Source organism: Anaeromonas frigoriresistens, assembly GCF_016820655.1.
GTDB lineage: Bacteria > Bacillota > Clostridia > Tissierellales > SIT17 > Anaeromonas > Anaeromonas frigoriresistens.
Window position 1 is genome coordinate 1 of sequence record NZ_WSFT01000013.1, and the last position, 57671, is coordinate 57671.

The window sequence follows — 57671 nt, forward strand, 5'->3', positions numbered from 1 at the left end:
TTCTTCTCCTGGTCTGTGTAATAGTACTGTCTTAAGTCTTCCAATTTCTGATGTTACTTTCAGGATACTTTTTTCACTCAAACTATTCACCTTCCCCCAAGATATATACAATTAAATTCATTATTTAGAAATATCTAAATTATCTATATTTTGATTATATGCACCATATTTTCATGTGTCAAGGATGTGATTTTGTTTATATATTAGATGAATGAATTTTTATACATTGTCTTTTTATAAAATTCGACAATTTACTTTTCTTTTCTTTGTATATTCTTATTCTCATTTTTTTATCAAATTTTTAAAGGGAATTTCATTATAAATATACATAATATTTAATAAATATTTTTTTAACAAAAAATATAGACTAGTTTACTAGTCTATATAAAGTACGCCTTCATCTCTTGGCTTAATTCGAATATTGAATTATAATTATTTAATGTTTCAGTTCTAATTGCTTCACTTTTATATCCTGGGTAAAAATGAGTAAGGACCAGTCTCTTCACTTTAGCTTTATTAGCTATATCACTTGCTTCTTGTGGGGTTAAGTGAAGTATTTCCTCATTTTTATCCTTTGATAAGATCCCTACTTCACACAAGAATAAATCAGCATTTTTAGAGAATTCTATTAACTCTTCAAAGTAAGCTGTATCGGAAGAGTATATGAATTTTTTATTCCCGGAAGTAGCTCTTATAGCATATGTTTCTACTGGATGTTTTGTTTTAATAAAGTCAAATTTAATATCACCTATATTAATACTATTATCTTCATCTATAAATTTGATTTCAAAACAATCATTATAGTTCATATTCTCTATCAAATATTTATCCCCATTTGCTGTATAAACCGGTACTGTTTTAATATCTTTTTGTATGTTTTTATTTATTCCTAATGCATATTTCATAATAAATATATCGCTTATATGATCACTATGAAGATGAGTTAATATAATAGCATCTAATTTATTAACTGGACAGAACTTTTGTAACCTTGATAATATCCCGTTTCCACAGTCAATCAATATTTTTGTATCTTTATATTCTAATAAATATCCTGAGCAGGCTCCCCCTGCCTTAGGAAAAGGACCATAATTTCCTAATACAGTTAACTTCATTCTCTCACTCCTTGATATTCCCTAGTTTCTTATCTTAAGTATTTTTTAATCCCTTCTATTCTATCAAGGGTAATAATTAAGAAATAAGCAATAACCCCACCTACAACAAACTGTAGTATATTTGCAGGTATACTAAACATTGGTATTATCATATTTCCTTTTAAAAGACCACCGGCAATATAATATCCTACCACCATCCATAAGCCTGACATGAATATACCTATTATTGTGCTAAACTGTTTGAAAAATACATTTTTTCTTTTGAGAAAATAAAAAAACAAAATAACAAATGGAATGATTATCAATGATATACCTAAGTAAGTATTTACTCTTTGAACTAGCTGTATAAATTCTTGAGTATTTTCTAATTCAAGTTCGTTAAGATTAAAAACATTTTCTCCACCATTAGATATATTTGATAAAACCCTATTAAGAACATATCTCAATATACTAACTATAGATATCCATACTATTGTTATGGATATGATAATCAAATTTTTATATTTTAAGTATTCATCTTTGTTTATATCATTTGATAAAAATCCAATTATAGCCCCCATTAAACCTTTTATTATTAGTGTTGGTAATATCCAGTGGTTATAACCTAATATCATATCCGCCATTGCAGATCCTATTCCTCCAGCAACAAGTCCAAATCTCCAACCAAATAAAATTCCTGAAATAAATATTATGCTATCTCCCGCATGAATATATCCTTCAGTGAAAGGTACTGGAATAGGTATAATTATCGTTGCTACAACTACTAATGCTATTAAAAGTCCTTTCAATACTATATCCTTAGTATACATTTTACTCCCCCTCATAGTATATATTTCAATTGAAATTATAACACAATTGTATCCCTTTCAGAAGAGCTATACTATTGATTTGAGGTTTTGTACCGATACACTTATTGTTTTTCTATCATATTTTTATATTCAATTAATTTATGTATTTTTTCTTTTGTTGGTGATTTATTACCATACCTAACTTTTTCATATTCACTAACTATAAATTCTGTTTCATCTATATTACCTCTGTCTTGTCTTAAAAATTCTCTTGGGGTATATTCTTTCTTAAAAACATACCCTTTTTTTATCATAATTAATGATATTTCAATAAATAATTTCCTTACTATATTTAGCTCTTTATGATTTATCCCTTCACTTTTTCTTCCTTTAACCCTGTTAATTATCCCATCTAATATATCTTTTTTCTTTAGAATGAATTCTTTTTCTTCTTCTACAAAAGAATCCTCATCTTCACAAGATTTCTCAATATCTTTTGTTAAACGATAAATAATATATCCAATAACTATTATAATTATTGCTACTGATATCCATCCTATATAAGTAATAATTAGCTGTGCAGTAGGATTTTGATTTACATGTAATTCCACTTCCATTTCTTTTGATTTATCAATTTCCATCTCAGGGACTTCAAATTTTTTATTGACCTTCAATAACTTAAAAAGTTGTCCCAAAAAATATATTATATATGATATTAATAATACTATAGGATAGAATATGGTTTTAACTATTGGTAATGATTTTTCTATTACTAATCTAATATCTAAGAAATCAAATGTAAGATTAGCAAGAATAAAAATCATTAATATAATAAATATATTAGATAAAATATTAAACCTCTTTAAATTTTTCTTTTTATTTATTGAATTTATATTGTTATAGGCACTATACATATTAGATCTTATTGAGTAAATTAATGATATCACTACAAAAATAAAAATATATGGTGATAGTTTGTCTATATACCATCTTAATGATCCTACTATAATATCAATAGAAAATAAAAACCCTATAAAAATTGTAATGATAAATTTTCTAAAAATGTCTTTATTAGTATCTATATCAATAATCAATTTCAATCCTTGCATCCAAATAAACAGATAAATGATAATAAATACTATAGGCATAGCTCTTAAGCTAGTACTAAATATTGCAAATAACGTTGATACTAGTATCCCTAGTATAGGAATTATTTTATTCCTATGATATGATTCCTTAGTTTTTCTAGTTAATTTTTCTCCTGCAATATTACTTAATATGAGAATCATAAATGTAAACATAAGAATTCTATCAATAAATATTTTTTCTGTAACCATTCCAATAACTATTATTGTTAATATAAAATACCTTAAGCCTTCAAAAACAATTCTAATAATTCCATTAGGATCTCTTAAAATTCTAAACATAGGTCTTCAACCTCTCTAGTGGAGTTTAGATTATTATTAGTATAGGTAACTACTCTAGAATTCAACATGGATGTATTTATCCCATCCTTAATTAAAATTAGTTTTATATTATAGCCCATATCTACGCATTCATTTATCAATTCAATAGATCCTTTATTAAGATAAGGTGTTACTAATACAATAGTAGTATAAGTATCATATATATTAATGATATTATCAATTAAACTTTCTATTTTTATTTTAGACATATAAGAGACTTTAGCAAGAGTACCTAATATATTTTCTCCTTGTCTCGGATTTATATCAGGAGTAATTATGCTTAATTTATCATTAATAAAATCATCTGAGTCTAAAATTCCATTAGTAGCAAATCCAATAGGAATTTTAGATTCTATACATTCATTCATAATAGCTGCTGAAATTGTAATTCCATATTCAATTATACCTTCATTTAAGTCCCTCCATGGCTGCTCATCACATTGAACATTTAATAAAACCATTATTGATGCTTCAGAGGTAAAATCAAATTCCTTAACATGTAAATCTCCAGTTTTAGCTGTGGCTTTCCAATCTATTGTATTAAAGCTATCCCTAGTTGTATATTCTCGAACTCCTTTTATATCAATGGGATCTGGTATTATCCATCGTCTTACTGATATCTCTCCTTGGGGGCTATTCTCTTGTATTATTAGTTCATTTATTCTTTTTATCTCAGGATATACAATTATCCTTAAAGGGGAATTTACCTTTAAAATTCCTTTTGAAAAGCCTAGGATATCTCCTATAGTTATCTCTAAATCGTCCATCTTATAGTAGCCTCTCTTATTAATGACAAATCTATTTCTTCTTGTTACTTTTTGAAAAGGAAATAAAGAAGTAATTACTTTATACACATTTGTTTTGATTATTTTTCTATGTTTCATTATTTGATCTTTGTAAATGATAGCTTCCGGGAGTTCTGAATATATTTCAATCCAAGGTAATGGTAGAATTTTATTATTACTTAGTACGGTAGTTATTATAATCTCCTCTTTAGGAAATACAACTTCTTTATCTACATACCTAGTGTAATTAATTTTCTTAATAGAAATTGTCTCCCAAGCCATACCAAATATATAAAATAAAATTATTAATAAAATAACCCCGAATAATGTATTCATTTTTTCACCTAATTCCTTATGTTTTCTGATGGTACTTCTACTTCTTTTACTATTCCCTCTATAATTTGATCAATATTAATACTTGTAAATCTTGATCTTCCCTGAACTATTATTCTATGTCTAAATATAGGCTTAATTATAGCTTTTATATCATCAGGAGTTACAAAATCTCGCCCTTGTATTGCTGCATAGGCTTGGCTACCTCTAAAGAGAGCTTGAGAACCTCTAGGACTAATTCCTAGCTTAATATCAGTATGTTCTCTTGTTTTATGAGTTAATTTCAATATGTAATCAATCAAATCATCTTCTATCTTCACATGTTTAAATAATTCTCTAGCTTTAATGATGTCTTCAGAACCTACTACTGCTTCTATTTCATCTAAAGGATTCTCAGTTTTAAATCTTGTTAAAATCTTAAACTCTTCATCAAAATTTGGATAACCTATATGTAATTTCATAAAAAATCTATCTAATTGAGCTTCTGGTAATGGGTAAGTCCCTGCATTTTCTATTGGATTTTGTGTTGCTATAACAAAAAAGGGCTCGTCCAATTTATGAGTTATGCCATCTACTGTAAGTTGATGTTCTTCCATTGATTTTAATAGACTAGATTGAGTTCTTGGAGTAGCTCTGTTTATTTCATCAGCCAAAATTAATTGACTCATCAATGGTCCTTTTTTAAATTGAAATTGATTAGACTTTTGATTGTAGTAATTTATTCCTGTTATATCCGATGGTAACAAATCCGGTGTAAATTGAATCCTAGAAAAACTACTATTAATTGATTTTGACAATGATCTTGCAAGTATTGTTTTCCCTAACCCAGGCACATCTTCTAGAAGTACATGGCCTGAACAAAGAATAGATACCATTATATAATCAATAATTTCACCTTTTCCTACTATTACTTTCTGTACATTATCTTTAATTTTATTTACTATATTTTTCACTTCTATCACTTCCATAATATACCTCCCCTTACCATTTTAACTATTTTATCATAACCTACAATTATGTTCAATTTTCAGATAATTGTAGAATAAACCCTAAGAACTAATCTGTATTATTTCTTAGGGTTCATTTCTTGATATATATTTTTCGTACCACTATAAAACCCAACAGCTGAGGCCCCTATAAATATGCCAGATAATATCCCTTTTAATAGATTGTCTGGCTCTATATAAAATATTCCAAATACAATACCAAGTATAGTTGAGATTATTGGTCCAAATCTCTTTGGTATACCTATATTTAATATAATAGATGTCAAAAAAATTATAATAGGAACAAATGAAATATCATATATCTCAAAACTCATACTAACATCTCCTTTAATATATTTTATGTAAAAATTTATTAAAGGTTATATCAATAACTAAGCACAAGGTCTATTCTTCTTTTTCTCTTTTAAACACTGATATAACATTTCTTCCACTAGCACTGGTAGATATACCTACCATTTCCCAACCTTGCTCACCTAGCTCATTCATTTTCTTTTCATGATCTTTTGTTAGTACCATTGATGTCATCCCATGTAATCTTAAGTTTTCTACTTTATACTCAAACTTTTTCATTTATATTACCTCCTCTAAATAACATTATATAGAATAATAATAAATATTTAATCATATTTTTTAACAAGATTAAAATTATCAACGAAATAAATCTATATATTTTTGATTTATTTTGGTAATAAATATTATTATTAGCTCAATATTTAACCACTAATTAATATATAATAAAAAATATATTTTTTATTACGAATAGTTATTATACCAAATTATGATATTTACATTTTGTATTCTTAAAAATATAATATAAAGGAAGGAGGATGAATAATGGATAAATATAGAGTTCAAATTGATTGGTTAAATAAATTATATGATGACATTTATTTTAGTGAATTAGAAGATAATGAGCATGCAATGGATATCATTAGTACTTTAATTGCAGATAAAGAAGTAAAACCAATCACCACTGAAGAAAAAAATCTTACTAGTATTATTATAGAAGTATCTGAAGAATTAGCAGAGTTATTTGATAGTGAAGGTTTAACTGAATGTTATAATTTCATTGTTGATAAAATAGAAAAAGTACAAGATGGGGAGCTAGATGAAGCTTTAAGAGAAGAGTATTTTCCTGACTTATTTGATTTAGAGAAGGATACTGAAATATCAGATGATGATTTTGATGAGATTGATGATATGTATGTAGAAGAAGAATCTATTGACCAAGATGATGATACATATATTGAGGAATATCCTGAAGAAGATGATGACGAAGAAAATGATGAATATTAGAAAAGAAATCCTAATTTAAATTAGGATTTCTTTTTTTTCTTCCATACCTTTAATAAATTCTATAGCTGGACATGGCTTATAAAAATATTCTATATTCTGGTTGTTTAAATATAATAATCTGGCAATATTATTTAATTCATTTCCTGTTATGTTTTTAAATTCATAGTTTAGTAATTTATTGATGATATAACTGGCTAATTCATTATCAATCTCGTAAACATCATAATCACTAATTTTAAATGCTCTCCTTAATTCTGCTACCGTAAGGATATCCTTAAGAGCTATATTATATATATTGTTATATTGGCTATCTAAATCTACTACCATTTCTGACCAGTGTTCAAAGCCCTCGTTATTTAGTTTTGGTAAGACTTTATTTTTATCTTCAAAAACTTTAATTAACAATATTTTACAACAATGATTAATAGCTGACTTAGTTATAAACATTTGACACCATTTATCTTCACTTAAATCTTTATTCAATCCGCTCTTCATTCTAAATTTTTTTACTATTCCTCTATTTTCATACTTATATTTCATAATAAAAAAATCAATAAACTCGGTTAGGTCTTTTAATAAATCTTCAACATAAATCATGATATTTCCTCCAATCTTTTTTAATAGTATTATTACCATATATTACATGTTTAATACATTAAAAGAAAAGAGCTAGGTAAAACCCTAGCTCTAATAAATATCTTTTATGTCCTTAGTAGGATGATTTTCATATTTGATCACCTTACCCTCCCAGGTTCTGATCATAATAAAGTCTTTACCTCTAGATAATAAGTACTGAGGTAAAATAGGGGTTTTGCCTTGTCCTTTAGGAGCATTCACAATATAAGTAGGAATTGCCATCCCTGATGTATAGCCTCTTAAGTACTCCATTATTTCAATACCATCATCTACAGAAGTGTTAAAATGAGTTGTTCCCATTACATGCTTAGCATGGAAAATATAATAGGGTCTTACTCTTATCTTTAATAGTTCTTGATTTAATGCTCTCATGATATATTTGTCATTATTAATTCCATTCAAAAGAACAGCTTGATTTCCTAGGGGAATTCCAGCATTAGCTAGTTTTTCGCAAGCTTCCTTGGATTCTCTACTTATTTCTTTTGGGTGATTAAAATGAGTATTTACATATATAGGATGGTATTTCTTTAACATATTGACTAATTTATCGGTTATTCTTTGAGGCATAGTGACAGGAGTTCTTGTTCCTATTCGAATATACTCAACATGAGGTATGTTTTTTAATTCTTTAAGTATCCATTCTAATCGGTCATCAGGTAAAGTTAAAGGGTCTCCTCCAGTAATAAGTACATCCCTTATCTCTTGATTTTCTCTAATATAATCTATTGATTCTTGAATAATATCAGTTGTTTTATGATGGTCCTCATTACCTATATTTCTTCTTCTCTGACAATGTCTACAATACATTGCACATTCGTTTGTTACATTTATTATCAATCTATCAGGATATCTTCTTGTTATACTCCCAGCTGGATTTGTAAATTCTTCAGCCATAGGATCATTATCTCCTATATTATCTGATAGTTCTATTCCTAATGGTATAGATAGCATTCTTATAGGATCATATTTATTATTATTATCCATTAAACTAGCATAATAAGGTGATATGGCCCATCTATATTTCTTACCCACTTCTTCAATTTGCTTTATTTCTTCAGGGGTTAAATCTATTATTTTACCTAATGTCTCTACATCAGATATTCTATTTGATAATTGCCACTTATAGTCTTTCCAATTCTCTTCATTACCTTTTAATACTTTAATTATGTTGTTTTTACTACTATTATATTGACCTTCCAATTCCAGTCCTTTTGGAATAGTATCTTTCACCTTTAAATAATCATCAATTCTTCCCTTTAATTCCTCTGCCCTCTCCAAAGATACTTCCCTCTTTTTGTCTATTTGAGGCATATTATCACTCTCCTTGATTAGAATTTTTTTCTTTTATATGTAATTTTTTCCATGTTAGATGTCAAGTATTAATTCATCATAAAATCTATTTTGTTGTAATATTAATAATTAATAAGTCTAATTGGATGTAAAAGATTAGCTAGTTCGAAATCTCTAGTTAGAATAGTTAAAAAGAACTACTTTATTAATAGAAGTTAATTAATTATATCTTTTATTTTAAATCTTGTCAATTTTGTCCCATTTTATCGGGTTTAGTAAAGATAAAAAAATATTTTATTAAAAGTAAATCTGTATAAAAAGGAGGTAAGATTTATGAAAAAACCATTTTTAATTTTAATAATAATTTTCTTTTTTTCTATTATGGTCATTTTTTTCTTAAATAATAACAATATATTGACAATAAAAAACATTTTAAGCCCATTAAAATTAACAGATGCTATTGTTGATAACTATTTCTCTAATGATATCGAGAAGAAATCGGAGTCTATTAAGCGAATTAAAGAGATTGTTCTTACGGATTTAGGATATGATGATTGGATGGATTACAGTAAATATATGAATATATTAGTTTTTCCTAAGGATATTAACCAAGATAATAATTTGGATGTTATAATAGCTTTAAATCTATCTAAAGATTCAGGTGTTGTAGCAATATATGAAAAGACCAACGAAAGTTATCAATTTAAGGATTCTATAAAAGATTTATCCTATATAGAGTATGTATCTATTTTAACTGCTAATAGTGATATCTTTTTAATAATTGAAGAAGTTATTGATGAAAAACTAGGAGGATACTTTTATGATGAAAGTGTTGTGATATATTATAAGGATGATACATATAAAAGGATTTTTCAGGAGTCTAAAAATTATGAATCTTATTTCTATGAAGGCTGGAAAAATAATGACATTAAAAATCCAAAGTGGTTTAAATTAATAGAAAGCAATTTAATAGATATTGTTCCGGATGACAGCACTATAAGCATTGATGTAAATAAACAATTAGAAGTCTATACTAGTGATGAATCAACTACTTCTATTCCAAGTAATTTTAACCTAAGTGAAGATAAAGAGTTTTCTATAAACTATTATTGGAGTGATAAATATAAATATTTTATTCAACAAGAAGGAAAAATAGTTGACACTGGAGAAATAGTAGGTATAATATCTATTTCTGATCAAAATGTAGACTCATATCTAAACAAAGACAAAGTAATATATAAAATAATAAACGATGCTAGAGATATAAAACTTGAAGATTCTAATAATATAAGGGTATTAGAATAACTATAGATTTACTTAATAGTACAATGAGGTGTTAAGATGACAGAGAAAATTTATTTAAAAAATCCATATTTGATGGAAGTTAATGCAAAAGTTATAGAGAATAAATTTGAAGATAATAAGTTCTATGTAAAATTAAATCGAACTATTTTCTATCCCCATATGTCAGGAGGTCAACCTAGAGATAAAGGTTATATTGATGATATTGAAGTATATGATGTTTATGAGCAAAACAATGAAATTATACATGTATTAAGAGATATGCCTAATAAAGATATTGTTAAATTATCAATAGAATGGGATACAAGATTTAAACATATGCAACAACATACAGGTCAGCATATTTTATCTGCATCCTTTGATAAATTACTGAACTCTAAAACATTAAGCTTTCATATGGGACAAGACATAAACTATATTGATATTGATACTCAGTGTTTAACTCAAAATGATATAGATAAAATTGAATCCTTTGCTAATAAAATAGTTTTTTCTAATTTTGAAATACAAAATTACATAATTAATAAAGAAGAATGTTCTAAATTACCTCTAAGAAATTTACCAACAGTGGATGAAGATATAAGAATAGTAGAAATAAACAAACTAGATTTCTCCCCTTGTGGCGGAACTCATCATAGGAGTACTGCAGAGGTGGGTATCATAAAAATAATAAACTGGTACAAAACAAAAAAGTATCATAGAGTTGAATTTGTATGTGGTGTAAGTGCCCTTAACGATTATAAAGAAAAAAATTATTTATCTCAAAAAATATCAAAAATTTTACAAGTAAATCAAAATAAAGCTATTGAAACTATAAGTAGAATAAATACAGATATTGATAACTTAAAAAAATCTAATACCATACTTAAAACTAAACTCCTATCATACAAAACAAATTGGTTGATTAATAGTTCAGTTAAATATAAAAACATTAAAATATGCTCCGATATTGTAGATGATTTTGATTTAAATGAAATTAGAAAGTTAATTAGCAATGTAACCAATTATAACAATTATGTAGTTATTATTGGAATAGAGTCAGAAGATAAGTCAGAAATTCTGCTAGGTAAATCTGATAATGTGTCCATAGATATCAAAGGATTATTTGATACCATATTAACAAAAATCAATGGTAAAGGAGGAGGAACTCCTTCAATTTGCCAAGGGGGATGTAATGATCCTAAGATTGTATATGAAGCTTTAGAATTTGGACTTAGCTTAATTAAAGAGGAAATAGACCGAAAAGAAAATTAATTAATTTTCTTTTCGGTCTATTTTTAAACCCTTATCTATTTTTCATGAATTTTTCTATATCTTCAACAGTCTTAATGATATCTTTGGATAGGTTTTCGCATCCATCTTCTGTTATTAAGACATCATCTTCTATTCTTATTCCTATACCTTCTTCTTCAATGTATAGACCAGGTTCAACTGTTATTACCATACCTGGCTCTAATTTTTTATGATAACTCCCTACATCATGAGTATCTAACCCCATATAATGAGATACAGAATGATAATAGTATTTTATTATTTCTTCGTCTTTATCTATTAAACCTAACTTCTTAGCTTCTTCTATTAAAATTCCCTTTGTAAAGTCATTCAATTCTCTTAAAGTCATTCCTGGTTTTACTTTATTAATTGTATCAACTTCTGCTTTTAAAACTGCTTCATACACTTCTTTTTGTCTTGAACTAAAAGTCCCACTAATTGGAAATGTCCTAGAAATATCAGAACTATAATAATTATGTTTAGCTCCTAGATCAAATAGAATTAAATCTTTATCTTTTATTGTACTATCGTTTTCTTCATAATGAAGTACAGTAGCATTATCACCAGAAGCAGCAATAGTTTTGAATGCAAAATCTTTCGCTCCATTTTGTTTAATTATAAAATCAAAATATGCTTCTAATTGATACTCATACAAGTCAGGTTTAGCATTTTTCATTAAACCCTCAATTCCTTTTTTAGTTAAATCAATAGCTTTTCTTATATTTTTTATCTCTTCATCAGATTTTATCATTCTCATATCACTTATCTTATGATAGATATTTTCTATATTGATATAAGGATAATTATCTCTTAGTTTATTGGCAAGTATTAAAGATTGACTTATATCCCCTTCCCATTTTCTTTTCTCTAAATCTAAATAAATATTATCAATTTCTTCTCTAATAAAAGTTGAAGCCATATGACTTTCAAAATCTTCAAGAAACATAATATTGTTTATGCCACTAACTTCACTTACTTTATCTTTTCTCATCTTTTTGCCAATCCACTTTTCTATATCTGGGTTTGGTTTTTCAATATATACTTTTTCTTCAATTTTTCCTTTGATTTTTGAAATTATCAAAATAAATTTTTCTCGATTAAGTCCTGTCATATAATAATAATTCATGTTTGGAATATACTTATAATTTTCATCAGCACTCTTTCGGGGAGCTTCTCCAGCAAATAATACTAATAAAGAATTATCTCTAATATCTTCCACTAATTTTTTTCTATTATTAATAAAAAAATCTTTGTTCACATTAAAACCTCCTAAATTAAGATTATTATAAATGTATTCTATTTTATATAGATAAATCCTTTATTTAATACAACTCAATTTACAAATAAATTTATATTTAATCTGTCCTTTTATTTTTCCTTTTTTTATAATCACTATAGTTTAATATAAAAAAAGAGTATTCTACTAATAAGATAGCCCCTGTTAGAAAAGCCATATAAACACCATAAATCATTTTCTTTAAAGATTGGTTTGATGATAATAAAAAATTTATCATTCCATCTGCTAAAAAATAGATTGCCAATAATGTAATAATTATGACTATAGCTCTAAATATCAGATTCCTGTTCAATATAATAAAATTTCTTGAAGTCCTAATAATTATATAACTGAAACTAAATATGTACAGAATATTATATATGTAAAATTTCTGATCTACTAAACTTCCTAACCTAAATTGATACATACTATAAAGAAATATAATAAATCCTAATATTCTTAACAATATTCCTAAAGGAGCTACTTTTTTAATTTTAGTTGATTTTTTCATTAGTTTTACCTCCATATCTTTGTAAATATTATTATAGCATATTATGCTATAATAATATTTTTACTTATAAATTTAATTTTCTTCTATTTTATGTTATAATTATTTCGGCAATATATTTAAAAGGAGAATGATTATGGGTTTATATGGAGAATGGACAGCTTTAGTAGAATCGAATTCTACGCCTCAGCAATATGAAGAATTTTGGAAAGAGTATCTTCCACAGGAACAAAAAATATATGAACAAATATTATCCAATAATAGTAATGTAATAGAAGGGACTATGAAGGACTTAGCTGATAAATACAGTGTAGAAACAGTTCTTTTCACTGGATTTGTGGATGGTCTAAATACTAGTTTAAACAAAGAAGTAGATATGGATTCCTTAGAAGAGGATAGCAATGTAAAATTGGATATCAATTTTGAAAAGCTATATTATAATATGCACGAAGCTAAAGCAAAATGGCTCTATAAATTACCTCAATGGGATGATCTTCTATCAAAGGATCAAAGAAAAGAAATCAAAAAACAGTATGATAAGACAGTAATTGTAGTTAAAGAAAATAAGATTGGTAGAAACGATCCATGTCCTTGTGGCAGTGGTAAGAAATACAAAAAATGTTGCTTAAATAAATAACAAAGAATAAAGATGGTAGGATATATCCTACCATCTTTATTATAATAAACTCAATCCTTCTTTATTTAATTCTTCTTCCCTATCTTGAAGACCTTTAATAATAATATTTAAGTGGTCATTCATATCTACTCCTAAATCTCCGGCACTTTCATCTATTTGATCTCTATCCACTGCTGCTGCAAAGGATTTGGTCTTGAATTTCTTTTTAACCGACTTAGGTTTCATTCCTTCTAATTTAGTAGGCCTTACTAATGCACAGGCAACAACAAAACTTGATAATTCATCTACAGCAAAAAGTGTTTTTGCCATAAGACTATCTCTACTTTCATCTTTCACCGCATGTCCTTTTACTGCCATTATTAAATCTTCAGAATATCCATTTTTTCGAAGTATTTCGAGACCTTTATAAGGATGGGTTTCTGGATACATTTCAAAATCAATATCATGCAACAGACCACAAATGGACCATTTCTCTATATCTTCATTAAATTCTTTAGCATAGGCTATCATACTAGCTTCTACTGCTAGACAATGTTTAATAAGACTATCCGTTTTTACATATTCATTAAGTAATTTAAAAGCTTTTTCCCTATTCATCTAATTACCTCCTATAAAAATTTAATCTTACACTTGTTGTTCAAGAAATGGCTGATACATCATCAAGGCATGATTTTCTGTTATATATTCATCATCTATCACATCACCTTCTAAATCATACCTTTTACGATATATTAGATTATGTCTTACATAATCTACCCAATGTTCATGGGTAATTTTATGTTCCTTTTCATAAATCTCATAGTTATATAGTTTTCTTCTATTACTTCTTATCTCTCCATGAAGATATTCCACATCCATATATAGAACTATCTGATACTCTTCATCAGTATCATTATATAACTGCAAATCCCTATAATTATATACGCAGGTAGCACCACTGCCAAAGGGCTGTGTGCGATTTGAATCAGGAAACACATCATAACTATGTCTATATCTTTCAGTTATTTTTAACGGGGAATGTAAGGTAATCCAAAATATCAAGTTTGATAATTGACATAATTCTCCCCCCTTATAAAAAACAACCTATTTACTATATTTCTATTAATGTCACTAATTTCCTTTAATATTCAATAAATTTTTCATTCGACAAATTATTACAAAAATAGTCAAAGGTATTTAGATTATTATATAGAATATACAATATAGGGATTGGGGATTAATATAAAACTAGCCCATCAGTTAAGTTTAACTGATGGGCTAGTTTTTATTTGTATTCTACTCTACTTTTATACCATATATTTTATTTCCTCTAGAACCTACTATTATCATATCATTATAAAATATAGGACTGGCTTCTATATTCATTTCAAGATCAATATTGGTAATTCGATCTCCTGTTTTTCCATTAATCAACCACATTCTTCCTAAAGAGTCACATTGAATTAAATATCCTTTACCTTCATTGTTATAGAAAGATATAGGGGATGACCATGGGTAATTTTTCATATTCCATCTCCACATTTCTTCTCCACTATTCTTATCTACCGCTACCATAATCCCTTGATTTGCTTTATTTACTCTAGCCACATTATAAACAACTAGATTTTCCATATCTTCGTCCCCTAATACAGCAGTACTATATATACCACCATTAGAATAACTACCTCCAGAAAAAACATCGTATTTATTTTCCCATAGGACGTCACCAGACAATCCATCTAATTTCTTAAAATATGCACCTTTTGTCTTATTCTGTTGCTTATCAAGTTCAGAGCCAATATATAAAAATGGTTTGTCATTTATCACCTCTAAAACAATAGTCGTATTTGTATCATCTTTATTCATACCATTCCACACCCATTTAGGCTCCATTGTAGATAAATCGAAGCAAGTTATATTGCCACTATTATCAGGCCAATATATTAGGTTTTTATATCCAGATATAGAGCTTTCTATACCAGGATAATAACTGCCTTTTACTTGATACTTAAACTTTATTATTTTAGGATTTACATTGATTTTTGAAGTTTTAATGTCAAAATCTGTATTTAACTTTACTATATATAATAACCCATTTTCTCCTCCTAGAACCATAACATCTGATTCTTTAATAATTAATGGTGAACTGTCAAAAGCACCCCATTTTCTTATAGCAAAATTATCTTTTCCATTAATAAAGTGTAGTAACTTTCCATCTATCAAGCTATAAATTCTATATCCTATGCTACCAACTTCCGGTACTCCTTGACCTACATATAATAAAGGATACCCTCTAGGATCTAAAGTGACTGTGCCTTTAATTGGATTTCCTATGTCTATAGGTTTTCTAGTCTCTTCTCCAGTATCTAAATCAATAAAATATATTTTACCATCTAAAGAGCCAATAATCACTTCACTAAAATTCTCTTTGTTCTTAAATTTATCCTTAATATTCATTATGTTTTTAATATCTCTCTCCCATTTAATAACTGTAGGTTGACCGGTCCATCCAACTCCTCCACCCCATGGTCCAAAGTTTTTGTTATGATTTCCTGTAACTAAAGATGTTTCAAATGTCCAAGCTTTTTTTAATGTTTCATCTTCCATATTACTGATATTAAAAGATGATAGATCTCTTAGGTTATTACCCCTAAAACTTAATATGCCTTCAATATTTGTATAATTATTTGATATTCTAATATTTCTATTATCATTTATAAAAGTATCCAGTATACTTTCATTTTCAAAAGAATAAACCATTTGGTCTATGCTATCATCTTGCTTTAAATCAATATTAGAAGAACTATTTCCCATTATCCAATTAAACTTAAGTTTCTTTCTATAAGATATACTTTCAATCAAAGTATCTTCCTTTAAAATTACAGGGTGTTCTTTTGATGCATTTAAATATAGCCCCTTATCTATAAATAAAAAACTAAAGACTAATGATAATATAATTATAAGTATTTTTATGCTTTTCAAAGTTATCCCTCTTTCAACATTTTTATAATATATATTATTTAAAATGCTAAAATAGACTAACTTGTCTCTAATTTTTATTTATGGCCTATTTACTAATATTGTTCAGTACTGATTTTTTTTGTATATTTTCTTCCTTTGGAACTTTTAATAGAATCAGTCCCCCGATAATAAATAAAATAATGATGCTAAATACTCCGTTATTTGTTTTGCCAGTAACCTGTGTTATAAATCCTACCAATAAGGGACCCATGATAGCTGCAAATTTACCAAAAATGTTATAAAATCCAAAAAATTCATTAGAATTTTCTTTTGGCACTAATTTCCCAAAATATGACCTACTTAATGCTTGAATCCCACCTTGAGAAGTACCCACTAACATTGCTAATATCCAAAAATCCAAGGCACTATCTAAAAAGTATGCATATATACATATTATTATATAAACCACAATTCCTACATATATCATTTTCCTAGCTGTAAATTTTTCAGCTAATTTCCCATATAATATTGCAAAAGGGAAAGCTACAAATTGAGTAACTAATAATACTACTAATAGGGTTGTTGTTCCAATTCCTAAATCTGCTCCATAGGAGGTAGCCATCTTTATGATAGTTGACACCCCATCAATATAGAAAAAATATGCTAGTAAAAAGATAAATAATTGTTTGTGTTGTTTTATATTTTTAAAGGTATTATAAAGTCTAATAAAGCTCTTTTTTACTGTATGCTCTTCCTTCTCAATTCCATGAACCTGTTTAACATTTTTTATCATAGGAATACTAAATAATCCCCACCACAAAGCAGTAATTATAAATGCAATTTTACATGCTGTTGCTATATCAATAGGTATTTTATTAAATTGTGCTAATATAACAATTGTCATAGATACAATAAAAGGAATAGTGCTTCCTATATAACCTAATGCAAAACCTAAAGTAGATACTTTATCCATTTTTTCTTCAATAGTGACATCAACTAAAAAAGAATCATAAAATACATTTGCCCCTGCAAAACCTATTGAACTAAGGAGATAAAAGAACAACAATACTATCCATATACCACTAGTAACAGTAGCTAATCCAAGAGTTGAGACTACCCCTAAGGATACAAATATTATAAAAATTATTTTTTTATATCCTTTATAATCTGCTAATGTACCTAATATAGGAGCTAATATAGCTATAACAAGGGTAGCAAGTGCATTTGTATACCCCCAATATACAGTTGATAATGAAGCCTTTTCCCCTGCATCTACTAATATCATCTTAAAAAATAAAGGTAATATAGTAGAAGTAACAGCAAGAGTGTATGCAGAATTAGCCCAATCATACATTATCCAACTTTTTTCTAGCTTATTAATTTTATTCATAATATACCCCCCATTTTTATTAATCTAGAATTTCTTCTAATACTCTTCCATCGATATTCTCTAATTCAAACCCTAGTAATCTAGAGAAGGTACCTCCTTGATCGACTAGACTCATATTATCTATTTTAACACCAGGCTTTATTCCTTTTCCTTTAGCTATAAAAACAGTAGTATAGTCTTTTTTATAAGGTGAGTATCCATGGGTAGATAAAGTTATGTGAGGAACGTTACCTACATCTTCAATTTTTACATTTTTTATAGGTTCACCCCTATGAGAATCTAAAAAATAATAACCTTTTTTTGCTTCTAACATAAAATCACACTCACTATCTGCTCCTAAATATGAAGCCTCTTCTGATGTGAGAATTTGTTCTATACAATTATACTTTGAGTTAAACTTTTCTAATATTTTCTTAATTTTATTCTTCATTTCACTATCATTATTCTTAGTATAAATGTAAGCCGAACCACCACAATTTTTCAAAATTGCTTTCCATTCTTTTATTTCATTTTTACTATTTACTTTAATAAAACCTTCCTCTTTTAAAACAACGTTGAAATTAATTATTTTATCTTCATTTAAGCTACTATGATCCCCTAAGATAACAAGTGTACTATCCTCATCCATATCAGTTTCCTTTAAACAATCTAATATCTCTCCTAATCTTTTATCATGTCTTAGTAAAGAATCCTTTGCTTCCTTTGAATCAAATCCATGGTAATGCCTTTTTGTATCTAAATCTGTAAAATGAGCCATAGTTATATCTGGTTTTTTATTTGTTAAAGTATTAATTAAACATTTCTGGATAAAATTATCTAATTCAGGTTGAGACTTTCCTTTTCTAATATTTCCATACTTATGATTCATCCCTATCTGATACATAGGACTTCCATTCAATAGAGATACAATGATTTGATTTTGCCATGGTCTATTTGAAAATATCTCTGGCATATTATATTGAATTTTGGATTTGCCGGTAACTGGCCATAATAAAGCTGCTACTTTCATCCCATTATTAATGGCTATATCATAAAATGTTTGAGATTTTATATAGCTTCTTTGCCAATACCAATCTGGAGAAATTCTATTGGGTTGTATCAAAGTATTATTTATTATTTTATGATTTTTAGGATGTTTACCAGTAACAATACTAGCATGGGCTGGATAGGTGAGGCTTGGATATATACTATATACATTTCTACAATAGGATGAGTTTTGGATAAACCTTTTAAAATTAGGTAAGGTATTGATATACTCAAAGTCTAAAGTGGATAGTCCATCAAAGGATATAATTATTAAATATTTCGTTTTTCTTTTCATAAATCCTCCTCCTGAAAGTTATAATAAAAATTAGCCTTAAGTAATTATATGCTAATACTTCTTTTGCTAATATTTGAATAAATAATTATTAACTATATAATTCTTCATCATGTAGTCATATCCTTTTAAGTATTCTGATAATTTAATAAATATCTGTTTAATATGTTAATTAATTTTAATAACTTTATATGTTTCATACCCAGCGAAAATGTATTATAATATATGAATGTGCAAAAATATCACTTTTGATAAAAATATAAAGGAGGAAATTATAATGAATATTAAAGAAACAAGTAACGTTAATGTTACTGCTGCAGATCCATCTGCTTTAGGTCTTTTTGGACTAGCTATGGTAACATTAGTTGCATCTTCACAAAAACTTGGATTAACTACTGGTGTAAGTTATATAATTCCATGGGCATTATTCTTAGGAGCATTTGCTCAACTATTTGCATGTATAAATGATTCTAAGCGTAATAATGTATTCGGTACAACAGCTTTCGGGGGATATGCTTTCTTTTGGATGGCTGTAGCTACATCATGGCTTATGAAGTTAGGATTATTTGGAGAGAATGTTGTTCAAGATATCGATGGAAAACAATTAGGATTTGCATTTTTAGGTTATCTAATATTTAGTATCTATATGACAATAGGAGCAGCTGAAACTCACAAGGTATTATTTACTATTTTTGTATTAATTGATTTTCTATTTATAGGTTTAACTTTAAGCAGCTTTGATATTGCTTACCACTTTACTCATAAACTTGCAGCTTTTTCTGAATTGGCTATAGCAATAGTTTCATTCTATGGTTCAGCAGCATCGGTCTTAAATGTACATTTTGGAAAAGAGTTTTTACCTATTGGAAAACCCTTTGGAATATTTAAATAATAAATGATATTAAAAAACTTGTATATTAATATACAAGTTTTCGATATCATTTATCTTATTATTATTTCAACCTAATGTATTTCCATGGAAATACATTAGGTTGTTTTTTATTTATTACCTTTTCCTGTTAAGTATTCTATCTCAATTCTTAATACTGTTGTATCTCCATATGACTTGGATACATATTTTTTACCTTTAGTCATATAGGATTTAGCAAACTTACTAATAAATTCTACTAACACTTCCTTCTTTTCATCCACGTCAGCTTTTTCTATCTTTCCAAATACTATTACACTCTTATAATTTGTAGTGAATTTCTCTGAAATAACTTTAGAATCTCCTACAACACAAAAACTTACTTTATTATTCTGTGAAATATTATCTAATTTATATCCGTCCTCTGCGCAATGAAGATATAGACTATCTTTATAATATATATAATTCATTGGAACTCCATATGGATAACCATTTTCTCCCGTTACTGATAAAACTCCGTAATTACATTCTTCTAGAATAGATATAGCTTCCTGATGTTGTAATTGTTTATCTTTTCTTCTCATCTCTCTAAACATAAAATCCCCCTATTATTTTTTATAGTATTAAAAGCTTCTTAATCTAAAATCAACTGATATATGTAAATATCAATATATTTGCTAAATTTAAACCCTGCCTCCTTCATAGTACCTATATGATTAAATCCATATTTTTCATGAAGATAGATGCTCTTTTGATTAGCCCCTGCTATTCTAGCTATAATAGAATGATACTTAAGTTTCTTAGCTATTTCTATTCCTTCATGAAAAAGTTTATTACCTATACCTTTACTTCTAAAGCTATTTTCTATATAAATAGATATTTCTATAGTTGGATCATATCCCTTTTTATTTGACCAGGAGGATAGAGAAATCCATCCTATCACTTCACCACTTACTTCAGCTACTAAAATAGGATATCTTTCATTATGATCTTCGTACCAAATCATTGCCCCCTTCTCATCCCTTACATCAATATCCATAGTTGCAATACTATGAAGTACTGCTTCATTATAAATTTCTGTAATTCTATTTATATCTTCTTTCTTAGATTTTCTTATAATCATGGTTTCACCTACTTTTGTTATATGAATAATTAAATTGTTAACCTCTTTTTATTTTTAAGTTGACAATGCCACTGTATTATATTAATATTTAATTGTTAACCATTGTTTTAACTTTAGTTGACAATCAAATATTATAACGGGAGTGAGCTTATGAAATCTAAAAATATTGCATCAGTATCCATGTTTGTAGCTTTGACAGCTATATGTGCCCAAATATCTATACCATTACCTTCAGGTGTTCCAATCACCTTACAAGTTTTACCTGTATTATTATCAGGAGTAATTTTAGGAAGCAAATACGGAGCTATGTCTCAAATAGTATACATATTATTAGGAGCAATCGGTATACCGGTATTTGCTAATGGATATTCAGGTCTACAAGTCCTAGCAGGAGTTACTGGTGGGTACATATGGAGTTTTCCAATTGCTAGTTTTATTATTGGATTATTAGCAAAATCATTTAGTAGTAGAAGCAAAACTAAAAATGCAATAATATATAGTATATCCTTTATATTAGGACTTTTAATTATTTATTCTTTAGGATCAATGCAATTTTATAAGTTATCAGGAATGACTTATGCTAATACATTAAAATTTACTATTATTCCATTTATAATACCTGATTTAATTAAAATAGGAATAACTGTACCACTAGCTATAAAGTTAAAAGAATCATTACTCAAAGCAAATTTGATATCAATTTAATTAATATGTAGAAATCCACCCCAGGGTGGATTTCTAGTTTTATAAACTAATAATATATTTTATAAGATTATCAACATCAGCTTCACTAGCTTCTATTTTAAGTGCTTTTGAAAAAAGATCATATCCCTTCTCATCATTAAAATATAGCCATTTTAACGACTCTTTAGGTCCTAAATACCACATATCTTTGATATTAAAATATATTTCTATACTGTCCTTCAACATCCAGTGATATCGAAAATTTCCTTCAATATCTCTTTTCTTAGTTCTCTCATTCATTTTGTTTAACCAATTTCTTAGATGTTCCTTTTCCTCATCAGTTTTTATCTTTGGTCCTTTATTATACTCTTCTTCTATATCATTTAATAATCTCTCTCCAATATATCTATTATCTAAGATTAATTGACCCCCATGAATATGTATATAGTCCCTAGCTTTTCTTGATTGGGTGATAGGATATATCCATGCATCTAATTGTTTATCCATTATAATAGAGCTATCATGTAGCTTTTCATACCCTTCATAAAAACATAGGATATCAATATCACTTTCATCAGTAAAGTTTCCTTTGGCGTAAGATCCATATAGAACAATAGTGTGGACTTTATATTTATTAATCAAATATTTCTTTACTTCTTCAATATATTCATTATACATTAATTCACCTTCTCTATATCAATAATATTAGTTTATTACTCCTGTATATTCTTTTATTTCAAATCCCCCAAACATAACAAAGCAGTTAATTCTAAGAGTAGGTAATTTATCATTACCTTTATTTGTTGTCTTATTACTCCACCCTCCAAATAAAGGAATACCTTTGACAACTACATTCCATCCATTTGGCACATATATGTCTAATCCTCCAAAAGCTACGAAAACATCTATTACAGCTTCATTTTCGTCTATTATTTTAGCTTCTCTTAAATCCAAATCAATTCCCCCAAAAATAGCTGTTGCACTCCCCCCCTTGAACTTATCAGAAGAATTTTTTAGATTAATACCTGAAAATACTGCTATAGGATTACATGCATCCTTACTTTGTTTTTGCCACTTATTTTGTGAGGAAAATATAATCCATAATCCTACTAATATAAGTACAACTGGCCAAAACTCTAGGTACTCAAAAATGTTAAAATAATCTAGATTCCTTAATTGAAACATAACTCCTATAATAAATACTATCAGTCCTCCTGTTTTCGATGCAGGATTAGTTATTAAACTAAATAACCCAATTAATATAAGGACTGATGGCCAAAAAGTTGAAATCAAACTTCCTATACTTACGTCTAAAATTCCATTAGCATTCAAAAGTAATATAATTCCCACCAAAATAATAATAACCCCAAATAAATTTTTTCTCATTAAATCACTCCCACTTTTTTCTTAGAATATATTATATTATTATTCAATAAAAAATTAATAAATCCTTTATTCTAGATATTTGATCTAATTTTATCTTTAATATTCTTCTCGGAGGATTCCCATAATTATATCATCATGATACTCTCAATTTCTGAATATCATTTTTCTAATTCTTCCTTCTTTAGCAAATCCATTTTCCTTATATGAATTTATTGCCCTTTCATTAAAACTGAATACATTTAATTGAATTTTATTCCCTTTTAACATCATCAATCCCCCTTTTGAATATACTTCTATATATTCTTTTTTAAACCCTTTTAGTATAAAAAATTTTTATAAAAAATTAACACATTTATTTTTAATGATGCTATAATTAATTTAGAGGAGATGATATCATGAAAAATATTTTTAGTTGGCTTATAGTTTTAAGTATATTGGCTATGGTATTGTTTAATATCTTCACAGTAATGGATTCAATAAATATACATATTTTTTATATTATAACTATTTCAATATTATTTATAGCACTGGTGGGTTTAATAGTTGTTTTAATTAAAGAAAGATTAAAAGAAAAGGAGGAGGAAAAAGATGTTATTGGTAAATACTGATTACATAACAAATGTAGAAATAACTGAATCCCTTGGTTTAGTTAAAGGAAGTACAATAAGAGCAAAACATGTGGGTAGAGATATTGCTGCTGGTTTAAAGAACTTAGTAGGAGGAGAGCTAAGTGGATATGCTGAAATGATTGATGAAGCTCGTCAAATTGCTACATCTAGAATGGTAAAGGAAGCAGAGGGCCTGGGGGCTGATGCAATCATTAATATTAGGTACTCAACCACTGCCGTGACTCAAGGAGCTGCTGAAATTTTAATCTATGGTACTGCTGTTAAAACAAAATAAACAAAGACCCTGGTTAGGGTCTTTGTTTATTTTTGATCTATAAAACTCACTATGTACTCGATTAAATTATCAAGATTATCAATCAATGGTGAATGCCCACTATTTTCTATAATTTTTAAAGTAGCATTATCCCCTATAGCTTCTTCTATTCCCTTAGCCATTTCCATTGGAACAACATAATCCCTGTCCCCTTGAATAATCAATGTAGGTATATCTATTTTATGGGCTAAATTTTTACCTTCTACTACCCCATTATGTTTATTGCTTATATTAAAGGTCATTAAAGCATAATCTACATCAACTAAATTTCTTTGGGTTAACATATCCTCCAAATATTCATCATACCTTTTTTCCTCAGGCTTATTGTGAGTATATATAGTCATTTCCCAAATCTGTCTTAATGTGTCTTTATCTTTATTTTTATATGCATTTAGTATAGGTAACACTTGAACAGGATCCATTGCAACCTCTTCTCTAGTTGTTAAGAATTCTCCTATTATTGGTTTTCCAATCTCATTCTTTTTAAATATTGGATATCCACTAACACCAACTGATTCAACTAAAATAAGCTTTTTAACATAATCTGGATAATCAATTGTGAATTGCATAGCTACTCCACCTCCAGTAGACCAACCAGCCAATGAAAAGTTTTTAATGTTTAATTTATCCACAAATAATTTTACATCTTCTGAAAAGTCTTTCAAAGAATCAATTCTTTGATTATAAGTAGAAATACCAAATCCTCTTAAATCTATGGAATAAATCTTATATTCATTCGGAAGATTTTCCATTACTAAATCCCAATGTTTTGATGATGTCATATTCCCATGAATTAATATCAGAGTGTTATCACCACTGCCACCCTCTCTATATCCTAAGGTTTCACCATTTCCAATTTCTATTGATTTTAGAGTAGTCTCCACAGTAAATTCCTCCTAATAGTTTATTATTTAGATAATGCAATCTTTGTACCATATGTCTATTGTCTAAAAATAGCTATTCAAATAAATATTAACAAAATATTTTTGTATTATATTTATACATAGTGTATTAAGTTTGTACAATAATATATGTTAATAATTATATATTCTTTATACACCAATTGAATTCCTTTAAGTGATAAATAAAAAGGATATCTTAAGATATCCTTTTTATTTATCATATTTTAATATTCTGTTTATTAATTCTTTTTCTAAGTAATCAACATCATTAAAATTCATATTGGGAATATAAAATTTTTCTAACTTATCATGTAAAGATTTAGCTTCTTTTAAATTTTCTATAGCTCTTGCTATTAATTCATTTACTAATTTTCTATCTTCTTCTATTTTTTCTCTATATTTATCAATTATATTATTATTTATATATTGATTTAAATTAAGAGTATTATTTTTATCTTTAAAAGCATCACTAATCGTTATACCAACTTTTATATCTTTAATATATACTGATTCTATTTTCTCTGGAATTAAGGGCGTATGTAACACCTCAACATCTAAACCTCTCTCTATTGCACTATAGAATATTTTTTCTAGAACTGTAGTTTTCCCTGTTCCATAATCCCCCTTTATCCCGTAAACTTTCGCAGCATTTGATAATATAGACTCAGTATACTCAATATGACCATTAGGCGTATATGCACTACCGAATAAATGTCTTATTTTACCTTTCTTATCTGAATAAGGACTTCCCATAAATATTTCAGAAATAAACTCATTTACTGCTAGGTTAACCTTACCAAAGATCATAGATTCTGAATTCTTCTCAATAATATCTTCTACTATAGGTCTTGAAGCCATTAAAAATTTATATGCTCTTTTAAAACATTTACTAACTTCACTGTTTACAGATAATATTTCTTCTTTCTTTTCCTCTACTTTATCTTTATCCCAGAAATCACCCATATTTACAATCTCATCAACAGCTCCAGGATTTTTAGGGTCTACTATATGAGGTGCTGTTCCATCTACCATGGCAACTCTAAGCTTTGGTATAACTATTCCATCAAGAGAATTATTATCTGAAGAACAATGATGATATTCTACAGCATATCCTATGTTATTAAGATGTTTACCTATTTTTTTCATAATTGAAGATTTTCCTACTCCTGGACCACCTTTAAGTACAAAAATCCTATTTGCGTCTTGTTCTATTATATAATCATAATATGAGTAAAACCCTTTCGATGTATTTCCCCCTGGAAAGAAATTCCTAATTGTAGACATTGTTTAACCCCTTTCATATCTTAATAATTTTAATCCTACTCTATACTATATATACTCTTTGCAAATGGTCACAAATATATTAAATATAATAATAATTATGAAAGATTCTGATTTATAATTCTTTTATTAATCTATTTCTTATCTTTATTAATGTTAAATTGTTTTATTAGTTTTTCTTTCTCATATTTATTAAGTTTTTTTATTGCATATTCTCTCTTAGTAGCTTCACTTTTCGATTGATAAGCCTCATAATATTCTAATAACACTGGTATTCTACCTCTTGTATACTTAGCTCCTTTTCCACTGTTATGGACCTCTAATCTTTTTTGGATATTTGTTGTCCAGCCAGTATAAAGAGTATTATCTTTACATCTTAATATATATACGTAGTTCATTAAATCATCCTATCATAAAATATTTACTTATTATTTTATCATATCATTCATTTTCTACTCTCAGATGTTTTCCTACCCATTAATAATACTCCTGAGTAATTTTTGTCTATGCTTCCTCCATATTGATTAATTGTTTTAATCATTTCATTGAATAGTTTATATCTTATCTCTTCATCCAATAATCTATAGGAGGGATTTGTACTTAATAATTTAATATACTCATCTGATGTATATTCTTTATGCCAAGAATATTTACATGCTTTAATGTTATCAAAACAATTAGAGTTAAGAATTTCATTTTTTCTATTATATATTTCATCATCAAGGTTAGGTAATTTTAAATCAATCAATCCTGGCACATATTTTCTATATATTTTTCTTAATTGTATATCTAACTCTTTATTTCCAGGAGTCTCCATAGACCAAAACAGTCCAATAAAACCCTCTCTTTTTAAGTATTTGTAAGCTTTATTATACCCAATTTCTGGTGGTATAAAGTGAAAGGCATTAACTGAAAGCACTATATCATAATCCAGGGATACCCCTTCCCAATCTTCAAATGAAGATATATTTATGTTGAACTTTTTATATTTATTAAACTTTTTCCATAAATAAGTTCCTAAGTTATATTCAATTTCTATGCCAGTTATATTAGTAACACCTAATTGTAAAAGCTTTTCAGTTGCTTTTCCTGTTCCACATCCAATTTCTAATATTTTATCATTTTTATCACAGTTACTATATTTTAATATATCCTTAAACACGTCAATAGGATATTCAGAAGCTAGTCTATCGTATTCAGAAAATATATTATGTGAGCTTTTTCTTTTTAATTTGTCCATATTATATCCCTCATTTTTAATTTTACATTATATATTACTATATTTAAATTAGATTGTTTATATGATAGTTATCCCATAGGGGATTCATTATATATACCCTAGGGATATGATACTATTTGAAGATAATTTACTTTATTAACTTATACCTATGATATAATTAATATTAAAATGTATTTAAGGAGGTTACAAAGTGACAAAAGCTGATATTTTATATGTAAATAATATTAAAGAAATTATAGAAGATGGATATAGTACAGAAGATGGTAAGGTCCGCCCCCACTATAAGGATGGTACCCCTGCCCATACTCTATTTATTACTCAAGTATATGAAAAATATGATATTTCTAAAGGGGAATTTCCAATTACTACACTGAGACCTACAGCTTGGAAAAGTGGTATCAAAGAAATTCTATGGATATATCAAGACCAAAGTAACAAACTTGAAGTATTAAAGAATAAATATAACATTCATTGGTGGGATGATTGGAATGTTGGAGATGGAACTATTGGACAAAGATATGGAGCAACTGTAAAAAAGTATGATTTAATGAATAAATTATTAAATGGTATAAAAGACCAACCCTATGGAAGAAGACATATAATAGATATGTATCAATACTCTGATTTTGAAGAAACGAAAGGATTACATCCCTGTGCATTTATGACTGAATGGAGTGTAAGAGGGGAATATTTAGATGTGACATTAATACAGCGTTCAAACGATTATCTTGTAGCTGGACATATAAATAAAATCCAGTATGTGGCATTACTTATGATGGTAGCAAAGGCTACTGGATATAAGCCTGGTATATTTGCCCATCATATTCAAAATCTACATATTTACGATAGACACATTTCACAAGCAAAAGAATTATTACAAAGAAAGCCTAGTGATAAAAATCCTAAATTGATATTAGATACTGATAAGACCAATTTCTATGATTTTACTCTAGATGATTTTAAAATGGTTGACTACGAACCAATAAAACCTCAACTTAAATTCGAATTAGCTATATAATGGAGGTATTAATATGAATATTAGTATGATAGTAGCTCTAGATAAGAATAATGGTATAGGTAATGAAAATAAATTATTAGCTCATATTCCAGAGGATCTAAAATATTTTAAAAATGTTACGAATGGTCAAATTATTGTTATGGGATATAATACTTATCTATCCCTTCCCAAAAGACCTTTACCTAATAGAATCAATATCGTCCTAACAAGAAAAAACATTAATTTAGATGGTGCAATAGTAGTAAATAGTATAGACAGACTTCTTGATCATCTTAAAGAATATAAAGATAAAGAGATATTTATCTGTGGAGGAGCATCTATTTATGAACAAATGATGCCCTACTCAAATAAATTGTATATAACCCATATATTTAATGAATTTTCAGCAGATACTTTTTTCCCTAAAATAGAAGAGGAAGAATGGAATATAGACAGTATTAGTGGTGATTTTGAAAACATCTATAATAAATATCCTCATGTTTTTACCATATATAAACGAAAATAGACTCTATAGAGTCTATTTTTTATTATCTATATATATTTATCATATCTTTAATAGCTGAGGAAGCAGCCCCTTTAGGAGAGGATTCTCCACCTGATACTACTATTTTACCCATGTCTTTTGTATAGTAGACTATTCCCTTCTCTTTTCCATCTACGTAATATAGAGGATTAGATTGAGATATTTCCATAGGCCTTACTTCTATACCTTCATCATCTGCAATTCCTATTAGTTTAATTTTATTTCCTTTTCTTTTTTCTTCTCTAATCTTTTCTATACTTATATTCTCAATACCTTCTATTTTAATACTTTTATAATTCATTGTACTAGTCAGTAAAGATTTCGTAAGAATATATAGCTTATTTGCTGTATCTATTCCTTTTATATCATAGTCTATATTTTTTTCAGCTATTCCCTCTTCTTGAGATCTTTTAATTATTTGGTCAAAATTTTCTTCTTTATTATACATTTCAGTCAAAATATAATTACTAGTACCATTTAAAATACCTTCAATCCTGTCTATTTTAGTTGAAGATAGACTATATAACCCTACATCCATAGAAGGCAATGCTGCCATTGTTGCTCCACTATATTTTATTTGAGAATTTGATTCTATTTTCATTTCCATGATTTCGTCAAAGTATTTTACTAATGCTCCCTTTGATAAGGATACCACGTCCATTTTATTTTTAATGGCCCATTTGATATATGAATACCCTGGTTCTCCAGTATTTATGTCAGTAGGTGTTGACTCTATTAGTAGACCCCCTTTAATATCATTAAGAGTCTTAGACTTTATTCTTTTGTTTTTAGCGTAATTTTCTAATGAAGAAGAACCCAAACCATACAATGATAAATCATCTATATCTATCCCTTCTTCCTGATAGAGCAGAAACTTACTGCCAATAACAGCAACGACAATAAACTCAATATTGTACTTTTTAGTAAAAAGTACCCTGTATTCTTTTAAAAGTTTTAATATTTCCTTTGCTACTTTGCCATATCCTGAAATAATTATTTTTTTCTTCATTATCATCACTATTCCTTATCCTCAATTTCATAATCAACATCTTCAATAATATCCTTTTTTCTAAATTTAATAACATTCTTTTTCTTTGGAATATATTTTTCTAAGTACTCTGATAATTTAGTCCATGAATAGAGCAACAGTACAATGTCATCTATCCAACCAACTAGTATAATTGGATCAGGTATAATATCAATAGGAGAAATAGTGTATGCTATTGCAAATATAATTAATAGTTTTTTAGGTATAGCCACATCACTATCTTTTAGAAATTTAGGTATCATAGTTAATTTATAAAAAAAATTTCTCATTAACATCATTCCTCATAATTTTATTTTATAATAATATTATATCAGTATATTTCATTTTAAAAAAGCATAGTTACAAGAAAATAACCCGTAATAACGGGTTATATAAATAGCTGTATATCTGATTCTAAAGCATCCTTTAAGTAATCATACACTTCCATAGTTATAGCCTCATCAATTAACTCTTCTTCACTAAATCCCATGACCTCTTGAGAAAGTTTACAGGCATAGAATTTTACATTTTTATGTCTTGCCCCATCTAAAAAGTCTTTTAACATAGGCTTACCACTTTCTTTCATCATATGTTTTAACATTTTCTGTCCTGCTCCTAAAAAGTTCATATTAGAAATATTAAGATCTTCTGCACACTTAGGAGTCATACTTTTAAAAGCTTTCTGGTATAAAGTCTCATGTATATCTTCTTCATATCCTTCCTTTCTAATAACTAATAATCCCCAGAAGGCAAAAAAGATAGTGACTTCCATTCCCATCTCTCTAGCACCATTTGCTAATATCAATGCAGCTAAAGCTTTATCATACTCACCACTGAACACTAATAAATTTAATCTTTTATTCAAAAAAACACTCCCTTTCAGAAATATTTTTTCCATAGAGAGTGTTTATAATTCTTTATTTTTAAATTATTAAAAATTGTCGTCCAGGTAAATGTTTTTTAAGCTTTAATGCTATACTATGATTTTGAATATCCTGTCCTTCTGGTGATGAACCCATAATAATATTAGTTATTCCTTTATCTTTAGCAAAATCCACCATTGCTTTTATTACATCTTTAGATCTAATAACTGTTAAATCAGCACCTACTTTTTTAGAAACTCTAAAAAGATATTCCAAGGCATCTCCATCATTATTTTCATACAAAAAAGTATCTTTTTCATTTACTACATGAATCACATACAACTCTTGTTGATCATTATCAATTTCTTTGTATCCATTTTCTATTAATCTTTCACAAGTCTTTTGTTGAGTTACGCATACCATTACTTTTTTAGTTTTCATATATGACTCCTTTCAACGAATCGAATCAAAACTATAGATGTCATTAACTTCTCCCCATTAAATATTATATCAAGTTTCCATATATATTCAAATATTAACTTAAAAATAAGCAAAAATAAAAGAGCCCAAAAGGCTCTTATCTACTGTGGCGGGAATATGTGGGAATCGAACCCACCCAGGACGCTCCTAACGCCCCGAACTGGTTTTGAAGACCAGAAGGCACACCAGCACCCATCTACTCCCATAGATTATGTTATTTGACACTAGTATATTATAGCATATTTATACTATGTGTCAAGGTTAATGTTAACATTTTTTAGCACACTTTTGACTCTTTATTCCATTTGAATGCTTTGTGTGCAAAATTAATGTTTTTCCCAAAGCATCCATGTTTCTTTACCCACTATATTAAATCCCATTTTACTATACATTAATTTAGGTGTATCATCTTCTTCCGCCATAAGATATATTGTTTTGATATTTTTTTGTAGAGCAAATTCTTTTATAGAATTTAAAATACTGCTAGCTATTCCTTTACCCCTGAAACTATTCAACACTAGTAAACTTTCAATTCGTAATAGATGTTCGTTAATTAATACTTCACATTTACCCACTGGCACTTCATTTATGTAAGCTATAAAATAAAATAAGTTATCTTTATTTTGTAAAAATACATTTTTTTTATGAGTATTGCATTTGTATAAAAATGCGAACCCATCATCTTCACCTTTTATTTCACATATAATTCCGTCATATAACATTTTTTCATTATCAGCAATTTTCACAGTACATTCATTGTTTAGTTTGATAATATTCATTTTTTCAGTCTCGATCATCATGTACAATAAACATGAAACTTCTATGCCTAATATTTTAAATTCATTCCAATCTAAAGAATAATCTGGTGCAAATAGAAAATTCATAAAAGATTTCTCTTTATTTTCCTCTATTTTTTCTTTAACCAAACTAAAAGCAATTTTATCGTCTAAACCACTCTTAACATAAGTAAAGTTATGGGTATACATGTTTTTAATATTTTTGTCTACATAAACTCTATAATTTTCATGATCAGTAAAAGTAGTATAATATGAAAGATATTCATCTTCACAGTCTTTTAATAGATCAACCCTATCTTTTAATAAGTTATCCATAATTATATCCCCCTATGTCTATGTAAATTAAATACATTATATTTACATAGTATTTACACTTTGTACCATACCTATTTAAATTTTTATATTAATAAAAATTTAAAATAAAACCAACTCTTAAATTATAGCATGAAAGATACTGAATAAACAGTATGTTCTATTAATTCTATCTAATTTATTCTTTATAAACTATAGAACTACATACGCCACCGGTACCCATGTGACCATTTTGCGATTGAAAAACTTACAACTATCCAAAACCAAACAAAACCACTTGAAACTTTAATCGTCTCAAGTGGTTATTAATCAGTATTATTCATAGCAATATTCAATTATGTAAAATCACTTCACAGGTTTTGGATACCATAAGGTACGATAAACTTTTATATTAAAGCATTTATTCCTTATGTCAAGATTTCAGTTAACTATTACGACGATTTGTCGTCGTAATAGTTAAACATATAAAGATGAAAAACTTCACAATCTATTATTTCTAACTTCAATGTTTAAAATACTTTTCTAAAGTTTTTTTATTAATTTGTTAACTCTATAGAAAATGGCTCTAATTTTTTAGTTTCAATAAAGCTATCGAAATTAAATTGTAAAATAGTATCCTTTAATGATAAATTTTCTATCTTTTCTTCTCCATCAAGAGGGAAAACTGACCTAAAGTGATAAGTATTTTTATTAATTAATTTAACGTTATTTTTTGATATACTATGATCCTTAGGAGGTACAGGATTATCTGGATTAATATCATTTACAAAATCTTTATCAACTAATAAGAAACTATAAGATAGATTATGAACTATAATATCTAATTTATCCTCACTTATATTTTGTGGTAACCCATTAAAATTATAATCAAATATTAATTTATTATTATCTTTAGTCACATTGTTTACTTCAATTGCCATGTCCGTACGTTTACTTTTTAATATAAATGCTGATTTATCCAAAGACTCTTGAACTGGAGATTCCGAGATGTTAACAAAGGGATATAGTTTAATTGATTTTATACTTTTATCTACTTTATTAATATTCTTTCGTAAAAGATTATGGTACCCATCTTCTTCCTTCGAATGATTAAGGTTAGTATTATTTTCATGAGTAAATAATACATTTCCATAATCATCTTCCGCCTTATAAAAATCTATTTGATCCTTTTTATGTTTTGAAATAGTCTCAAATATCATAGTTGTAGTAGCCTTAGCTGTATTAATTTCATTAATATTTATCCTAATTTCCTCACTTTCATAAGCTTTAAACTGATTAATAACTAGTGTTTCGTTTATCTCTTGTTTAATTGGAATATTAAAATTCCAATTTCCTTTAATTCCGTTTATATTATGAATAGATATAGGTAATGTAAACTCTTTATCTATTTCTTTATAAGGATATTTGAACTTCCATTGAAAATCATATCCTTCATCTGATTTCTTTATAGCAGTCGACTTGCCATTAAGCCAAGGATCATTATCACCTTTATGATTTTCAAAATTAACATCAATGCTTAATTCTCCATTTCCAACATTACCATTTATATGTCCTATAACCGAAAGTATATCACCATCGAAATAAGCATTCTTTAATTTAACTGTTACTCCATTTCGTGTTATTTCTTCATCTAATTGTGTTACTAAGTCCTCCTTAGCCAATTCAATTCCCAGTTTATCACCGAATTCTTCATATATTCTTCCAATAAAAGGAGCACTAGCTAATACTTGATTTATCTTGGGACTTATAAAACCTGACAGAAATATAATCCCCAAAGCAGCTGCGGTAGCCAAATAACTAATCATAAATTTCTTTTTAGCAGAAATTTTCATTACAGATTCCCTATCCTGTTCCATACCTTTTCTAATTGCATTTAACACATCTTCTTTAGGCACTTCTATTTTATCAATAGCTAATTTTATTTTATTATTATCCATAATTTCTCTCCTTTTCAAAATCCTTTTTTAATGCGGATTTACCTCTACTTAAATAAGTTTTTACAGTCCCCTCAGGTACTTCCATTATCTGACCAATTTTTTTAATAGAATAATCATAGTAATAAAAAAGGACTATTACTGTTCTATAATTTTCTTTTAGTTTCCCAATAGCATCTATTAAGTATAGAGAATCGTCATTTATTACACCAATATCAGAATCTAATTTTAATAAAATTCCATCTGTTAAAGAGACTATATTTTTTCTCTTTGAAAGTACTTGACCTGAACATCTAATAACAATCTTTGTAAACCAAGTCATAAAATATTCAGGATGTTTTAAAGTGTGAATAGATATTAAAGCTTGATAAGTTGCCTCTTGAACAATATCTAAAGCATCTTCTTTATTATGTACATATAAGTAAGCTGTACGATAAATTTGCTCATAATGTTTTTTAATTAATTTTTCACAAGCTTTTTTATCTCCTTTTATTGATTTTTTTATTAATTTGTACTCTTTTTCTTTCATATCCTGCCTCCTTTCAATATATTAGTGGGGAAAACTCTCAAAAAAGTTTCATATTTTTTAGAGTAACTAAACAATAAATAAAGCCATTGGAAACTTTGTCAGTTTCAATGGCTTATTTCAACTTTACTCATATATATCACTTATTTTAAAGACATCCTCTTCTTCAACGTATACTAGACTAAAGACATGGTTTTTATCTATTTCTTTATCTTCATTTGTAATTACTTTTATTCTTACATCAACTAAAATAGTTTGTTTATAGTTGTTTATTTTAAAACCTTCTATATTATATTGCTTTATATCTCTATTGATATGTTGCATACCATATGCTATTCTACTTTTTTTATCTACTTCTTTAAATATATCCACTAATTCACTTGGATCTTGTCTTTTAACTATATCATAGTACTTTTTTATTGTATCAATTGGATCAACATAGTTAGTTTTTACTATTAATTCACTATATTTTAAAGGACTTTCTATATTGTAATAATTTGAGAAAATATCTTTTCTTTCACCATCAATCAATATTTGAACACTATTAATTGAGTCAATTTGTGTCATAGTATTAACTATAGAATATATAAGTAAGGCCTCTTCTTCTTGAGTTATATCTTCTTTGTTTACTTCTTTAGATAAGTTTATATAAGCTATCTGATCAGAAATATCTATAGATCTGACTTTAGTTTTCTGTGGTATCAAATTTTTTATATCTTTATCCTTTATTCCTTCTATTAATTTCTCTAATACTTCTATTTCAAGATTATTTGTTATATCTTCTATTCTTATAGTTTTTGGTACTAATCTCTCAAGATTCTTATCAGGATAATAAAGAGTTACATCAAAATTATTTTCAGAAGAATAAGGAGATATTATAGGTGTTTTATCATTCGATTGACTTATATCATCATAGTTTTTACATCCTGCTAAAATGGTTAATATTATAATTATATTAATTAAAAAAAGTTTTTTATTCATATTAACCTCCTAGACCATATTGGTATCTATTGGCAATTTTATATAAAATGTAGTTCCTTTATCAACTTCACTTTCTACTTCTATCTTACCTTGATGTAATGTTACTATCTGATATGCAATAGAGAGCCCCAAACCTGTACCACCAGTGTTTCTTGTCCTAGCTTTATCCACCCTATAGAATCTTTCAAATATGTGCTCTAAATCCTTATTTGGGATTCCTATTCCATCATCTGAAATTTCAATAACTACATTTTTCCCATCAGAGTGTAGTTTCACTTCTACATTCCCGCCATTAGGGGTATACTTTATTGCATTGTGTACTATATTTATTATAGATTGTTGGATTTTATCCTTATCTAAATTAATTTGCAATTTTTCTTCTGCTTTATAACTTATACTTATATTCTTTTTATCTGCAATAGGTTTTAATCTAGTTATAATTTTTTCTAATAAATAGTTTACATAGGTAACTTTATAATTTAAATTTAATCTCTCTTTATCTAAATCCACTAAGGTTAGTAAATCATCAATTATATTATTTAATCTATCAATTTCAGAATCTATATCAGTTAAAAACTCACGATATATTTCTACTCCTGCATTATCTTGATGTAATAAAGATTCTGATAATAATTTTATCGAGCTTAAAGGAGTTCTCAATTCATGAGATACATTCGCTACAAAGTCTTTTCTCTGTATATCTACTTGATCTAATTTTGTACTCATTATATTAAATGCCGATGCTAATTGACTAAATTCATCATTAGTATCAATATCTACCCTTTGGTTTAAATTACCTTTAGCCATATTCATGATAGCATTAGTGAACTTTTTTATTGGTTTTGAAAATATATTAGCTAGAATAAAACTAATTAATGCAATAAATAAAGTGCTGATAAAGGATATTATATATAAAGCATTTTCAATATCCTCAACTCTACTATAGATATTGTCAATTGATGTCGAAATTAAGGCAGCTCCTATTATTTTACTATTTAATATTATTGGTACTGAGGTATACATTAATCGTCCATATTCTTTATAATTATATATATTAGCAGCACTATTACCTTTTAGAGCCTTTTGCACTTCCTCATGTTTAAATGTATCTCCAATAAATTCCTCTCTTGAATCTACTTTGACCTTATTATCATTATCAATAATAATAATCCTTGAATTTATTTCTTTACTGTATCTAATAACCTCATTTCTCATTAATTCATAAAGAATTGAGTTTGGTACACTATTAGTATAATAATCAATATTGTTTGCTATTATATTTGTTTTAGCCAGCATATCTATCTTTTTTTCTTCTAAATATATATTTGTAATAGTCCTAGAAATAAATACATTAATAATTCCTAATAAAATTATTACTAATAATAAATAGGTGGAAACAAGTTTCCACCTAATACTTATAAATCTTGTTTTTTTATTGAGTCTTACTCCTAAAATAGTAACCAACTCCCCATTTTGTTAGGATATATTCAGCCTGTGATGAGTTCTTTTCAATTTTTTCTCTCAATCTTCTGATATGAACATCAACTGTTCTTAAATCTCCAAAATACTCATATCCCCAAATTATTTCCAGAAGTTCTTCTCTTGTAAATACCTTCCCTGGATTTGTAGCTAATAATAATAATAAGTCAAATTCTTTAGCAGTAAGATTTACATCCTTATCCCCTATAGAAACTTTTCTACCAAGAGTGTTTATAGTAAATTCCTCAACATGTATCACTTGATCTCCTATTTTTGATTCTTTACTAATAGATCTTCTTAATATAGCTTTAATTCTAGCTTTAAGTTCTAAAATATTAAATGGTTTAGTTAAATAGTCATCCGCTCCATATTCTAAACCTAATATTTTATTCATATCCTCACCTTTAGCAGTAAGCATAATAATTGGCACTTGAGATGTTTCTCTTATCTTCTGACATACCTCTAATCCATCCATCTCTGGTAACATAAGGTCCAATATGATTAAATCATATTCATTGCTCTTAGCCTTATTTAACGCCTCTCTACCATCATATGCAGTATCTATATCATAACTATCCTGCTCAAGACTATATTTTAAACCTTTCACTAATAGGGCCTCATCATCAACAATTAATATATTACTAGCCATTTCATCACCTCAAATTAAATTTGTCTTTCGAATAAATATTATTAAATAAATTAAATTACTCCTTTAATTTATTTTAATATAATTTCCTCTTATCTTCAATTCTTTTAGTAAATTTATTTCTATCAAAGTCTTCTAATAGTACCATAGCAAATTTTCTGCTAGTATCTAAAAGATCTCTAAACTCTGCCAAGGTAATAAATTCATTTTTTTGGAGATAACTGATTATCATCCTTTTTGCCTCATCATAGGCTTTTTTATGAAATATTAAGTCTTCATCTAATAATATTATTTCTCCTCTTTGGATCATAGAATCAAGTATTTTTATAATATCATCCTTTTTATAATCTAATTTTTGTACTAGATCACTTATTTTTGGAGGAGTAAATTTGTTTGATAAAATCCCATCCTCTATAGCATTTTTTATATCCATCTCTTTATTATTAAAACTAACCTCAAAATTATATAGTGATATATAGAGATTGTTCTGTTTTAAGATGTCTGCTTCTATTAACTTATCAATAAATAGCTCTCCTAATTTAGGTTTTATATTAATAAAGTATTTACTTCGCAATTCTTCTCTTAAAATACCAAGTTTTAGAGAATTCTTATTATGATATTCCTTCAAAAACTCTTCTATTTTACCTTTCATAGATACAAAATAATCTTCATGAATATAATACTTTATACCAGAGGTTTCAAAAATTAATATTCTTTTCTTTTCCAATAATTTTTCAGTTACATCTATTATTTCATTTTCATTAGTTACTAATTCAGTGGCTAATTCTTTTGTAGAAGGGAATTTTCTGCTTTTGTCTTTGATAGTTTCCTCTATTATTCTTTCATTATCTCCAGTTTCTTTTATTTTCAGGTCATCTATTACATTTTCTTTGAACCTCTTTTTCTTAGTAGGGCTTCCATCTAAAATAGTTCCACCACCTATTGTAGTCATAGGTGAATAAAACCTAACTATAAAACGGTCTCCTATCTTGGCTGAAGTTTCTTCTTCTAATCTTAATTGAACATAACCACTTTCTCCAGGAGTAAGATACTCTTTGTCTAAAAGGACTGCTCTACACAGTATTTCTTGAGTTCCTAAATAAAGTCTCAATCTTGTCCTATTTTCTATTATCCATGGAGAATTTTTTAGTAAATTTAATTTAACATCTAACATCATGGTATTTACCATAGATTCTGGTAGAGCAACAATATCTCCTTTATCTAAATCATTTTTTTTAACACCAGCTAGATTTATAGCGACCCTTTGTCCTGCTAAAGCTTCCTCAGAGTCTTCCCCATGTACCTGTACTGATCTCACTCTACTTTTTATTCTCTTTGGAAATATCTCTACCTCATCTCCTACTTTTAAGCTTCCTTGTAATAGAGTTCCAGTTACTATTGTACCGAATCCTGTCAAAGTAAAAACTCTATCAATAGGTAGTCGCGGAACGTTATCACTATCTCTATCTTCTAATTTCTCTGTTAGTTTATCCACTTCTGCTGCTAAAGTTTCTATTCCTGTTTTTTTGGTAGATGATACTTCTATTATTGGACTATTCTCAAGAAATGTATTCTCAATACTTTCCTTGATATCTTCTTTAACAAGCTCTCTCCATTCATCATCAACTAAATCACACTTAGTTAGGGCTACAATTCCTTTTTTTAAATTTAATAGATTAAGTATATTTAGGTGTTCTACAGTTTGAGGCATGATACCTTCATCTGCTGCAACTACTAATATCACTACATCCATACCACTAACTCCAGCTAACATGTTTTTAATGAATTTTTCATGTCCCGGTACATCTATAATACCTGCTCTTCTACCACTGGGTAAGTCAAAATATGTAAATCCAAGTTCTATAGATATCCCTCTATTCTTTTCTTCTTTCAATCTATCTGTTTCTCTTCCAGTAAGAGCTTTAATTAATGTTGTTTTTCCATGATCTATATGTCCTGCTGTTCCTATAATAATATTCTTCATACTAAACACTCCTACAGTTATTAATTGCCCATATAATTCCTTCAACTATTATATCAAAATCTTTTTCTTCTACTGTTCTTAAATCTATAAGAAGATTATTATTATTAATTCTAGTAATTATTGGTGTTCTAAAAGTACGTAAACTTTCTTCTAGTAAATTAACACTGAAATCTTCACTTTTAATACTCAATACCTTTGTAGGAATTTGCTCTAAAGGCAGTGAGCCCCCTCCTACTTGAGAAAAATCATCAACTATTTCAACTGACAATTTATCAACATTCTTAATAATTAAATTATATAGTTTTTCTGCTTTTATACCTATTTCCTCTAATTGTATTGTAAGCATTCTTAAAGTAGGAATATTCCTAATGGCTTTATCCTCATCTAAGTATTCCCTTAGAATTAGTTCTAAAGCAGCTATTGTCATTTTATCTACTCTTATAGCTCTAGTTAATTGATTTCTTTTCATTTTATCTATTAGATCCTTCTTTCCTACAATAATTCCAGCCTGGGGACCACCTAATAGCTTATCACCACTAAAGCTTACTATATCTACTCCTCTATTTATTGACTCTTGAACTGTAGGCTCATAACTTAATCCGTATTTACTTAAATCTATTAAAACTCCACTACCAATGTCTTCAACTACAGGAATACCCCTTTGATTTCCAAGTTTAACTAGTTCTTCTATTGAAACAGATTCTGTAAATCCTACTATTCTATAATTACTTGTATGTACTTTTAATAAGACTGATGTATCTTCTCCTATTGCTTTTTCATAATCCCATAGATGAGTTTTATTTGTGGTACCTACATCAACTAATTTTCCTCCGCTTTGTTCCATTACTTCAGGAACTCTAAAAGATCCACCAATTTCAACTAATTCTCCTCTAGATACAATTACTTCTTTATTTTTAGCTAGAGTACTTAATATAAGCATAACAGCAGAAGCATTATTATTTACTACTAATGCTGCTTCTGCTCCAGTTATTCTACATATAATATCTTCTATATGACTATATCTAGACCCTCTTCTACCTTCTTCTAGATCATATTCTAAATTAGAATACTCTGATGCTATTTCTACAACTCTCTCCATTATCTCTCGAGAAATTAAAGATCTTCCTAAGTTAGTATGGATTATTGTACCAGTTCCATTAATAACCTTTCTAAGCTTCGGTTGAATTTTCATTTTGGCTTTTTCTATAATTTCATAATCTATCCTTTGTATTCTTTCTTCAATAGATGCTTTTGTTATAGTTGAAGATTGAATATTTTTTCTAATATCTTCTATCACTTCTCTTATAGATTCTAATACTATATCTCGGGGGATATAATTCAAAGCTTCTTCTATTTTTTCTTTTTGAAGAATTTCATCAACTTTAGGTAGACTTCTAAATAGTATGTTTTTATTTTCCATATATCTTCACCCTTATTCTACAATTATATAGTGTTCACCTTTTTCTATTACTCTACCAATAATACTGTATTCTGTATCTAACACTTTTAACTCTTCCATTAACTGATCTGCTTTATTCTTATCTACAGATATTAATAAGCCGCCGGAGGTTTGAGGATCAAACATAATATCTTTTAAAGATTCTTCTATATCCTCACTTATTTTTACATTATCTCCTATAAAAGATTTATTAGAGTATGCACCAGCAGGTATTATACCCATTTTAGCTAAATCATGGGCTTCTTTTATAACCGGTATTTTATTACTATGAAGCTCAATGGTTACATTGCTTCCTTTAGCCATTTCTAAACCATGACCTAATAGTCCAAATCCTGTAACATCAGTACAACTATTTACACCTACATTAATCATTGCATCTTTAGCTTTTTTATTTAAGGTAGTCATTATCTTAACTGCTTCATTATATGCATCCTTTGAAGCTATATCAGCTTTAATCGCAGTATTAACAATACCAGTACCTATAGGTTTAGTTAATACTAGAATATCACCAATTTTCGCATTACTATTAGTAATGACATTATCTGGATGTACAAATCCTGTAACAGTTAGACCATATTTAGGTTCATCATCTTCAACTGTATGTCCTCCAACAATTAATGCTCCAGCTTCTAATACTTTATCATTCCCACCTTTTAATATTTCAGTCATTACATCGGGACTCAAACAAGTAGGAAAACCAATGATATTCATTGCTAGTTTAGGTTCTCCCCCCATTGCATATATGTCACTTATTGAATTAGTAGCAGCTATTTGACCAAATGTATAGGGATCATCTACAACTGGAGTAAAAAAATCAACAGTCTGAATTATAGCGGTATCTTCATTAATTTTATATACAGCACCATCATCTGAGGTATCTATTCCAACCAGTAAGTTTTCATCAGTATTTCTTGGTATATGACACAGAACCTGTGCCAAGGTCTCAGGACCTATTTTGGCAGCTCAGCCAGAGGCAGTAGTCATTTGTGTAAGTCTAAATTTATTATCCATTGCTATCACTACCTTTCATTAAATGCTTATTTTACTTTGAATGTTTTGAAAGGTTTTCTCTCCTATACCTTCCACATTCATAATATCTTCTATTGAATTAAATTTATTACTATTTCTATACTCTATTATTTTATTTGCTTTTACGGAGCCTATGCCCGGTAAAGTTTCTAGTTCATTTTGATTGGCTGTATTTATATTTATCTTTCCATTATTATCTTCACTATTATTTTGTGTTAAATTATCATTGCCCAAGGATGATATCTCTTCTTCACCAACTTTATAAATATGTATCTTTTCTTCATCATCAACCTTTTTTGCTAAATTTATTCTATTTTCATCAGCTTCTGAAGTTAAACCCCCGGCTGCTAATACGGCATCATTTATTCTACTACCCAATTTTAATGTAAATATTCCAGGACTATTTACTGCTCCAGTTATATGTATAATTATATCTTCTGTCGGTTTTTCTGTCACAATCTCAATTGGTTCTTCTTCTGATATATCATCTTCTGTTTCTTCTAAATCAACTGCCTCTTCATATTTTTCGTAAGAAATATCATTTTTATTAGTAAATAATAGATTAATGCTAATTATACCTATTATAATAATAACTAGTATAAGTATAACTATTTGCTCCTTTCTTGTAAAGGAAATCATTTTCTCCGCCTCCCTAATTATCAATTGTATTATACTTCTACAAAGTTTACGTTTTCCCTTCATATAATTCTTTAATATTCCAATAAAAAACAATTAATACTTAGACTTAAAATATCATTAAAAATTTGATATACTATAATGTATCAGAATCAAGGAGTGATAACAGGTGAAAAAATTTGTCTCAATATTTATACTAATATTAATTGTCTTAAATTCATTTACTATAGTTTATGGAGAAGATAATTCCCTAAATCCCAGTGCTATTATTGGAGAAGCAGCTATTCTTATAGATGGAAATACGGGAGAGATTCTATTCGAAAAAAATATTCATAAACAAATGTTTCCTGCTAGTACTACTAAAATGCTTACAGGCATACTGGCAATAGAAAAGGGGAATTTTGATGAGATAGTGACTGTAGATGCTGAAACTCCTTATGAGATTGATGGAGCCCATATCGCTTTAGAGCCAGGAGAAAAGCTTAAGTTTAAAGATCTAGTGAACGCAACACTTATAGAGTCAGCAAATGATGCTGCTGTAGTTTTAGCAAAACATATTAGTGGCTCAGTTCCAGAATTTGCAGGTCTAATGAATAAGAAAGCTCAGGAAATAGGAGCTAAAAACTCAAACTTTGTAAATCCTAATGGACTACCTAATGATGAACATCTAACTACAGCCTATGACTTAGCTATGATAGCAAAATATGCAATGGAAAACGAACAATTTAGAGATATCGTTAAGAATTATCAGTACACTATAGAACCTACTAATATCAAAGATGAAAAGAGATTTATGCAATCTTCTAATAAACTACTATACAGTAAAAATAATATTGAAGTAAATGGTAAGGTTGTAGATATAAAATATGATGGAGCTATTGGTGTGAAAACAGGTTATACTACTGTAGCTCAACAATGCTACGTAGCAGCTGCTGAAAGAGATGGTAGAATGCTAATTTCAGTTGTTCTTAAGTCAGTAAGTAACAATATCTGGATAGATACTCATAAATTATTGAACTATGGGTTTGATAATTATAATAGTGTTAATTTAGGTTTTAAAAATGAATTCATTAAAAATATTGAAGTAGATAATGGAGACAGCGACTTTGTAACAGGAATTATAGGAGAAAATGTTTCAGTTACTGTTCCAAAGGGATTTGAAAATGCTATAGAGAAGAATATCGTTTTAAAAGATAAAATAGAAGCACCAATCTCTAAAGGCCAAGTATTGGGACAAGTTGAGTATATATCGGATTCGGAAGTTATAGCTACTGCAAATATTGTATCTACTTCTGATATCAGTTTAACTGGTATGTATAAGGCAATGTCTAAAACATCATTACATCCTGAGTTTAATCTATGGTGGTTATCTATTATATTGTTGTTTATTATTTGGAGATTTATTGTCATAAAAAGAAGAGCTAAAAGAAAAAGGAGATTTTCTAGAAATAATTTGACCTATAAGGGTAAATATTAATTCTTAAAAAAGGTGTAAGTTCCAATGGAACTTACACCTTTTTTATTTATATGTTCTTATTTCATCTAGATAATTATATATTGTATATCTTGATACACACAATACTTCTGCCACATACTCAACGGATCCTTTAATTAAGAAAGTGCCTTTTTCATCTAGAATTTTAACTATTTCAACCTTTTCTTCCTTATTCATATATGCTACGGGCTTACCTATACCTTCTAGTACCTTTCCCACTACACTATATAAAATATCATTAATATTTGTACCATAGGTCTCTTGAGTTTCTTTATATTTACCGAACTCATCTATTGTTTCTGTTAGCTCTGTTATAACTTTCTTTGCTACTACGAATTCAGATATATCTAAGTTTATACAAAGACACCCTACGACTTCGTCTGATTGGTCCTTAATAAATAATGTGGAGGACTTTAAAGTTCTTCCATCATTAGTAACATTTTTATATTTAATAAGGTTTTTTTCATATTCCTTATTTCTTATTGCCATAAGGCCTCTCTCAGTCATTGGGCTACCGACTTTTCGACCTGTTACATGACCATTTGATATTGCTATTACAGAGTGTTGAGGATTTTTTATATCATGTAGTACTACTTCGCAGTTACTTCCTAATGTCCTTGATATTCCATCTACTAATGGAATCATATTTAACAATAAAGGATGGACCTTTTCATTAGACATCTTTTCCCCCCATTAATTTGCTACAATATTTACAAGTTTTTTAGGTATTACTATAACCTTTCTCACTTGTTTGCCTTCAGTAAACTCTTTCACTTTCTGATTTTCTATAGATATTTTTTCTAATTCTTCTTTAGAGATACCAGAAGAAACCATGATTTTATCTCTGAGTTTACCATTAACTTGAATAACTACTTCCACCTCATCTTTTACTAAAGCTTCTTTATCATATCTTGGCCATTTAACGGTATGAATACTTTCTTTATGACCTATCATATTCCACAATTCTTCAGTAAGGTAAGGTGCAAAAGGAGCTAATAATACTGTTATTGTTTCAACAGAATCTGCTAAAAGAGCCTTTTTAGTATCTGTGCTTAGATCTTCCTTATACTTGTTCGTATCATTTACAAGCTCCATGATACTACTTATAGCAGTATTAAAATTAAATCTTTCATCTATATCTTCAGTTACCTTTTTAATGGTATTGTGAATAGAATATTTAATTTCTTTATCTTTTTTGTCTAACTTTTCTATATTTTTATTAGCATAGTTTTTATATACATCTCTTGATTCATCTACTAGTCGATATACTCTATTTAGGAATCTAAAACAGCCTTCTACCCCTTGATCATTCCACTCCAAGTCTCTTTCAGGAGGAGCCGCAAATAACACAAATAATCTAGCTGTATCTGCTCCGTAATTATTAATTATCTCTTCTGGACTAACAACATTTCCTTTTGATTTGGACATTTTAGCTCCATCTTTTAATACCATTCCTTGAGTTAAAAGATTTTCAAAGGGTTCATCAACTGGTGATATATCCATATCATACAATACCTTTGTAAAGAATCTAGCATAAAGTAAATGTAGAATTGCATGTTCTACTCCACCAATATATTGATCAACCTTCATCCAATATTTCGCTTTGGATTTATCAAAAACTTTTTTACTATTATTTGGATCAGTATATCTCAAGAAATACCAAGAAGAGTCAACAAATGTATCCATTGTATCAGTTTCTCTTCTAGCTTTCTTACCACATTTAGGACAATTTGTATGCATAAATTCTTTACTAGTTAATAAAGGTGACTCTCCTTTACCAGTAAATTCTACATCTGTAGGTAATAATACAGGAAGACTTTCTTCTGGAATAGGTACAGTTCCACAATCGTCACAGTATACTATAGGAATTGGAGTACCCCAGTATCTTTGTCTTGATATTAGCCAATCTCTTAATCTATAGTTAACAGTTTTATTTCCTAACTTCTCTGATTCTATATAGTTTGTGATTTTTGATTTTGCTTCTTCACTGCTTAAACCATTAAATTTATCGGAATTAATCATTATTCCTTCATTAGTATAAGCTTCAGCTAAATCCTCTATCTCTTTACCTTCTTCTGCTATAACTTGAGTTATTCTAATATTATATTTCTTTGCAAATTCAAAATCTCGTTGATCATGAGCTGGAACTGCCATTATTGCACCTGTTCCATAGTCAATTAATACATAATTAGCAATATATATTGGTATTTCTTTATTAGTCACAGGATTTATAGCATATCTACCAGTAAATATACCTTCCTTCTCTACATCTGTTGCTGTTCTATCTATATCAGATATATGTTCCATCTTCTTTTTGAATTCCATTACATCTTTTTCATATTCAGTTCCTTTTACTAAGTCATTTACATAAGTATGTTCTGGTGCAAGTACCATATAGTTCACACCATAAATGGTATCAGGACGAGTAGTAAAAACATTCAGATTGGAAGGGTAATCCTTAATTTTGAATTCAATTTCTGCCCCTTCACTTTTACCTATCCAATTTGTTTGCATAGACTTTACTTTTTCAGGCCAGCCTTCTAGCTTATCAATATCATCAAGTAACCTTTGAGCATAATCTGTAATCTTGAAATACCATTGATCTAATTCTTTTTTGCCTACTTCTGAATCACATCTTTCACATTGTCCATTTACTACTTGCTCATTGGCTAGAACTGTCTCACAGGATGGACACCAGTTAACTGCATAGTTCTTTTTATAAGCCAATCCTTTGTTATACATTTGTATAAAGAACCATTGGGTCCATTTATAGTAGTCTGGTTGGCATGTGGTAACTTCCCTATTCCAATCATAACTTAACCCAATACCTTTTAATTGCTCTCTCATATCATCAATATTCTCTAATGTCCATTTATTTGGATGAATACCATGTTTTATAGCTGCATTCTCAGCCGGTAATCCAAAAGAGTCCCATCCCATAGGATGAAGTACATTATATCCTTGCATCCTTCTTACCCTAGCTACTACATCACCTATAGAATAGTTTCTTACATGACCCATATGGATTCTTCCTGATGGATATGGGAACATTTCTAATTGATAGTATTTTTTCTTGTCATTCTCAAAGGCTTCAAAGGAATTAGAACTATCCCATTTTTGTTGCCATTTTTTTTCAATTTTACTAAAATTATAAGACATATTTATCCTCCTTCTTACTACTTATCTATATTTTAAACTTTATTTTACAAAATAAAAACTCCCCATCCTTATCTATATAGATAGGGACGAGAAGTAACCCGCGGTACCACCCTAATTGGCAATAATGCCCACTCATCGAGTCCTATAACGGGGACCAATCTTTTAGCTAAAGGAAGTTCAGTATCCAAACTTTATCAGTTTTCACCAACCACTGACTCTCTATAAAAATTTAAAATACTTACTACTCTTTATTTTATATTTTTAGTTGTAATAATTAATTAATAATATTATATATATCAACCTATATAGTTGTCAATATCAAGTTTCTTTCCATCTATCCATAATCTTTCTAAGTTATAAAATTCTCTATCTTCTTTATGGAATATATGAACTATTATATCACCAAAATCTAATAATATCCATCTTCCTGATCTATGTCCTTCTTTTGCTTTTAACTCATAACCACTTTTATGCATTTTATCATCTATAGCATCAGCTATTGCTATAGTTTGTCTTTCGCTATTACCACTACAAATTACAAAATAATCTGCAATACTTGTTATTTCAGTTACTTGTAATGCTGTGATATCATCTGCTCTTTTATCATCTGCTGTATTTATAACTATAGATAATTTCTCATTATTTTCTGTCACTTGATAACCTCCTATTTTTTATTTCTAGAAAGAATCAAATTATTTCTAGTATTAACTGTATTAGGATGCACTAGCCATCCCTTATCAATAATATACTTTATAGTATTATCCATAGAAATAATAATCGCCTTGTCTATATCATTAAAAGCTAATTCTCTGATTTCATTTATTCCTTCAAAATTTCTTCCTGGTTCAATATAATCTGCTATAAAGATTATTTTCTCCAGTATACTCATATCTTCTCTTCCTATAGTATGGTATTTTATAGCATTTAATATATCATCATCTACTATATTATATTTTAGTTTTGCTATTTCCGCTCCTAAAAAGCTATGTATTAAATGATGATTATGTCTTGATATAATATCTAAGATTATACCAAACTCTTCTGCCCTTTTCAATAATACCTTTCTATCCTTGTATTTTGCACAGTCATGTAGCAGAGCAGCTATTTCTGTTCTCCTATCATCAACTCCATAAACTAATGCTAACTTCTTAGCTGTTTCAACTACTCTAAGGGTGTGATTATATCTTTCTTCATCTATCTCTTGGATTAGTATTTTTTTGATATTTTCAATATCCATATAGTTACCTCCATTATCTATAGAGATTTTTCTTATTTATATAATTGATAACTGAGTCAGGTATCATGTATTTAACAGTTTTTCCTACCTTAAGTCTTTTTCTTATATCTGTAGATGACAAATCAATTGGAGCTATTGATAAGGAACTAATTTGCCTATTATATTTTTTCTCTAGTTTTTGAATTCCAGATTTTAATTCATTCATATTATACCCCGGTCTAGTGGCAGCAATAAATTTACATGAATCTAATAACTCTTTTGTATTTTTCCATGTTTCTATTTCTAATATTGCATCTGCTCCTGTAATGAAATAAAACTCTGCCATTGGATAAATTTCTTTTAGTTCTTTAATAGTATCAACAGTGTAGCTTGTACCTATTCTTTTTGTTTCTATATCAGACACTTCAAAATGCTCATTAGAAGCCGTAGCAAGTAAAGTCATTATATATCTATCTTCAGAAGATACTTGACCTTCAATAAGTTTATGAGGTGGGTTCCCTGTAGGTATAAAAAGTACTTTATCTAGTCCAAAACCTTTTCTTATTTCCTCTGCCATAACTAAATGTCCTATATGTATAGGATTAAATGTTCCACCCATCAGTCCTATCTTTATTAATTTTTTCATAATTAACCTCCCATATATAATACAACTGTATTATATATCAATTATCTATAATAATAAACAAAATCCCCCAAGTTGGAGGATTAATTTTGATCTACATAACTTTTTAATTGATTTATTTCATTCATATTAGATGATTGGATGTCATCAATATGTTCCTTTTCAAAATTTTTAAAATACATCTTAAAGGTTCCATCATTTTCATCTTCATAGCGTATACATTTATACCCTTTTTCATATAGACGTCTTAATTTTTCTATGTTATCCATTATTTCATCTCCTTTAATAAAAGTATTATAGAAATAATATATTTTTCAAAAAAAATAAAGAGGATTATTCCTCTTTATTTTGACCTATCTACATATTTATATTCACTATTTTGGTAATTTTATAGTTTTGTTTTCTTCAGATTCTCTATATAGTACAAACTTATTACCAATACTTTGAACAAACTCAGCTCCAGTTTTATTAGCTACATCATTTGCTACTTCTTTAGTATCAAGAAAACTATTATTTAAAACATTTACTTTTACTAATTCTCTAGCTTCTAATGCATCATTAACTTGAGTTATAAAATTATCTGTTACTCCATTTTTCCCAATTTGTAATATAGGATCAACACCATGGGCTTCCTTTTTTAAAAAGCTTCTTTGTTTACCTGTAAGCACTTATAACACTCCTTATAGTTCTATTTCTCCCTTACGTAATATTCTACGTCTGTTCTCATAATCTTTATTACCCTTTTTTCATCCATTTCTTTCTTTTACTAATGGTTCATAATTCTCATTTGTTAGAATTTCATTTTTTTCAATACAATAATAAGTGGGCTGATTATCTTTACAATTATTACATTGCAAACAACACATTTTTTCTAAACCTCCATATTACTCAAAGAATTCAAATTCATATCCACAAATATTTACAGAATCTTCTTCTGATATACCTAAATCTCTTAATCTATCAATTATGCCTAAATCTCTTAGTCTTTTTTGGAAGAATCGAGCTGAATCTAAATCATCCAGATTAGTAGAATCCATCAATTTTTCAACTATTGATCCCTCTACAAAATACTCATCCTCTTCTTTTCTTACAATAATGCCTTTATTTTCATCTTCAAGTTTATATAGTTTTACATCCTCTTCTACTTGAATAATAGATTCTACTTCCCCTACTTCTTCTAGTTTTTCAGCAATTTTAAATATTAGTTCCTTAACACCTTCTTGAGTTGCAGCAGATATACTATATACCTCATATCCTAACTTTTCAATTTCTTCTTTGAACAATTTAAAATTCTCTTCAGTATCAGGTAGATCAATTTTATTCGCTACAACTATTTGAGGTCTTAAAGATAATTTTTCATTATATAATTTTAGTTCTTCATTTATTTTATGAAAATCATCAATCGGATCTCTGCCTTCTTGACCAGAAATATCTACTAAATGCACCAACACTTTAGTTCTCTCTATATGTCTTAAAAAATCATGACCTAATCCTGTACCACTATGAGCACCTTCTATTAATCCTGGAATGTCTGCAATTGCAAAGCTATTACCTTCTGCTACTCTTACTACTCCTAGATTAGGTTTTATAGTAGTAAAATGATAATTAGCAATTTTAGGTTTTGCTGAGGATACTATTGATAATAGTGTAGATTTTCCTACATTAGGAAATCCTATAAGTCCTACATCTGCTAATAGTTTAAGCTCTAGTACAATCCATCTTTCTTGTCCTGCTTCTCCACCTTCAGCAAATCTAGGCGCTTGTCTAGTAGAAGTTGCAAACTTTGCATTACCTCTACCTCCTCTTCCTCCTTTAGCAACCACAAAACTATCATTTTCCAATGTTAAATCGGCAATTATTCTTCCTGATTCCTCATCTTTTACTATTGTTCCTGGGGGAACTCTTATTATTAAATCATCCCCATCTTTTCCATATTGTCTCTTTGATCTACCACTGTCTCCTACTGGAGCTTTAAAATGCTTTTTAAAACGTAAATCCATCAAGGTTCTTAATCCTTCATCAACCTTTAGAATTACATCACCACCATCACCACCATCGCCTCCTGCTGGCCCTCCAGATGGCTCATACTTTTCTCTTCTCCATGCAACAGCTCCATGACCTCCATTTCCACCTTTTACAAAAATCTTAGCTTTATCTATAAACATATTATCAACCTCATCTTATAATTACTTATATTTTAGTATTCTATAAAATACAATTTAATTTATTTTTCCACTAAAAATTCAATTTAATCTTATAGAGTACTATATGTAATTTTTACCTCAAAACTATATAAATTATTCATTAATAAATAAAATAAAGACCTACCTAAGTAGGTAGGTCTTATTCAGCAATAGCATCTGTTGCATATACGCTTACTTGCTTTTTATCTTTGCCTTTTCTCTCGAATTTAACTACTCCATCTATTGTAGCGAATAGAGTATCATCTCCACCTTTTTTTACATTGTGTCCTGGATGGATTTTAGTTCCTCTTTGTCTTACTAGTATATTTCCAGACAATACATGTTGTCCGTCAGCTCTCTTAACACCAAGTCTTTTGGACTCACTGTCACGACCGTTCTTAGAACTACCTACCCCTTTTTTGTGGGCAAATAACTGTAAATTCATAATTAACATTCCTCTACACCTCCCTATACTTAAGGGTTATATATTTTGGATAAGATTCCATAGTACTTTTTATACCTACTAATATTGTTTGTAAAACTATCTGAGCTTTACTCCAATTTTCTATATCTATATCTGCCGGTAACTCAACTTCAATATATCCATCATCAATGGTATATTCTACAGGTATATTTAACACTTCACTTAAAGATACCACCCCGGTTTGTGCTAATACTGAAATAGCAGCACAAACAATATCTTTTCCATGATTATCATATCCTGTATGACCTTTGACAATATATTTAGTTATATCACCATTTTCTTTTCTGAAAAACTCAACTATAGTCATTTTTTATCACTATCCGTTAATTTTTTCAATTTTTACTTTAGTGTAAGGCTGACGATGTCCTTGCTTTCTTCTGTAATCTTTTTTTGCTTTAAATTTGAACACGATTATTTTCTTTCCTTTTCCATGTTCAACTATAGATGCATCAACTGTTACATCCTCAACAAAAGGCTTTCCTACCTTCACATCACCATCATTAGATACTAATAATACTTTATCAAACTTAATGTTATCTCCTTCGTTTCCAGCAACTTTCTCAACAAACAAAGTATCTCCTTCTTGAACTCTGTATTGCTTTCCACCAGTTTCAATTACTGCGTACATAAACTACACCTCCTCAATCCAGTCTCGCCATGTTAGGTACTTTCGTTTAAAACCTAACTTGAGCGGCTACTTACAGAATAGTATTCTATCAAATAGATACAAGTTTGTCAATGAATTCTTCTGTTTAGTCCATTATCTTCTCTATATCAATGATTCTACCCATTTTCTTATTGATAAGATCATCAATTTTTAAATCTTCATTTCCAACCATATAGATTTTGATATTAAAATGGTTCTCTATTATTTCAATCATATCTTTATAATCTTCTATTATTTCCTTTAATTTAAAAGGATTTAATTCAAATAAAATCCCCTCTGCTGATGTATGTATACTTACTCTTTCCGCTTCCTTTTCTATCTTAGTAAGTAAGAAATCAGTAGATTTTATTTTTGAGGTACCATTACAACAAGGACATTCAGAAAGTAACCTAGTAGATAGTTTATTCCTGCTTTTTTTCCTTGTCATTTCTAATAACCCTAATTGAGTAATACCTAAAACTGTAGTTTTAGTTCTGTCTTTCTTTAATTCATTTTTAAAAACATTTATAAGGTTTTCTTCATCTTCTTTATTGGTCATATCGATAAAATCAATTATAATGATTCCACCAATATTTCTTAGTCTCAATTGTTTAGTAATCTCTTTTGCAGCCTCAATATTAGTTTTATAAACTGTATCTTTTAAGTTAATACTTCCAACAAATTTGCCGGTATTCACATCTATGGACGTTAATGCCTCGGTTTCATCTATAATTATATATCCGCCGCTTTTAAGCCATACCTTTTTATCTAGGGCACTTTTGATTTTAGAGTCAATTCCTGTTACCTTAAATAAGTCATCTCCTCTTTCAAAGTAATGTATTCTTGATTTAAGGTTAGGTGATATATTACTAGATAATTCTAATAAATCTTCATATTTATTTTTATCATTTATAAGTATCTTATCAATTTTCTTAGTAAACATATCTCTAATAGTTCTTCCTAGTAAATCAAAATCTTTATAAATCACTCTAGGAGATGTACCAAGATTTCTTTCCCTATCAATTTTAGAATAAATATTAACTAAATAATCTATATCTTGCTTTAAATCTTCTTCTGTTTTATCTTTTGAAGCTGTTCTTAATATTAATCCCATGTCTTCTGGCCTAATACTCTCAGCTACCTTCTTTAATCTTTCTCTTTCTTCTTCACTGCTAATCTTTCTAGATACACCTACATAAGTATTATAAGGCATTAATACTAAGTACCTTCCAGGCAAAGTTATATGGGTAGTGACTCTAGCTCCTTTTGTTCCATAGGGTTCTTTTATAACTTGAACTATTAGTTCTTGTCCTTGTTTTACTAAATCTTTTATAGATAAACTTTTGATATCAATATTTTGATTAAGCATAGATTTAGGCACTGCATCCCTAACATATAAGAACGCATTTTTTTCTAACCCAATATTTATAAAAGCAGCCTGCATTCCTGGTAACACATTTACAACTCTACCTTTATAAACATTGCCTTGAATCTTTTTATCTTCTTTTCTTTCATGAAATATTTCTACTAATTCATTTTCTTCTATAATTGCTACTCTATTTTCATAGAGTCCCACATCAATTATAATCTCATTCATTTAATCCCTCCTTATAAGGGTGTATTATATGGGAGCTACCTTCTTTCCATCTATTTCAGTAAATAATTCTAATCTATGAATTTTATATTCCTCATTATTAATATTTAACCCTTCTCTGTGCAATGTCTCTATTAATATCTCAGGCTTTAAATTCCCGTTACTTCCTGTTTTTAATAATGTTTTTAATATAAGCTTATTTTCTTCTAATAATAATAACTCAATATTCTCTATTCCTTCTCTTATATTAACTTCCCTTGTGACAATTCTACCTTTTTTCTTTTTTTGTTTTGTAATTAATATTTCATCCTGTTTTAGATAATCAGATATATTTTCTAATACTTTTTCTTTTGATGTACCCTCCAAGAGTTCTAATTCTATAATATAACTAGACCATTTTATTAAAGCCATTAATGATTTAGAATCTTCCGTGTAATTAGCTTTTAGAATTTTAACACCCTCCGGTAATACTTCATTCATTTTTCTAGTAAACTCTTCAGTACTAATTTCTTCTACAACCTCAATATCCATATATTCCCCTTCGCTGGTAAGGCCTAGAGCCAATGCTGTTGCTAATGAAAACTTTGGTTGAGGGTTATACCCTTGTGAATACTCTACAGGGATATTTGCCCTTCTAAATGCTCTTTGAAATAATCTCATTAGGTCTAAGTGGGATATATATCTGATTAAAGAATCTTTTTTGAATTTTACTCTTAATTTAGCCATTAACATATTCCCCCTTTAAAATCCTTAGTAATTCCACATCCACTACAACTTACTTGACAATTAGGGGTTAACTCGCCTTTTTGTGCTTTTTCATTCTCTTTAATCAAAAATTGTTTAGTTACACCTATATCTATAAAGTCCCAAGGTAAAATTTCTTCATATTCTCTTTGTCTATTAGCATAGAAATGAGGATCTATTTCTAACTTTTCAAAAGCATCCATCCATACATCATATTTAAATTGATCTCTCCATCCATCAAATTTAGCTCCATTTTTATATGCTTCTATTAGGACTTGAGAAACCTTCCTATCTCCCCTAGCAAAAACTGCTTCTAGAAAACTAACCTTAGCATCATGGGTATTATAAGTAATTTTTCTATCTTTTATTATACTCTTTAGATAATCCTGTTTTTCTTTAAACTCTTCTATTGTATCTTGTGGATACCATTGAAAAGGTGTAAAGGCTTTAGGTACAAAACATGAAGCACTAGTTGTTATTTTTAAACTACCTTTCATTTTTTCTCTAGGTAAATTAAAAAATTCTTCTTTTACTTTATATGCTAAATCTTTAATGCCGTAGAGATCTTCTTCTGTTTCAGTAGGCAAGCCTATCATAAAGTACAATTTAACTGTTGACCATCCCATTCCAAAAGCATCTCTGACAGAAGTAATAAGATCTTCTTCATTTATTCCCTTATTTATTACATCCCTAAGTCTTTGGGTTCCAGCTTCTGGAGCAAAGGTTAACCCTGTTTTTCTAACCTTTTGTATTTCTTGTATCATTTCAAGAGAAAATGAATCCAATCTTAAAGATGGTAGTGATAAGCCTATTTTTTTATCTTTAAACTCACTAATCAAAGAAGTAACTAGTGTTTCTAATTGTGAATAATCACTAGTACTCAATGAAGATAAAGATATTTCCTCATGTCCTGTTACTTCAATCAATTCTTTAGCTAATGAAATAAGACTATCAACACTTCTTTCTCTAACGGGTCTATAAATCATACCCGCTTGACAGAATCTACATCCCCTAGTACACCCTCTAAATATTTCCAGAATGACTCTATCATGAACAGTTTCAATATATGGTATTATCATTTTCTTTGGGAAATAAGTATCATCTAGGTTTTTTTGAATTACTTTTTTTATTTTAATAGGATACTCTTCTTTTAAAGGAATCGTTTCTTTTATTGTATTATCCTCATTATAATCCACCTTATAAAATGAAGGTACGTATATGCCATCAATATTTACAATTGATTCTAAAAATTCTTTTCTTGATAATCCATTTTCTTTTCCCTCAATGTATTTTCTCATTACTTTAAGTATAGTTTCTTCTGACTCTCCTATAACAAAAAAATCTATTATATCTGCAAGAGGTTCAGGATTATAGGCACAAGGTCCTCCAGCGATAATGAAAGGATCGTCCTCACCTCTATCAACTGTCTCTAAAGGAATATCTGATAAATCAATCATACTTAAGATATTGGTATAACTCATTTCATATTGTAATGTAAATCCTACAAAATCAAATTCTTTTATCGGAGTCTTACTTTCTAGAGAATATAATGGAATATTGTTGTCTCTCATCTGTTCTTCCATATCTACCCATGGCGTGAAAACTCTTTCACAATAAATATCATTTTCTTCATTTAAAAGATTATATAATATATGTAATCCTAAATGACTCATCCCCACATCATAAATATCTGGGAAAGCAAAAGCAAATGTTGCTTTAACATCTGATTTTTCTTTTGTATAAATGTTTTGTTCATGTCCTATATATCTAGCAGGTTTTTCTACTTTTAAAAGAACTTTATCTAATCTTTCTTGACTAATCATAATAATCATCCTTTGTTATAAATTAAAATCTCAGTATTTATTTTAACACTTTTTGTTATTAATTAGTAGTGTTTCTATATTTTCATTACATCCATACTCTATTATACCATTAAAAAAATTCTCTTCTGTAATTCTTCCTAAAAAGTTACCCTCCCTATCAATAATAAATATAATATTATACCTATGGGGTAATATTATATCCAAT

The 57671-nt window shown here is 28.2% G+C and carries 64 protein-coding genes, 1 tRNA gene, 1 pseudogene and 1 other annotated feature (1 of these 67 running past the window's edge); of the genes and pseudogenes, 11 read left to right on the forward strand and 55 right to left on the reverse strand.

Annotated elements, in window-relative coordinates; all coding sequences use genetic code 11:
• Window positions 1-380: 380 nt before the first annotated feature.
• From GOQ27_RS01450 to GOQ27_RS01480, 7 genes are all read right to left on the reverse strand, one after another.
• Window positions 381-1115, reverse strand: coding sequence for an MBL fold metallo-hydrolase (locus tag GOQ27_RS01450; RefSeq protein ID WP_203365038.1), 735 nt, complete (start codon window positions 1113-1115; stop codon window positions 381-383).
• A gap of 29 nt (window positions 1116-1144) precedes the next feature.
• The gene (locus tag GOQ27_RS01455; RefSeq protein ID WP_203365039.1) at window positions 1145-1924 is read right to left on the reverse strand and encodes an ECF transporter S component; all 780 of its coding nucleotides are present in this window, start codon (window positions 1922-1924) and stop codon (window positions 1145-1147) included.
• A gap of 101 nt (window positions 1925-2025) precedes the next feature.
• Window positions 2026-3330, reverse strand: coding sequence for an energy-coupling factor transporter transmembrane component T family protein (locus GOQ27_RS01460; RefSeq protein ID WP_203365040.1), 1305 nt, complete (start codon window positions 3328-3330; stop codon window positions 2026-2028).
• Window positions 3315-4490, reverse strand: coding sequence for a DUF58 domain-containing protein (locus GOQ27_RS01465; RefSeq protein WP_203365041.1), 1176 nt, complete (start codon window positions 4488-4490; stop codon window positions 3315-3317). Before GOQ27_RS01465 ends, GOQ27_RS01460 begins: the two co-directional genes overlap by 16 nt.
• Before the next feature lie 8 nt (window positions 4491-4498).
• Entirely contained in the window at window positions 4499-5455 is a 957-nt protein-coding gene (locus GOQ27_RS01470; RefSeq protein ID WP_203365042.1) for an AAA family ATPase, read from the reverse strand.
• 98 nt (window positions 5456-5553) lie between these two features.
• A complete protein-coding gene (locus tag GOQ27_RS01475; protein ID WP_203365043.1) occupies window positions 5554-5808 on the reverse strand; it encodes a hypothetical protein in 255 nt (84 codons plus the stop codon).
• Window positions 5809-5878: 70 nt separating this feature from the next.
• The gene (locus GOQ27_RS01480) at window positions 5879-6064 is read right to left on the reverse strand and encodes a DUF4177 domain-containing protein (RefSeq protein ID WP_203365044.1); all 186 of its coding nucleotides are present in this window, start codon (window positions 6062-6064) and stop codon (window positions 5879-5881) included.
• Window positions 6065-6328: 264 nt separating this feature from the next.
• Between GOQ27_RS01480 and GOQ27_RS01485 the strand changes: the two genes are divergently transcribed.
• Window positions 6329-6790, forward strand: coding sequence for a hypothetical protein (locus tag GOQ27_RS01485; RefSeq protein WP_203365045.1), 462 nt, complete (start codon window positions 6329-6331; stop codon window positions 6788-6790).
• 15 nt (window positions 6791-6805) lie between these two features.
• Here GOQ27_RS01485 and GOQ27_RS01490 read toward each other — a convergent pair whose 3' ends face one another.
• Window positions 6806-7387, reverse strand: coding sequence for a hypothetical protein (locus GOQ27_RS01490; RefSeq protein ID WP_203365046.1), 582 nt, complete (start codon window positions 7385-7387; stop codon window positions 6806-6808).
• Window positions 7388-7477: 90 nt separating this feature from the next.
• Window positions 7478-8737, reverse strand: a complete 1260-nt coding sequence (gene eam / locus GOQ27_RS01495) for a glutamate 2,3-aminomutase (protein ID WP_203365047.1) — start codon at window positions 8735-8737, stop codon at window positions 7478-7480.
• A gap of 312 nt (window positions 8738-9049) precedes the next feature.
• On the opposite strand from eam, the gene GOQ27_RS01500 reads away from it, so the two are divergent.
• Both GOQ27_RS01500 and GOQ27_RS01505 read left to right on the forward strand, forming a co-directional pair.
• Window positions 9050-10021 carry a hypothetical protein gene (locus tag GOQ27_RS01500; protein ID WP_203365048.1) on the forward strand — a complete coding sequence of 324 codons (972 nt, stop codon included), beginning with the start codon at window positions 9050-9052 and terminating at the stop codon, window positions 10019-10021.
• 36 nt (window positions 10022-10057) lie between these two features.
• A complete protein-coding gene (locus GOQ27_RS01505) occupies window positions 10058-11272 on the forward strand; it encodes an alanyl-tRNA editing protein (protein WP_203365049.1) in 1215 nt (404 codons plus the stop codon).
• A gap of 31 nt (window positions 11273-11303) precedes the next feature.
• Here GOQ27_RS01505 and GOQ27_RS01510 read toward each other — a convergent pair whose 3' ends face one another.
• Both GOQ27_RS01510 and GOQ27_RS01515 read right to left on the reverse strand, forming a co-directional pair.
• Window positions 11304-12548 (reverse strand): aminopeptidase P family protein, encoded by a 1245-nt coding sequence (locus GOQ27_RS01510; RefSeq protein WP_203365050.1) that lies wholly within the window; start codon window positions 12546-12548, stop codon window positions 11304-11306.
• 97 nt (window positions 12549-12645) lie between these two features.
• Complete coding sequence (locus GOQ27_RS01515; protein ID WP_203365051.1) at window positions 12646-13077, reverse strand: hypothetical protein; 432 nt, start codon at window positions 13075-13077, stop codon at window positions 12646-12648.
• A 133-nt stretch (window positions 13078-13210) separates the two neighbouring features.
• Here GOQ27_RS01515 and GOQ27_RS01520 point away from each other — a divergent pair, with 133 nt between their 5' ends.
• On the forward strand, window positions 13211-13711 hold the full coding sequence (locus tag GOQ27_RS01520) for an SEC-C metal-binding domain-containing protein (RefSeq protein ID WP_203365052.1): 501 nt from the start codon (window positions 13211-13213) through the stop codon (window positions 13709-13711).
• Window positions 13712-13750: 39 nt separating this feature from the next.
• On the opposite strand, the gene GOQ27_RS01525 is transcribed toward GOQ27_RS01520, so the two are convergent.
• The 5 genes and pseudogenes from GOQ27_RS01525 to GOQ27_RS01545 form a co-directional block, all read right to left on the reverse strand.
• Complete coding sequence (locus GOQ27_RS01525; protein WP_203365053.1) at window positions 13751-14308, reverse strand: HDIG domain-containing metalloprotein; 558 nt, start codon at window positions 14306-14308, stop codon at window positions 13751-13753.
• Window positions 14309-14335: 27 nt separating this feature from the next.
• A pseudogene (locus GOQ27_RS01530) lies at window positions 14336-14767 on the reverse strand (VanW family protein); the annotation flags it as partial.
• 219 nt (window positions 14768-14986) lie between these two features.
• Window positions 14987-16672 carry a PQQ-binding-like beta-propeller repeat protein gene (locus tag GOQ27_RS01535; RefSeq protein ID WP_203365055.1) on the reverse strand — a complete coding sequence of 562 codons (1686 nt, stop codon included), beginning with the start codon at window positions 16670-16672 and terminating at the stop codon, window positions 14987-14989.
• A gap of 85 nt (window positions 16673-16757) precedes the next feature.
• Complete coding sequence (locus GOQ27_RS01540; RefSeq protein ID WP_203365056.1) at window positions 16758-18041, reverse strand: MFS transporter; 1284 nt, start codon at window positions 18039-18041, stop codon at window positions 16758-16760.
• Between the two features lie 19 nt (window positions 18042-18060).
• Window positions 18061-19362 carry an alkaline phosphatase family protein gene (locus tag GOQ27_RS01545; RefSeq protein ID WP_203365057.1) on the reverse strand — a complete coding sequence of 434 codons (1302 nt, stop codon included), beginning with the start codon at window positions 19360-19362 and terminating at the stop codon, window positions 18061-18063.
• A 274-nt stretch (window positions 19363-19636) separates the two neighbouring features.
• Between GOQ27_RS01545 and GOQ27_RS01550 the strand changes: the two genes are divergently transcribed.
• A complete protein-coding gene (locus tag GOQ27_RS01550; RefSeq protein WP_203365058.1) occupies window positions 19637-20251 on the forward strand; it encodes an acetate uptake transporter in 615 nt (204 codons plus the stop codon).
• A 107-nt stretch (window positions 20252-20358) separates the two neighbouring features.
• On the opposite strand, the gene GOQ27_RS01555 is transcribed toward GOQ27_RS01550, so the two are convergent.
• On the reverse strand, window positions 20359-20823 hold the full coding sequence (locus tag GOQ27_RS01555; protein ID WP_203365059.1) for a pyridoxamine 5'-phosphate oxidase family protein: 465 nt from the start codon (window positions 20821-20823) through the stop codon (window positions 20359-20361).
• A gap of 38 nt (window positions 20824-20861) precedes the next feature.
• Window positions 20862-21350, reverse strand: coding sequence for a GNAT family N-acetyltransferase (locus tag GOQ27_RS01560; protein ID WP_203365060.1), 489 nt, complete (start codon window positions 21348-21350; stop codon window positions 20862-20864).
• Window positions 21351-21500: 150 nt separating this feature from the next.
• Between GOQ27_RS01560 and GOQ27_RS01565 the strand changes: the two genes are divergently transcribed.
• On the forward strand, window positions 21501-22055 hold the full coding sequence (locus tag GOQ27_RS01565) for a biotin transporter BioY (RefSeq protein ID WP_203365061.1): 555 nt from the start codon (window positions 21501-21503) through the stop codon (window positions 22053-22055).
• A gap of 39 nt (window positions 22056-22094) precedes the next feature.
• Here the strand turns inward: GOQ27_RS01565 and GOQ27_RS01570 are convergent, their stop codons facing one another.
• The 3 genes from GOQ27_RS01570 to GOQ27_RS17250 form a co-directional block, all read right to left on the reverse strand.
• A complete protein-coding gene (locus tag GOQ27_RS01570; RefSeq protein WP_203365062.1) occupies window positions 22095-22712 on the reverse strand; it encodes a nucleotidyltransferase domain-containing protein in 618 nt (205 codons plus the stop codon).
• A 27-nt stretch (window positions 22713-22739) separates the two neighbouring features.
• The gene (locus tag GOQ27_RS01575; RefSeq protein WP_203365063.1) at window positions 22740-23420 is read right to left on the reverse strand and encodes a LiaF transmembrane domain-containing protein; all 681 of its coding nucleotides are present in this window, start codon (window positions 23418-23420) and stop codon (window positions 22740-22742) included.
• Window positions 23421-23564: 144 nt separating this feature from the next.
• A complete protein-coding gene (locus GOQ27_RS17250) occupies window positions 23565-23687 on the reverse strand; it encodes a GNAT family protein (protein WP_286673003.1) in 123 nt (40 codons plus the stop codon).
• Between the two features lie 128 nt (window positions 23688-23815).
• Here GOQ27_RS17250 and GOQ27_RS01580 point away from each other — a divergent pair, with 128 nt between their 5' ends.
• Window positions 23816-24028 (forward strand): hypothetical protein, encoded by a 213-nt coding sequence (locus tag GOQ27_RS01580; protein ID WP_203365064.1) that lies wholly within the window; start codon window positions 23816-23818, stop codon window positions 24026-24028.
• Window positions 24009-24323 carry a YbjQ family protein gene (locus GOQ27_RS01585; RefSeq protein ID WP_203365065.1) on the forward strand — a complete coding sequence of 105 codons (315 nt, stop codon included), beginning with the start codon at window positions 24009-24011 and terminating at the stop codon, window positions 24321-24323. The genes GOQ27_RS01580 and GOQ27_RS01585 overlap by 20 nt, the downstream gene beginning before the upstream one ends.
• Before the next feature lie 26 nt (window positions 24324-24349).
• Here the strand turns inward: GOQ27_RS01585 and phaZ are convergent, their stop codons facing one another.
• The 4 genes from phaZ to GOQ27_RS01605 form a co-directional block, all read right to left on the reverse strand.
• Window positions 24350-25246 carry an intracellular short-chain-length polyhydroxyalkanoate depolymerase gene (gene phaZ, locus GOQ27_RS01590; protein WP_350445868.1) on the reverse strand — a complete coding sequence of 299 codons (897 nt, stop codon included), beginning with the start codon at window positions 25244-25246 and terminating at the stop codon, window positions 24350-24352.
• A 228-nt stretch (window positions 25247-25474) separates the two neighbouring features.
• Window positions 25475-26548 carry a PRK06851 family protein gene (locus GOQ27_RS01595; protein ID WP_203365066.1) on the reverse strand — a complete coding sequence of 358 codons (1074 nt, stop codon included), beginning with the start codon at window positions 26546-26548 and terminating at the stop codon, window positions 25475-25477.
• Between the two features lie 131 nt (window positions 26549-26679).
• Window positions 26680-26943: a GIY-YIG nuclease family protein gene (locus GOQ27_RS01600; protein WP_203365067.1), complete on the reverse strand. Its 264-nt coding sequence runs from the start codon at window positions 26941-26943 to the stop codon at window positions 26680-26682.
• A 47-nt stretch (window positions 26944-26990) separates the two neighbouring features.
• Window positions 26991-27785: a class I SAM-dependent methyltransferase gene (locus GOQ27_RS01605; RefSeq protein ID WP_203365068.1), complete on the reverse strand. Its 795-nt coding sequence runs from the start codon at window positions 27783-27785 to the stop codon at window positions 26991-26993.
• 190 nt (window positions 27786-27975) lie between these two features.
• On the opposite strand from GOQ27_RS01605, the gene GOQ27_RS01610 reads away from it, so the two are divergent.
• Window positions 27976-28803, forward strand: a complete 828-nt coding sequence (locus GOQ27_RS01610) for a thymidylate synthase (RefSeq protein ID WP_203365069.1) — start codon at window positions 27976-27978, stop codon at window positions 28801-28803.
• Between the two features lie 13 nt (window positions 28804-28816).
• Window positions 28817-29308, forward strand: coding sequence for a dihydrofolate reductase (locus tag GOQ27_RS01615; protein ID WP_203365070.1), 492 nt, complete (start codon window positions 28817-28819; stop codon window positions 29306-29308).
• 22 nt (window positions 29309-29330) lie between these two features.
• Here the strand turns inward: GOQ27_RS01615 and GOQ27_RS01620 are convergent, their stop codons facing one another.
• From GOQ27_RS01620 to GOQ27_RS01690, 15 genes are all read right to left on the reverse strand, one after another.
• Window positions 29331-30335 carry a homoserine dehydrogenase gene (locus GOQ27_RS01620; RefSeq protein WP_203365071.1) on the reverse strand — a complete coding sequence of 335 codons (1005 nt, stop codon included), beginning with the start codon at window positions 30333-30335 and terminating at the stop codon, window positions 29331-29333.
• Between the two features lie 8 nt (window positions 30336-30343).
• Window positions 30344-30643, reverse strand: coding sequence for a DUF1232 domain-containing protein (locus GOQ27_RS01625; RefSeq protein WP_203365072.1), 300 nt, complete (start codon window positions 30641-30643; stop codon window positions 30344-30346).
• Window positions 30644-30741: 98 nt separating this feature from the next.
• Window positions 30742-31218: a DsrE/DsrF/DrsH-like family protein gene (locus GOQ27_RS01630; RefSeq protein ID WP_203365073.1), complete on the reverse strand. Its 477-nt coding sequence runs from the start codon at window positions 31216-31218 to the stop codon at window positions 30742-30744.
• A 58-nt stretch (window positions 31219-31276) separates the two neighbouring features.
• Window positions 31277-31657, reverse strand: a complete 381-nt coding sequence (locus GOQ27_RS01635) for a universal stress protein (protein ID WP_203365074.1) — start codon at window positions 31655-31657, stop codon at window positions 31277-31279.
• A gap of 146 nt (window positions 31658-31803) precedes the next feature.
• Window positions 31804-31900: transfer RNA gene (locus GOQ27_RS01640), tRNA-Sec, on the reverse strand.
• A 122-nt stretch (window positions 31901-32022) separates the two neighbouring features.
• Window positions 32023-32808, reverse strand: coding sequence for a GNAT family N-acetyltransferase (locus tag GOQ27_RS01645; RefSeq protein ID WP_203365075.1), 786 nt, complete (start codon window positions 32806-32808; stop codon window positions 32023-32025).
• A gap of 533 nt (window positions 32809-33341) precedes the next feature.
• A complete protein-coding gene (locus tag GOQ27_RS01650; protein WP_203365076.1) occupies window positions 33342-34742 on the reverse strand; it encodes a DUF4179 domain-containing protein in 1401 nt (466 codons plus the stop codon).
• Window positions 34735-35268: a sigma-70 family RNA polymerase sigma factor gene (locus GOQ27_RS01655; RefSeq protein WP_203365077.1), complete on the reverse strand. Its 534-nt coding sequence runs from the start codon at window positions 35266-35268 to the stop codon at window positions 34735-34737. The genes GOQ27_RS01650 and GOQ27_RS01655 overlap by 8 nt, the downstream gene beginning before the upstream one ends.
• Window positions 35269-35391: 123 nt before the next feature.
• Window positions 35392-36246: a GerMN domain-containing protein gene (locus tag GOQ27_RS01660; protein WP_203365078.1), complete on the reverse strand. Its 855-nt coding sequence runs from the start codon at window positions 36244-36246 to the stop codon at window positions 35392-35394.
• Window positions 36247-36255: 9 nt separating this feature from the next.
• Window positions 36256-37542, reverse strand: a complete 1287-nt coding sequence (locus GOQ27_RS01665) for a sensor histidine kinase (protein WP_252187710.1) — start codon at window positions 37540-37542, stop codon at window positions 36256-36258.
• A 136-nt stretch (window positions 37543-37678) separates the two neighbouring features.
• Window positions 37679-38374 (reverse strand): response regulator transcription factor, encoded by a 696-nt coding sequence (locus GOQ27_RS01670; protein ID WP_203365079.1) that lies wholly within the window; start codon window positions 38372-38374, stop codon window positions 37679-37681.
• Window positions 38375-38447: 73 nt separating this feature from the next.
• Window positions 38448-40355, reverse strand: coding sequence for a selenocysteine-specific translation elongation factor (gene selB, locus GOQ27_RS01675; RefSeq protein WP_203365080.1), 1908 nt, complete (start codon window positions 40353-40355; stop codon window positions 38448-38450).
• Between the two features lies 1 nt (window position 40356).
• A complete protein-coding gene (gene selA / locus GOQ27_RS01680) occupies window positions 40357-41775 on the reverse strand; it encodes an L-seryl-tRNA(Sec) selenium transferase (protein WP_203365081.1) in 1419 nt (472 codons plus the stop codon).
• A 12-nt stretch (window positions 41776-41787) separates the two neighbouring features.
• Window positions 41788-42825, reverse strand: coding sequence for a selenide, water dikinase SelD (gene selD, locus GOQ27_RS01685; protein ID WP_203365082.1), 1038 nt, complete (start codon window positions 42823-42825; stop codon window positions 41788-41790).
• An 18-nt stretch (window positions 42826-42843) separates the two neighbouring features.
• Window positions 42844-43482 carry a helix-hairpin-helix domain-containing protein gene (locus tag GOQ27_RS01690; protein ID WP_203365083.1) on the reverse strand — a complete coding sequence of 213 codons (639 nt, stop codon included), beginning with the start codon at window positions 43480-43482 and terminating at the stop codon, window positions 42844-42846.
• 166 nt (window positions 43483-43648) lie between these two features.
• Here GOQ27_RS01690 and GOQ27_RS17405 point away from each other — a divergent pair, with 166 nt between their 5' ends.
• Window positions 43649-44956: a D-alanyl-D-alanine carboxypeptidase family protein gene (locus tag GOQ27_RS17405; protein WP_203365084.1), complete on the forward strand. Its 1308-nt coding sequence runs from the start codon at window positions 43649-43651 to the stop codon at window positions 44954-44956.
• Between the two features lie 42 nt (window positions 44957-44998).
• On the opposite strand, the gene GOQ27_RS01700 is transcribed toward GOQ27_RS17405, so the two are convergent.
• The 15 genes from GOQ27_RS01700 to GOQ27_RS01770 all read right to left on the reverse strand — a co-directional run.
• On the reverse strand, window positions 44999-45655 hold the full coding sequence (locus GOQ27_RS01700; RefSeq protein WP_203365085.1) for a helix-turn-helix transcriptional regulator: 657 nt from the start codon (window positions 45653-45655) through the stop codon (window positions 44999-45001).
• A 12-nt stretch (window positions 45656-45667) separates the two neighbouring features.
• Window positions 45668-48133, reverse strand: a complete 2466-nt coding sequence (gene leuS / locus GOQ27_RS01705; RefSeq protein ID WP_203365086.1) for a leucine--tRNA ligase — start codon at window positions 48131-48133, stop codon at window positions 45668-45670.
• Between the two features lie 79 nt (window positions 48134-48212).
• Window positions 48213-48397, reverse strand: a binding site (T-box leader).
• 32 nt (window positions 48398-48429) lie between these two features.
• Window positions 48430-48786: a ribosome silencing factor gene (gene rsfS / locus GOQ27_RS01710; RefSeq protein WP_203365087.1), complete on the reverse strand. Its 357-nt coding sequence runs from the start codon at window positions 48784-48786 to the stop codon at window positions 48430-48432.
• Between the two features lie 11 nt (window positions 48787-48797).
• Window positions 48798-49370, reverse strand: a complete 573-nt coding sequence (yqeK, locus tag GOQ27_RS01715) for a bis(5'-nucleosyl)-tetraphosphatase (symmetrical) YqeK (RefSeq protein WP_203365088.1) — start codon at window positions 49368-49370, stop codon at window positions 48798-48800.
• 13 nt (window positions 49371-49383) lie between these two features.
• Window positions 49384-49995, reverse strand: a complete 612-nt coding sequence (nadD, locus tag GOQ27_RS01720) for a nicotinate-nucleotide adenylyltransferase (protein WP_203365089.1) — start codon at window positions 49993-49995, stop codon at window positions 49384-49386.
• 80 nt (window positions 49996-50075) lie between these two features.
• Window positions 50076-50261 (reverse strand): hypothetical protein, encoded by a 186-nt coding sequence (locus tag GOQ27_RS01725; RefSeq protein ID WP_203365090.1) that lies wholly within the window; start codon window positions 50259-50261, stop codon window positions 50076-50078.
• A 105-nt stretch (window positions 50262-50366) separates the two neighbouring features.
• Window positions 50367-50660 carry a ribosome assembly RNA-binding protein YhbY gene (gene yhbY / locus GOQ27_RS01730; RefSeq protein ID WP_203365091.1) on the reverse strand — a complete coding sequence of 98 codons (294 nt, stop codon included), beginning with the start codon at window positions 50658-50660 and terminating at the stop codon, window positions 50367-50369.
• A gap of 216 nt (window positions 50661-50876) precedes the next feature.
• A complete protein-coding gene (gene obgE, locus GOQ27_RS01735) occupies window positions 50877-52157 on the reverse strand; it encodes a GTPase ObgE (RefSeq protein WP_203365092.1) in 1281 nt (426 codons plus the stop codon).
• A 178-nt stretch (window positions 52158-52335) separates the two neighbouring features.
• Window positions 52336-52629 (reverse strand): 50S ribosomal protein L27, encoded by a 294-nt coding sequence (gene rpmA / locus GOQ27_RS01740; RefSeq protein ID WP_203365093.1) that lies wholly within the window; start codon window positions 52627-52629, stop codon window positions 52336-52338.
• 4 nt (window positions 52630-52633) lie between these two features.
• On the reverse strand, window positions 52634-52966 hold the full coding sequence (locus tag GOQ27_RS01745; protein ID WP_203365094.1) for a ribosomal-processing cysteine protease Prp: 333 nt from the start codon (window positions 52964-52966) through the stop codon (window positions 52634-52636).
• Window positions 52967-52975: 9 nt separating this feature from the next.
• A complete protein-coding gene (gene rplU, locus GOQ27_RS01750) occupies window positions 52976-53287 on the reverse strand; it encodes a 50S ribosomal protein L21 (RefSeq protein WP_203365095.1) in 312 nt (103 codons plus the stop codon).
• 124 nt (window positions 53288-53411) lie between these two features.
• Window positions 53412-54902, reverse strand: a complete 1491-nt coding sequence (locus tag GOQ27_RS01755) for an Rne/Rng family ribonuclease (RefSeq protein WP_203365096.1) — start codon at window positions 54900-54902, stop codon at window positions 53412-53414.
• A 24-nt stretch (window positions 54903-54926) separates the two neighbouring features.
• Window positions 54927-55625 (reverse strand): TIGR03936 family radical SAM-associated protein, encoded by a 699-nt coding sequence (locus tag GOQ27_RS01760; RefSeq protein WP_203365097.1) that lies wholly within the window; start codon window positions 55623-55625, stop codon window positions 54927-54929.
• On the reverse strand, window positions 55625-57466 hold the full coding sequence (locus tag GOQ27_RS01765; RefSeq protein WP_425475001.1) for a TIGR03960 family B12-binding radical SAM protein: 1842 nt from the start codon (window positions 57464-57466) through the stop codon (window positions 55625-55627). Before GOQ27_RS01765 ends, GOQ27_RS01760 begins: the two co-directional genes overlap by 1 nt.
• Before the next feature lie 42 nt (window positions 57467-57508).
• On the reverse strand, window positions 57509-57671 hold the 3' portion of the coding sequence (locus tag GOQ27_RS01770; RefSeq protein WP_203365099.1) for a site-2 protease family protein. 656 nt of this gene lie beyond the right edge of the window; only the last 163 of its 819 coding nucleotides appear in the window; its start codon lies off the right edge, out of view; its stop codon occupies window positions 57509-57511.

Coding starts and splice junctions, on each gene's coding strand:
- GOQ27_RS01755 (WP_203365096.1), bottom strand. CDS start 54,902: ATGAATGAGATTATAATTGATGTGGGACTCTATGAAAATAGAGTAGCA.
- GOQ27_RS01575 (WP_203365063.1), bottom strand. CDS start 23,420: ATGAGAAAAAATTTATTTGGGGTTATTATTATTTTGGTGGGAATTATA.
- GOQ27_RS01485 (WP_203365045.1), top strand. CDS start 6,329: ATGGATAAATATAGAGTTCAAATTGATTGGTTAAATAAATTATATGAT.
- GOQ27_RS01700 (WP_203365085.1), bottom strand. CDS start 45,655: ATGTCTAATGAAAAGGTCCATCCTTTATTGTTAAATATGATTCCATTA.
- GOQ27_RS17250 (WP_286673003.1), bottom strand. CDS start 23,687: ATGTTAAAAGGGAATAAAATTCAATTAAATGTATTCAGTTTTAATGAA.
- GOQ27_RS01545 (WP_203365057.1), bottom strand. CDS start 19,362: ATGAAAAGAAAAACGAAATATTTAATAATTATATCCTTTGATGGACTA.
- GOQ27_RS01555 (WP_203365059.1), bottom strand. CDS start 20,823: ATGTTTAGAGAGATGAGAAGAAAAGATAAACAATTACAACATCAGGAA.
- GOQ27_RS01490 (WP_203365046.1), bottom strand. CDS start 7,387: ATGATTTATGTTGAAGATTTATTAAAAGACCTAACCGAGTTTATTGAT.
- GOQ27_RS01625 (WP_203365072.1), bottom strand. CDS start 30,643: ATGAGAAATTTTTTTTATAAATTAACTATGATACCTAAATTTCTAAAA.
- GOQ27_RS01525 (WP_203365053.1), bottom strand. CDS start 14,308: ATGAATAGGGAAAAAGCTTTTAAATTACTTAATGAATATGTAAAAACG.
- GOQ27_RS01450 (WP_203365038.1), bottom strand. CDS start 1,115: ATGAAGTTAACTGTATTAGGAAATTATGGTCCTTTTCCTAAGGCAGGG.
- GOQ27_RS01650 (WP_203365076.1), bottom strand. CDS start 34,742: ATGGATAATAATAAAATAAAATTAGCTATTGATAAAATAGAAGTGCCT.
- GOQ27_RS01470 (WP_203365042.1), bottom strand. CDS start 5,455: ATGGAAGTGATAGAAGTGAAAAATATAGTAAATAAAATTAAAGATAAT.
- GOQ27_RS01660 (WP_203365078.1), bottom strand. CDS start 36,246: ATGAATAAAAAACTTTTTTTAATTAATATAATTATAATATTAACCATT.
- GOQ27_RS01570 (WP_203365062.1), bottom strand. CDS start 22,712: ATGTATAATGAATATATTGAAGAAGTAAAGAAATATTTGATTAATAAA.
- leuS (WP_203365086.1), bottom strand. CDS start 48,133: ATGTCTTATAATTTTAGTAAAATTGAAAAAAAATGGCAACAAAAATGG.
- GOQ27_RS01600 (WP_203365067.1), bottom strand. CDS start 26,943: ATGAACTACGTATATATATTAAGATGTAAAGATAATACTCTTTATACT.
- GOQ27_RS01645 (WP_203365075.1), bottom strand. CDS start 32,808: ATGGATAACTTATTAAAAGATAGGGTTGATCTATTAAAAGACTGTGAA.
- yqeK (WP_203365088.1), bottom strand. CDS start 49,370: ATGGATATTGAAAATATCAAAAAAATACTAATCCAAGAGATAGATGAA.
- GOQ27_RS01520 (WP_203365052.1), top strand. CDS start 13,211: ATGGGTTTATATGGAGAATGGACAGCTTTAGTAGAATCGAATTCTACG.
- GOQ27_RS01475 (WP_203365043.1), bottom strand. CDS start 5,808: ATGAGTTTTGAGATATATGATATTTCATTTGTTCCTATTATAATTTTT.
- selA (WP_203365081.1), bottom strand. CDS start 41,775: ATGGAAAATAAAAACATACTATTTAGAAGTCTACCTAAAGTTGATGAA.
- GOQ27_RS01515 (WP_203365051.1), bottom strand. CDS start 13,077: ATGAAAAAATCAACTAAAATTAAAAAAGTAGCTCCTTTAGGAATATTG.
- GOQ27_RS01690 (WP_203365083.1), bottom strand. CDS start 43,482: ATGATTTCCTTTACAAGAAAGGAGCAAATAGTTATACTTATACTAGTT.
- eam (WP_203365047.1), bottom strand. CDS start 8,737: ATGCCTCAAATAGACAAAAAGAGGGAAGTATCTTTGGAGAGGGCAGAG.
- rpmA (WP_203365093.1), bottom strand. CDS start 52,629: ATGTTAATTATGAATTTACAGTTATTTGCCCACAAAAAAGGGGTAGGT.
- GOQ27_RS01725 (WP_203365090.1), bottom strand. CDS start 50,261: ATGGATAACATAGAAAAATTAAGACGTCTATATGAAAAAGGGTATAAA.
- GOQ27_RS01605 (WP_203365068.1), bottom strand. CDS start 27,785: ATGGACAAATTAAAAAGAAAAAGCTCACATAATATATTTTCTGAATAC.
- GOQ27_RS01765 (WP_425475001.1), bottom strand. CDS start 57,466: ATGATTAGTCAAGAAAGATTAGATAAAGTTCTTTTAAAAGTAGAAAAA.
- GOQ27_RS01565 (WP_203365061.1), top strand. CDS start 21,501: ATGAAATCTAAAAATATTGCATCAGTATCCATGTTTGTAGCTTTGACA.
- GOQ27_RS01455 (WP_203365039.1), bottom strand. CDS start 1,924: ATGTATACTAAGGATATAGTATTGAAAGGACTTTTAATAGCATTAGTA.
- GOQ27_RS01460 (WP_203365040.1), bottom strand. CDS start 3,330: ATGTTTAGAATTTTAAGAGATCCTAATGGAATTATTAGAATTGTTTTT.
- GOQ27_RS01505 (WP_203365049.1), top strand. CDS start 10,058: ATGACAGAGAAAATTTATTTAAAAAATCCATATTTGATGGAAGTTAAT.
- obgE (WP_203365092.1), bottom strand. CDS start 52,157: ATGTTTATAGATAAAGCTAAGATTTTTGTAAAAGGTGGAAATGGAGGT.
- nadD (WP_203365089.1), bottom strand. CDS start 49,995: ATGAAAAAATTAATAAAGATAGGACTGATGGGTGGAACATTTAATCCT.
- GOQ27_RS01760 (WP_203365097.1), bottom strand. CDS start 55,625: ATGGCTAAATTAAGAGTAAAATTCAAAAAAGATTCTTTAATCAGATAT.
- GOQ27_RS01585 (WP_203365065.1), top strand. CDS start 24,009: ATGTTATTGGTAAATACTGATTACATAACAAATGTAGAAATAACTGAA.
- GOQ27_RS01620 (WP_203365071.1), bottom strand. CDS start 30,335: ATGAAGAAAAAAATAATTATTTCAGGATATGGCAAAGTAGCAAAGGAA.
- GOQ27_RS01500 (WP_203365048.1), top strand. CDS start 9,050: ATGAAAAAACCATTTTTAATTTTAATAATAATTTTCTTTTTTTCTATT.
- GOQ27_RS01550 (WP_203365058.1), top strand. CDS start 19,637: ATGAATATTAAAGAAACAAGTAACGTTAATGTTACTGCTGCAGATCCA.
- GOQ27_RS01595 (WP_203365066.1), bottom strand. CDS start 26,548: ATGTCTACAATTAGGAATTTCTTTCCAGGGGGAAATACATCGAAAGGG.
- rplU (WP_203365095.1), bottom strand. CDS start 53,287: ATGTACGCAGTAATTGAAACTGGTGGAAAGCAATACAGAGTTCAAGAA.
- GOQ27_RS01635 (WP_203365074.1), bottom strand. CDS start 31,657: ATGAAAACTAAAAAAGTAATGGTATGCGTAACTCAACAAAAGACTTGT.
- GOQ27_RS01480 (WP_203365044.1), bottom strand. CDS start 6,064: ATGAAAAAGTTTGAGTATAAAGTAGAAAACTTAAGATTACATGGGATG.
- GOQ27_RS01540 (WP_203365056.1), bottom strand. CDS start 18,041: ATGAATAAAATTAATAAGCTAGAAAAAAGTTGGATAATGTATGATTGG.
- GOQ27_RS01580 (WP_203365064.1), top strand. CDS start 23,816: ATGAAAAATATTTTTAGTTGGCTTATAGTTTTAAGTATATTGGCTATG.
- GOQ27_RS01745 (WP_203365094.1), bottom strand. CDS start 52,966: ATGACTATAGTTGAGTTTTTCAGAAAAGAAAATGGTGATATAACTAAA.
- GOQ27_RS01560 (WP_203365060.1), bottom strand. CDS start 21,350: ATGATTATAAGAAAATCTAAGAAAGAAGATATAAATAGAATTACAGAA.
- GOQ27_RS01615 (WP_203365070.1), top strand. CDS start 28,817: ATGAATATTAGTATGATAGTAGCTCTAGATAAGAATAATGGTATAGGT.
- selB (WP_203365080.1), bottom strand. CDS start 40,355: ATGAAGAATATTATTATAGGAACAGCAGGACATATAGATCATGGAAAA.
- GOQ27_RS01655 (WP_203365077.1), bottom strand. CDS start 35,268: ATGAAAGAAAAAGAGTACAAATTAATAAAAAAATCAATAAAAGGAGAT.
- GOQ27_RS01670 (WP_203365079.1), bottom strand. CDS start 38,374: ATGGCTAGTAATATATTAATTGTTGATGATGAGGCCCTATTAGTGAAA.
- GOQ27_RS01465 (WP_203365041.1), bottom strand. CDS start 4,490: ATGAATACATTATTCGGGGTTATTTTATTAATAATTTTATTTTATATA.
- GOQ27_RS01665 (WP_252187710.1), bottom strand. CDS start 37,542: ATGCTGGCTAAAACAAATATAATAGCAAACAATATTGATTATTATACT.